The sequence below is a fragment of the Alteromonas sp. K632G genome (genome assembly GCF_017653625.1).
GTDB lineage: Bacteria > Pseudomonadota > Gammaproteobacteria > Enterobacterales > Alteromonadaceae > Alteromonas > Alteromonas naphthalenivorans.
This window is the reverse complement of sequence record NZ_JAGGDM010000017.1, coordinates 57,672-115,342: the sequence shown is the minus strand read 5'-3', so window position 1 is coordinate 115,342 and position 57,671 is coordinate 57,672. Positions and strand designations below refer to the sequence as shown.

The 57,671-nt window shown below is 44.6% G+C and carries 50 protein-coding genes (2 of these 50 cut by a window edge); 33 read left to right on the top strand and 17 right to left on the bottom strand.

Features of this window, described 5'->3' with window-relative positions; genetic code table 11:
* The 4 genes from J5X92_RS16240 to J5X92_RS16225 all read right to left on the bottom strand — a co-directional run.
* A protein-coding gene (locus J5X92_RS16240) for a YqgE/AlgH family protein (RefSeq protein ID WP_013782908.1) crosses the window boundary here: on the bottom strand, window positions 1-146 show its 5' portion. Its footprint begins 421 nt before the window's first position; 146 of the gene's 567 nt are visible here — the first part of the coding sequence; the start codon lies at window positions 144-146; its stop codon lies beyond the left edge, outside the window.
* A gap of 42 nt (window positions 147-188) precedes the next feature.
* Window positions 189-1,142, bottom strand: a complete 954-nt coding sequence (gene gshB, locus J5X92_RS16235; protein ID WP_013782909.1) for a glutathione synthase — start codon at window positions 1,140-1,142, stop codon at window positions 189-191.
* A 212-nt stretch (window positions 1,143-1,354) separates the two neighbouring features.
* Window positions 1,355-2,083 (bottom strand): 16S rRNA (uracil(1498)-N(3))-methyltransferase, encoded by a 729-nt coding sequence (locus J5X92_RS16230; protein WP_013782910.1) that lies wholly within the window; start codon window positions 2,081-2,083, stop codon window positions 1,355-1,357.
* Window positions 2,084-2,229: 146 nt separating this feature from the next.
* On the bottom strand, window positions 2,230-2,394 hold the full coding sequence (locus J5X92_RS16225) for a hypothetical protein (RefSeq protein ID WP_013782911.1): 165 nt from the start codon (window positions 2,392-2,394) through the stop codon (window positions 2,230-2,232).
* Between the two features lie 505 nt (window positions 2,395-2,899).
* On the opposite strand from J5X92_RS16225, the gene J5X92_RS16220 reads away from it, so the two are divergent.
* Window positions 2,900-3,742 carry a mechanosensitive ion channel domain-containing protein gene (locus J5X92_RS16220; RefSeq protein WP_013782912.1) on the top strand — a complete coding sequence of 281 codons (843 nt, stop codon included), beginning with the start codon at window positions 2,900-2,902 and terminating at the stop codon, window positions 3,740-3,742.
* Between the two features lie 79 nt (window positions 3,743-3,821).
* Here J5X92_RS16220 and J5X92_RS16215 read toward each other — a convergent pair whose 3' ends face one another.
* The gene (locus tag J5X92_RS16215; protein WP_013782913.1) at window positions 3,822-4,616 is read right to left on the bottom strand and encodes a M48 family metallopeptidase; all 795 of its coding nucleotides are present in this window, start codon (window positions 4,614-4,616) and stop codon (window positions 3,822-3,824) included.
* Window positions 4,617-4,939: 323 nt separating this feature from the next.
* On the opposite strand from J5X92_RS16215, the gene J5X92_RS16210 reads away from it, so the two are divergent.
* From J5X92_RS16210 to prsR, 4 genes are all read left to right on the top strand, one after another.
* On the top strand, window positions 4,940-6,751 hold the full coding sequence (locus J5X92_RS16210) for a choice-of-anchor I family protein (protein WP_013782914.1): 1,812 nt from the start codon (window positions 4,940-4,942) through the stop codon (window positions 6,749-6,751).
* Between the two features lie 352 nt (window positions 6,752-7,103).
* Window positions 7,104-8,228 (top strand): beta-ketoacyl-ACP synthase III, encoded by a 1,125-nt coding sequence (locus J5X92_RS16205; protein ID WP_208806120.1) that lies wholly within the window; start codon window positions 7,104-7,106, stop codon window positions 8,226-8,228.
* A gap of 126 nt (window positions 8,229-8,354) precedes the next feature.
* Window positions 8,355-10,382, top strand: a complete 2,028-nt coding sequence (gene prsK, locus J5X92_RS16200; protein ID WP_208806119.1) for an XrtA/PEP-CTERM system histidine kinase PrsK — start codon at window positions 8,355-8,357, stop codon at window positions 10,380-10,382.
* Window positions 10,383-10,444: 62 nt separating this feature from the next.
* Entirely contained in the window at window positions 10,445-11,806 is a 1,362-nt protein-coding gene (gene prsR, locus J5X92_RS16195) for a PEP-CTERM-box response regulator transcription factor (protein ID WP_013782917.1), read from the top strand.
* Between the two features lie 237 nt (window positions 11,807-12,043).
* On the opposite strand, the gene J5X92_RS16190 is transcribed toward prsR, so the two are convergent.
* Together J5X92_RS16190 and J5X92_RS16185 are read right to left on the bottom strand one after the other, a co-directional pair.
* Window positions 12,044-12,364: a hypothetical protein gene (locus J5X92_RS16190; RefSeq protein WP_013782918.1), complete on the bottom strand. Its 321-nt coding sequence runs from the start codon at window positions 12,362-12,364 to the stop codon at window positions 12,044-12,046.
* An 11-nt stretch (window positions 12,365-12,375) separates the two neighbouring features.
* Window positions 12,376-14,517 (bottom strand): GGDEF domain-containing protein, encoded by a 2,142-nt coding sequence (locus tag J5X92_RS16185; protein ID WP_208806118.1) that lies wholly within the window; start codon window positions 14,515-14,517, stop codon window positions 12,376-12,378.
* A gap of 491 nt (window positions 14,518-15,008) precedes the next feature.
* Here J5X92_RS16185 and J5X92_RS16180 point away from each other — a divergent pair, with 491 nt between their 5' ends.
* From J5X92_RS16180 to J5X92_RS16150, 7 genes are all read left to right on the top strand, one after another.
* Window positions 15,009-15,749 carry a glutathione peroxidase gene (locus J5X92_RS16180; RefSeq protein WP_208806117.1) on the top strand — a complete coding sequence of 247 codons (741 nt, stop codon included), beginning with the start codon at window positions 15,009-15,011 and terminating at the stop codon, window positions 15,747-15,749.
* A 181-nt stretch (window positions 15,750-15,930) separates the two neighbouring features.
* Window positions 15,931-17,010, top strand: coding sequence for an alpha/beta fold hydrolase (locus J5X92_RS16175; RefSeq protein WP_013782921.1), 1,080 nt, complete (start codon window positions 15,931-15,933; stop codon window positions 17,008-17,010).
* 51 nt (window positions 17,011-17,061) lie between these two features.
* Window positions 17,062-17,613 (top strand): hypothetical protein, encoded by a 552-nt coding sequence (locus J5X92_RS16170; protein ID WP_126873790.1) that lies wholly within the window; start codon window positions 17,062-17,064, stop codon window positions 17,611-17,613.
* 80 nt (window positions 17,614-17,693) lie between these two features.
* Window positions 17,694-18,686, top strand: a complete 993-nt coding sequence (locus tag J5X92_RS16165; protein ID WP_126873789.1) for a TolC family protein — start codon at window positions 17,694-17,696, stop codon at window positions 18,684-18,686.
* On the top strand, window positions 18,664-19,317 hold the full coding sequence (locus J5X92_RS16160; protein ID WP_185864201.1) for a TolC family protein: 654 nt from the start codon (window positions 18,664-18,666) through the stop codon (window positions 19,315-19,317). Before J5X92_RS16165 ends, J5X92_RS16160 begins: the two co-directional genes overlap by 23 nt.
* Complete coding sequence (locus tag J5X92_RS16155; protein ID WP_208806116.1) at window positions 19,314-20,798, top strand: efflux RND transporter periplasmic adaptor subunit; 1,485 nt, start codon at window positions 19,314-19,316, stop codon at window positions 20,796-20,798. Before J5X92_RS16160 ends, J5X92_RS16155 begins: the two co-directional genes overlap by 4 nt.
* Complete coding sequence (locus J5X92_RS16150; RefSeq protein ID WP_126873786.1) at window positions 20,791-23,943, top strand: CusA/CzcA family heavy metal efflux RND transporter; 3,153 nt, start codon at window positions 20,791-20,793, stop codon at window positions 23,941-23,943. The genes J5X92_RS16155 and J5X92_RS16150 overlap by 8 nt, the downstream gene beginning before the upstream one ends.
* 94 nt (window positions 23,944-24,037) lie before the next feature.
* Here the strand turns inward: J5X92_RS16150 and J5X92_RS16145 are convergent, their stop codons facing one another.
* A complete protein-coding gene (locus J5X92_RS16145) occupies window positions 24,038-25,252 on the bottom strand; it encodes a dipeptidase (protein WP_126873785.1) in 1,215 nt (404 codons plus the stop codon).
* A gap of 384 nt (window positions 25,253-25,636) precedes the next feature.
* Here J5X92_RS16145 and J5X92_RS16140 point away from each other — a divergent pair, with 384 nt between their 5' ends.
* The 20 genes from J5X92_RS16140 (at window position 25,637) to mutT (ending at window position 49,553) form a co-directional block, all read left to right on the top strand.
* Entirely contained in the window at window positions 25,637-26,404 is a 768-nt protein-coding gene (locus J5X92_RS16140) for a SapC family protein (RefSeq protein ID WP_126873784.1), read from the top strand.
* Window positions 26,405-26,762: 358 nt separating this feature from the next.
* Entirely contained in the window at window positions 26,763-27,221 is a 459-nt protein-coding gene (gene mraZ / locus J5X92_RS16135) for a division/cell wall cluster transcriptional repressor MraZ (RefSeq protein ID WP_057789935.1), read from the top strand.
* Window positions 27,218-28,159, top strand: coding sequence for a 16S rRNA (cytosine(1402)-N(4))-methyltransferase RsmH (gene rsmH, locus J5X92_RS16130; RefSeq protein WP_062088014.1), 942 nt, complete (start codon window positions 27,218-27,220; stop codon window positions 28,157-28,159). The genes mraZ and rsmH overlap by 4 nt, the downstream gene beginning before the upstream one ends.
* Complete coding sequence (gene ftsL, locus J5X92_RS16125) at window positions 28,156-28,491, top strand: cell division protein FtsL (protein WP_013782930.1); 336 nt, start codon at window positions 28,156-28,158, stop codon at window positions 28,489-28,491. Before rsmH ends, ftsL begins: the two co-directional genes overlap by 4 nt.
* On the top strand, window positions 28,488-30,263 hold the full coding sequence (locus J5X92_RS16120) for a peptidoglycan glycosyltransferase FtsI (RefSeq protein WP_013782931.1): 1,776 nt from the start codon (window positions 28,488-28,490) through the stop codon (window positions 30,261-30,263). Before ftsL ends, J5X92_RS16120 begins: the two co-directional genes overlap by 4 nt.
* On the top strand, window positions 30,253-31,845 hold the full coding sequence (locus tag J5X92_RS16115; protein WP_013782932.1) for a UDP-N-acetylmuramoyl-L-alanyl-D-glutamate--2,6-diaminopimelate ligase: 1,593 nt from the start codon (window positions 30,253-30,255) through the stop codon (window positions 31,843-31,845). Before J5X92_RS16120 ends, J5X92_RS16115 begins: the two co-directional genes overlap by 11 nt.
* The gene (gene murF, locus J5X92_RS16110; protein WP_126873783.1) at window positions 31,842-33,257 is read left to right on the top strand and encodes a UDP-N-acetylmuramoyl-tripeptide--D-alanyl-D-alanine ligase; all 1,416 of its coding nucleotides are present in this window, start codon (window positions 31,842-31,844) and stop codon (window positions 33,255-33,257) included. Before J5X92_RS16115 ends, murF begins: the two co-directional genes overlap by 4 nt.
* On the top strand, window positions 33,251-34,333 hold the full coding sequence (mraY, locus tag J5X92_RS16105) for a phospho-N-acetylmuramoyl-pentapeptide-transferase (RefSeq protein ID WP_057789946.1): 1,083 nt from the start codon (window positions 33,251-33,253) through the stop codon (window positions 34,331-34,333). The genes murF and mraY overlap by 7 nt, the downstream gene beginning before the upstream one ends.
* Entirely contained in the window at window positions 34,333-35,745 is a 1,413-nt protein-coding gene (gene murD / locus J5X92_RS16100) for a UDP-N-acetylmuramoyl-L-alanine--D-glutamate ligase (RefSeq protein ID WP_126873782.1), read from the top strand. Before mraY ends, murD begins: the two co-directional genes overlap by 1 nt.
* The gene (ftsW, locus tag J5X92_RS16095; protein WP_126873798.1) at window positions 35,745-37,286 is read left to right on the top strand and encodes a cell division protein FtsW; all 1,542 of its coding nucleotides are present in this window, start codon (window positions 35,745-35,747) and stop codon (window positions 37,284-37,286) included. The genes murD and ftsW overlap by 1 nt, the downstream gene beginning before the upstream one ends.
* A complete protein-coding gene (murG, locus tag J5X92_RS16090) occupies window positions 37,279-38,367 on the top strand; it encodes an undecaprenyldiphospho-muramoylpentapeptide beta-N-acetylglucosaminyltransferase (protein ID WP_126873781.1) in 1,089 nt (362 codons plus the stop codon). Before ftsW ends, murG begins: the two co-directional genes overlap by 8 nt.
* On the top strand, window positions 38,367-39,815 hold the full coding sequence (murC, locus tag J5X92_RS16085; protein WP_126873780.1) for a UDP-N-acetylmuramate--L-alanine ligase: 1,449 nt from the start codon (window positions 38,367-38,369) through the stop codon (window positions 39,813-39,815). Before murG ends, murC begins: the two co-directional genes overlap by 1 nt.
* A complete protein-coding gene (locus J5X92_RS16080) occupies window positions 39,812-40,780 on the top strand; it encodes a D-alanine--D-alanine ligase (protein WP_013782939.1) in 969 nt (322 codons plus the stop codon). Before murC ends, J5X92_RS16080 begins: the two co-directional genes overlap by 4 nt.
* A gap of 6 nt (window positions 40,781-40,786) precedes the next feature.
* The gene (locus J5X92_RS16075) at window positions 40,787-41,551 is read left to right on the top strand and encodes a cell division protein FtsQ/DivIB (RefSeq protein ID WP_126873779.1); all 765 of its coding nucleotides are present in this window, start codon (window positions 40,787-40,789) and stop codon (window positions 41,549-41,551) included.
* 7 nt (window positions 41,552-41,558) lie between these two features.
* Window positions 41,559-42,788, top strand: coding sequence for a cell division protein FtsA (gene ftsA / locus J5X92_RS16070; RefSeq protein WP_013782941.1), 1,230 nt, complete (start codon window positions 41,559-41,561; stop codon window positions 42,786-42,788).
* 102 nt (window positions 42,789-42,890) lie between these two features.
* A complete protein-coding gene (ftsZ, locus tag J5X92_RS16065) occupies window positions 42,891-44,060 on the top strand; it encodes a cell division protein FtsZ (RefSeq protein WP_208806115.1) in 1,170 nt (389 codons plus the stop codon).
* A gap of 236 nt (window positions 44,061-44,296) precedes the next feature.
* Window positions 44,297-45,208, top strand: a complete 912-nt coding sequence (gene lpxC / locus J5X92_RS16060) for a UDP-3-O-acyl-N-acetylglucosamine deacetylase (RefSeq protein ID WP_126873778.1) — start codon at window positions 44,297-44,299, stop codon at window positions 45,206-45,208.
* 204 nt (window positions 45,209-45,412) lie between these two features.
* On the top strand, window positions 45,413-46,291 hold the full coding sequence (locus J5X92_RS16055) for a M23 family metallopeptidase (RefSeq protein ID WP_126873777.1): 879 nt from the start codon (window positions 45,413-45,415) through the stop codon (window positions 46,289-46,291).
* A gap of 149 nt (window positions 46,292-46,440) precedes the next feature.
* Complete coding sequence (gene secA, locus J5X92_RS16050) at window positions 46,441-49,158, top strand: preprotein translocase subunit SecA (protein WP_013782945.1); 2,718 nt, start codon at window positions 46,441-46,443, stop codon at window positions 49,156-49,158.
* Window positions 49,158-49,553, top strand: coding sequence for an 8-oxo-dGTP diphosphatase MutT (gene mutT / locus J5X92_RS16045; protein ID WP_013782946.1), 396 nt, complete (start codon window positions 49,158-49,160; stop codon window positions 49,551-49,553). The genes secA and mutT overlap by 1 nt, the downstream gene beginning before the upstream one ends.
* A gap of 106 nt (window positions 49,554-49,659) precedes the next feature.
* Here the strand turns inward: mutT and J5X92_RS16040 are convergent, their stop codons facing one another.
* The 9 genes from J5X92_RS16040 to J5X92_RS16000 all read right to left on the bottom strand — a co-directional run bounded on the left by J5X92_RS16040 (window position 49,660) and on the right by J5X92_RS16000 (window position 56,893).
* Window positions 49,660-50,538 (bottom strand): aspartoacylase, encoded by an 879-nt coding sequence (locus tag J5X92_RS16040; protein ID WP_208806114.1) that lies wholly within the window; start codon window positions 50,536-50,538, stop codon window positions 49,660-49,662.
* A gap of 10 nt (window positions 50,539-50,548) precedes the next feature.
* A complete protein-coding gene (gene yacG, locus J5X92_RS16035) occupies window positions 50,549-50,776 on the bottom strand; it encodes a DNA gyrase inhibitor YacG (protein ID WP_129739866.1) in 228 nt (75 codons plus the stop codon).
* Between the two features lie 41 nt (window positions 50,777-50,817).
* Window positions 50,818-51,570 (bottom strand): cell division protein ZapD, encoded by a 753-nt coding sequence (zapD, locus tag J5X92_RS16030; RefSeq protein ID WP_208806113.1) that lies wholly within the window; start codon window positions 51,568-51,570, stop codon window positions 50,818-50,820.
* Window positions 51,571-51,698: 128 nt separating this feature from the next.
* Window positions 51,699-52,373: a dephospho-CoA kinase gene (gene coaE, locus J5X92_RS16025; protein WP_244360910.1), complete on the bottom strand. Its 675-nt coding sequence runs from the start codon at window positions 52,371-52,373 to the stop codon at window positions 51,699-51,701.
* Window positions 52,373-53,278 (bottom strand): A24 family peptidase, encoded by a 906-nt coding sequence (locus J5X92_RS16020; protein WP_208806112.1) that lies wholly within the window; start codon window positions 53,276-53,278, stop codon window positions 52,373-52,375. The genes coaE and J5X92_RS16020 overlap by 1 nt, the downstream gene beginning before the upstream one ends.
* Before the next feature lie 109 nt (window positions 53,279-53,387).
* The gene (locus J5X92_RS16015; RefSeq protein WP_208806111.1) at window positions 53,388-54,599 is read right to left on the bottom strand and encodes a type II secretion system F family protein; all 1,212 of its coding nucleotides are present in this window, start codon (window positions 54,597-54,599) and stop codon (window positions 53,388-53,390) included.
* Window positions 54,600-54,688: 89 nt separating this feature from the next.
* Window positions 54,689-55,126 (bottom strand): prepilin-type N-terminal cleavage/methylation domain-containing protein, encoded by a 438-nt coding sequence (locus tag J5X92_RS16010; RefSeq protein WP_208806110.1) that lies wholly within the window; start codon window positions 55,124-55,126, stop codon window positions 54,689-54,691.
* Between the two features lie 363 nt (window positions 55,127-55,489).
* On the bottom strand, window positions 55,490-56,344 hold the full coding sequence (gene nadC / locus J5X92_RS16005; RefSeq protein WP_208806109.1) for a carboxylating nicotinate-nucleotide diphosphorylase: 855 nt from the start codon (window positions 56,342-56,344) through the stop codon (window positions 55,490-55,492).
* Window positions 56,345-56,362: 18 nt separating this feature from the next.
* Window positions 56,363-56,893, bottom strand: a complete 531-nt coding sequence (locus tag J5X92_RS16000) for a TIGR02281 family clan AA aspartic protease (RefSeq protein ID WP_126873769.1) — start codon at window positions 56,891-56,893, stop codon at window positions 56,363-56,365.
* Between the two features lie 676 nt (window positions 56,894-57,569).
* Between J5X92_RS16000 and ampD the strand changes: the two genes are divergently transcribed.
* Window positions 57,570-57,671: the 5' portion of a 1,6-anhydro-N-acetylmuramyl-L-alanine amidase AmpD gene (gene ampD / locus J5X92_RS15995; protein WP_208806108.1), read on the top strand. Its footprint extends 459 nt past the window's final position; 102 of the gene's 561 nt are visible here — the first part of the coding sequence; it begins with the start codon at window positions 57,570-57,572; its stop codon lies beyond the right edge, outside the window.

Below are 57,671 nucleotides of genomic sequence, written 5' to 3'. Positions count from 1 at the left end.
ATAGTTGAAGGCTGATTGATTACCAGCCCCATGGCACCGTCTTTGTTGTGTTCGCAAATATAAGTGAGAGAGCGAGAAAAATACGGGTCATCTAGCGAAGGCATCGCTACTAGAAAGTGGTTTTGTAAACTTTTCAGTTCTGTCATTGTTTCCTCTACTTCTCACTTACTTACAGTTAGTGCAAAACGCTACTTAGTTGTAAGGCGCTTTTCAATTGCGTCGAATAACGAGGCCATAATATTAATATTATAATGACCCTCTATCTCTCTTACGCATGTTGGGCTAGTAATGTTTATTTCTGTGATTTTTTCGCCAATCACGTCCAGCCCAACAAATAAAATATTATTCTCTCGTAATGTGGGAGCAACAGCTTCAGCTAACGCACGATCAGTTTCTGAAATTTCTTGGGGTCTGCCTGTTCCGCCTGCTGCCAGATTGCCACGAGTCTCCCCCTTGGTGGGTAAGCGCGCCAAGCAATAAGGAATCACTTCACCGTCCACAATAAGAATACGTTTATCGCCATCCTTAATTTGTGGCAAGTATTCTTGAACCATCATGTAACGTTTGCCTAAATTGGTTAGCGTTTCAATGATCACGCCTAAGTTATTTCCATCTGGCTTCACTCTGAAAATTGAAGCACCGCCCATTCCATCCAAAGGCTTACAAATAATATCTTGATGCTTTGCATGAAAATCACGAATAAGCTTCTGATTATTGGTTACCAATGTGTTAGGAATGTGCTCAGGAAACAAAGAGGTAAATAATTTTTCGTTGTAGTCTCGAAGCGCTTGCGGATTATTTACAACCAGCGCGCCTTCGTCCTGGGCAAGCGATAATATATGGGTAGCATACAAAAACTCGCTGTCGAAGGGCGGATCCTTGCGCATTAGCAACACATCAATGTCGCCTAGTGAAACAGTATGTTCTTCACCTAGGGTGTAAAAGTCAGTTGCTTGATCACGCACGGTAATGGTTCTAGCCAGCCCCATTGGCTTACCGTTGTTTATAAAGATATCTTTAAGTTCGAAGTACAGTACGGTTGCGCCACGGCGCTGGGCTTCAAGCATCATTGCTAAGCTGGTGTCTTTATGCGGCTTAATCACCGCGATAGGATCCATAATCACGCCAAGGGTGTAGTGCATGTATGTTCTCACTCTTTGATAAAGGTAGATAAATTGCCAACAGCATTACGCACTGATTGTGATAGTTGGCTGTTGGTGCATTTTATTTGTCGAAGTTGGTTTAGGTATGAATACCACTAAAACTTAAGTGGGGGCATTCAGCATTTAGATCAAGTATCGAAAAAACCAAACTTTCTAATCATTAACCTGTAAAGCTTGCGTAAACTGCCCGCCTAAAAATCGCCATGCTGGGCTTGCAGAATGCTAATACTGCTAATGGCGGCAGTTTCAGTACGCAGTATTCGAGGCCCTAAACTGCACGATGTAAATCCGCTTTCATTAGCTTGGTGAATTTCGCCTTCAGAAAGTCCGCCCTCTGGACCTATCAATAAACGAAAGCCTTGAGAGTTATATGGTTGACGGGCCAATGGCTTCTCTGCACCCGGCGCCAATACTAACCGCGAACTCGAGGTTGATTCAGATAACCATTTGTTAAGGGCAATTGGCGGGTTAAGCGAGGGCAGTGTATTTCTGCCACTTTGCTCACATGCACCGATGATGATCTTTTGCCATTGCAGCAGCTTTTTTTCCCACCTGGCTTCATCTAATTTAACTGTACATCGTTCGGACAAAATAGGCGTAATTTCGGTAACACCAAGCTCTACACTTTTTTGCAGCACCGTATCCATTCGGTCACCTTTAGATACACCTTGGCCTAAATGTATATTTAGCGATGATTCTTTTGACAGCGTTAAACACGCATCGGCCTCTACAAAAACCTTTTTTCTTTGAGCATTAATTATCTGTGCGCTGTACTCGTTGCCGTCACCGTTAAATAATACGATAGGATGATTCGCTTTCAAACGAAGCACACTGGCAATGTGATGCCCAGCTTCTTCAGTTAACTGAAATTCTTCTTCAAGAGGAATTGGGTTGGGGTAATAAATTCTCGGTATGCGCATTGGGAAACTAAAAATGGCGGATAATGTAGATATGATACTTGTCTAGAGCAAGTGGATGCAACGCATCGTAGCTGAAAATCGCTACAATGCGTTGTAAAAAGCTATTTTTTTGAGATTTACGATAGCTTTGATAGCACTAGGGTTAATTAAGCTGCCGAAGGTGTTGAAGTGGTGTTTTGCGTTTCGTTTTGATGAGGAGGTACTGCTTGCCCGTCCTTTCGTGCGTACTTGGTATGTTCGCCTTTATCTGTTCTCAAAGAATACAAGAACAATGCTGCTACGATAATTGCCAGTAATATAAAGTAAAACATAGATTATTCCTTTTATTCTATTTGCTAAGCTGTACAAAATTGACAATAGCAATACCTGCTAACGTCATGTCCGGTTCACATTCTTTTTAAATGTTTTTCAGCGCTTTGCAGACTTTTTAAAGCATCCTGCTTATTTTGACTAAAAACTCTACACCAATTAGATGGAAAAATCATCAATTCTCGTAAAGTTTTCGATAGTCCGTTATGGCTGATTCGCTATTCGGTGCTACTAACTAACTTGACGAGCCATTGAGATTAGATTGCTTAAATGACACCCTAATGACGAATTTACGACAATAAGTTTAAACAGCTCGAAAACAATTCTGAAGAAATAATTAGCAGGAAAAAAGTCGACTTTAGGATAATATTTATTGCCTGTAGGCCACGTGAATATTAGACTTTGGGCCAAAAATGGCTATTTGTGCATCAAAGTCGTTGGCGTAGTTCTAAAAGCCTGCTACTTTGAATCGGCTTACACTACGATTGATAAAACAAGGACAAAATTATGGAAGAAAATTTATCATTATTCTCATCGAGTGATGTTGAACGCTACATTAACGATTATGCAATCCCATGGGGCATTAATATTGCCATGGCGATTGTTATCTACGTTATTGGTCGAATCGTTGTAGGGTTCATCCTATCTTTATTCCGCCGTTTAATGGCAAAATCAAAGTACGATGCAATGTTGGTGGACTTCTTAGAAGCCATTATTAGCGCTATTTTGATGTTGTTCGTTATTGTGGCGTCGCTAAACCAACTTGGTGTCGATACCACCTCGCTTGTTGCAATATTAGGTGCTGCCGGTTTAGCTATTGGTTTGTCACTGCAAGACTCACTGAAAAACTTTGCTGCTGGCGTAATGCTTCTTGTATTTAAGCCTTTCAAATCAGGCGATTTCGTTGAAGCTGCTGGAACTGCGGGTACAATCAATAAGATTGGCATTTTCACTACTACAATGGCTACACCAGATAACAAAGAAATTATTGTTCCTAATGGTGGCATTTACAGCAATAACATTACTAACTATTCAGCGAAAGAAACACGTCGTGTTGATATGGTTGTTGGTATTGGTTATGACGCAGACTTGCGCAAAGCGAAAGAAATCCTTAATGAAATGGTTCGTGCCGATGAGCGTATCCTCAGCGAGCCAGCACCTACTGTTGCCGTTTCTGAATTGGCTGATAGCAGCGTTAACTTCGTGGTTCGTCCATGGTGTAAAGCGTCTGACTTCTGGGGCGTTAAGTTTGACTTCACTGAGCAAGTTAAACTTCGCTTCGACCAAGAAGGTATTTCAATTCCGTTCCCACAAATGGATGTACACCTTCACAAAAACGACAGCGAATAAGATTTTATTCCCTGATACAAAAACGCCACATTAATGTGGCGTTTTTTTTGCTCTATTTTACGTTAGCGACGTTGAATAACTAGCCACAGTTAGGTCTATACGCCGATGCCTGGTAATCAGTGTACGCAGCGTTCATGTTTGCTTGCAAGTTGCTAATCCGTGTTTGCGGGGCAGGGTGAGTAGAAAGTAACTCTAAGGGGCGTTCGCCATTACTTGCCGCATCCATGTTCTGCCATAAGTTTACGGATTGGCGAGGGTCAAAGCCTGACATAGCCATTAATTGAAGGCCAATAACATCGGCTTCAGACTCATGGGTACGGCTAAACGGTAGTTGAACCCCAACTTGTAACCCTAAACCAATGGCTGCCATGATAGGAGCCGTTTGAGAAACTTCGTTCATCGCCAAAGCTGCACCTGCTGCTTGGGTGCCCATATTGATAAGCGTTGATTGAGACATACGCTCATTACCATGTTCTGCAATTACATGACCCACTTCATGGCCGATGACTGCCGCAAGCTGGTGTTGGTTTTCAGCTACATTTAATAACCCTGTATAAACACCAATTTTCCCCCCAGGCAAAGCAAAGGCATTAACCTGCTCATCGTCAAATACCACAACTTCCCATGTACCATCGAACACACTATTAGGGACCTTCGCGGTGATCGCATTGGCGACGCATTCAACATAGCTATTTTGAACAGCTTTGTTTGAGATTTTAAGTTCTTCTTTCATTCCGCTAAATGCTTGGTCGCCCATTTCTTCCAGTTGGGATTCAGAATATAAGAGTACCTGATTACGACCTGTGGGCGATGTAGCACACGCTGTCACTGCAAGGGCTACTGCGGCGATTGATGCGGTAAACCTCAATTTCATATTTTAATCCTTGTTGTCGCGAAATAGAGAAATATTAGTGAGTTACGACTCTTATTGTTTGTTACGTACAGTGCGTAAGAGCAGACCAATATTAGCTTCTATTAATACTACAAATTGGGGTGTTATTCATTTGTAAATTTACCCTTTTGCCAAATTAATATTTGTGTCATACACTGGCTCTAGCTTATATACAGATGTAATTAAAAATAATAGCTAAATCTACATTGTATGCCATCGGTTCGTTCCCGTACTGAAAGCGAGAATTAAACAGCCTAGTTGGCAAGCTGAGGTTTGGCGTAACAACATGATAAAAAGGAAATTAAATGTCTGCGCAGTCAAAATTCAAATACGGCGTCTTAGCGCTTCTTATCTCAGCGGCTCTTACCGGCTGTGGTCTAGATGGCGATGATGGTGCACAAGGTGAAACAGGTGCTCAAGGCCCTCAGGGCGAGCAAGGTGAAGCGGGGTCAGATGGCGCCGACGGTGTTGACGGTAGCGATGCATCTTTAGGTGTTTCTCTTGACGTTGTTGCCCGCGCTTTTTTGGGTAACCTAACGTCGGCAGAAATCGTGCAATATCATGCTGACACCCAAACTATTTATGCCACCAACGGTGAAACCAATGCCATCGCAGTTATTGCCGCTGATACAGTAAGTACTACTGCTATGAGCGACCCAATCAATACGACCAACCTTACAGTGAGTGATATTACGCTACCTGCTGATATTGACGGCGTAACGTTAGGAAGCCTCACTAGTATTGCTATTAGTGGCGACCTAATGGCTGTTGCAGTGCCTGCTGATGTGAAAACAGATAACGGCTACGTACTTTTCTATAATGGGTTAGACACTTCTGCACCAGTATTTTTAGATTCAGTCGTTGTTGGCGCCCTGCCTGACATGGTGACTTTTACGCCAGATGGCGGAAAAGTATTAGTAGCCAATGAAGGGGAGCCTTCGGATGATTACACGATTGACCCAGAAGGTTCTATCTCGGTAATTAATATTCTTGCAAGTGGTGAGCCTGAAGAAACAGCGTCCTCAGTGAGCTTCACGGGCTTTAACGGCAGTCAAGACGACTTGGTTGCACAGGGAATGATGTTCCCTAACCCAAGTGGCCGTACGATTAAAGGTGTAGATATTGCTACCACTGTGGCTCAAGATTTAGAACCAGAATATATTACGGCGACTAACGATGTAGCGTACGTCAGCCTGCAAGAAAACAACGGTTTAGCCATTCTTGATCTTGAAGAACTAACCGTAGAAATTATTGGCTTGGGTGTAAAAAGTTGGGCTGACTTGAATATTGATATTCAAGAAGATGGCAGCGTAAGTTTTGGTCAGTATGACGGCCTTTACGGTGTATATCAGCCCGATACTATTGCCAATTACTCTTGGAAAGATGCCACTTTTATCGTGACAGCGAATGAAGGTGACGCACGTGAATATTTCTTTGACTCTGCTGATGAAGCAACTTGCCTAAGTGAAGGCGGACTAGAGTTTGATGAAGACGATGGTTGTTTAGCTTTCATTGACGAAGTTAAAGTTGAAGACTTAACGGCAGAAGCGAATTCTGAACTTGCTGACTTACAAGCCAATGGCGAAGCTGATGATTTACGTGTTACTAATGCAATGGGTGATGCGGATGGTAACGGTGAATATGATGCAGCTTATGCGTATGGCTCACGTTCGTTTACCATTTGGGATCAAAACGGCTTGGCGGTTTATGATTCAGGTGATGATTTTGAGCGTATTACCGCGTCAGTTCACGGTGCATCGTTTAACAACGGTGATGATGCAAACGAAGGTGACTCACGTTCTGAGAATAAAGGTCCAGAGCCTGAAGCATTAACCGTAGGTGTTATCGGTGATAGAACCTACGCGTTTGTTGGAACTGAACGTATGGGCGGCATATTCGTCTACGATGTAACTAACCCTTACGATGTTCAATTTGCTGATTACATTATCAATCGCGATTTAACAGAAGGCCTAGAGGCGACTGACGTCATAGGCGACTTGGCGCCAGAGAGTTTGGTATTTGTAAGTGCAGATGATAGTGCAAGCGGCGTTCCTTTGTTACTTGTAGGTAATGAAGTTAGTGGCACCGTAACGGTATGGCAAATTACACAAAACTAAGTGAAACACGCTAAGTAGACATTACTGAGCAAAGGTTGCTAAGCAAAAACACTCGCTAGAAAACCATAATGAAACGGCGCCTTTGGCGCCGTTTTTTTTATTAAAACCAAAATAGTGTGCATCTTGTGCCTAGGGTAAATCGTTGAGCGGTGATTACATACGGGGTGGATTGAGTTAAGCTATAACTATACGTATTAACATTGAAACGATAAGTGCAGCGCGTTAGCGCTCAAATTGTCAGAGTACAGATTGTGGTTGCCTGCTAACAGTCTGTAGGATTTCACTTATCTTATTTCTCCGTTATGTCATGGCCGAAGGGCTTAAACAGAATTAATAGAAAAAGAGAATGCAGATGTCTCAACAGATCGTTGTTAGCGGTGTGGGTGTTTGGCACCCTGAAAGCAGTATTACAAATCAGGAACTGGTAGATAGTTATAATGCGTATGTTGATTCGTATAACGAAGCGCATAAAGCGGAAATAGAAGCCCAACAGGTTACTGCAAAACCTTATTCAAGTGCTGAGTTCATTGAAAAAGCGTCAGGTATTAAAAGCAGATATATTTACCAAAAAGAAGGTGCGCTCGATATCTCGCGCATGAAGCCAAAAATTGAGGCTCGTGAAGATGAAGCGCTATCCCACCAAGCGGAAATAGCAGTAGAAGCAGCCAAATTGGCGTTGGCTTCTGCAAACAAAACCGCCCAAGACGTTGATGCCGTTATTGTATCTTGTGCCTATACCCAACGTGCTTACCCAGCTATTGCGATTGAAGTGCAAGAAGCGTTAGGCATTGGAGGTTTTGGTTTCGACATGTTAGTGGCGTGCTCTGCCGCCACATTCGGTATGCATCGCGCGTACGAAATGCTAAGTGCCGGTAATGCTAAGTGTGTATTAGTTATTAACCCTGAATTAGTGTCACCGCAAATTAACTATACCGACAGAGACAGCCATTTCATTTTTGGTGACGTAGCCACAGCCACGGTACTAGAAACAGCTGAAACCGTGAATAGTGAGCACAGCTACGATGTTATGAGTACAAACGCGGTAACTAAGTACTCCAATAATATTCGCTCAAACTTCGGTTATATAACGCGAACAGAAGATGTAGACCCATATGGTGCAGACAAACTCTTTCATCAAGCAGGTCGCAAAGTGTTTAAAGAAGTCTGCCCTATGGCAGCAAGCCACATAGAAAGTCATTTAGATAGACATCAACTAACGGCAACTGATGTAAGACGTTGGTGGTTGCATCAAGCGAATATCAACATGAATACGCTGATCATTAAGCGTTTGTTGGGGCGTGATGCTAACGCTGATGAAGCACCTATTGTATTAGACGAATATGCTAATACGGCGTCAGCAGGGTCGGTTATTGCTTTTGGCTTGAACCATGAAGACTTAGTGGCCGGTGATGTTGGTGTGTTGTGCTCCTTTGGAGCAGGCTATTCAATTGGGTCATTGTTACTTAAAAAACGATAGGCATTAGCCTGAGCTGGCAGTAACCTAGTTTGCTGTCAGCACCACCTGCTAACAACAGAACTTTAAAAACAAAACCTTAAAAATAGAACCTTAAAAAAATAAAAAGCTGGGTGAGAATAAATAGGGATGATTTCAGATATAGGCTATGCCCTTAACAGTTTGGCTTACTTACTGTTAATGCTATTACTTTTTGCAGTACGAAAGCCTGGGTTAGCCAACCACTTGCTGGTATTAGCTACAGCTACGACGCTGTTCTGGTCTACTAGCATGATAACGGCACTGTTTGGTCCCATCAGCCTTTCCTGGTTGCTCACTATTGATGCGCTCAGGCAAGTGGCATGGTTGCTCTTTTTAGCTGGATGCCTGAAAAATAATTTCACCAACCTGTTCGATGTTCTGCGCCGCCCAACAACGCTTTTTATACTACTTCCCGGCTGCATAGCCTTGGTGCTGCCCCACGTCTTGTGGATTGATGCCTCGTGGCGTTATCTGATGCTGATTATTCTGGCCCTTGAAGTGCTTATCTTATTGGAAGTTATTTACCGTCAAGCGGATGCCGATCAATGGGCATATAAGCCTTTAATTTTATATCTTGGCGCTACCCACCTTTTTGATTTTGTTACTTACGCCAATGCCACCATGGTGAATCAGGTTGAGGTTAATTATATTGCGGCTCGTGGCTATATCTATTTCCTGCTTATTCCATTTTTAGTTATTGCCATTCGACGTATAAAGCACTGGGGCGTTGATATATTCATTTCCAGGGATGTAGTACTACACAGCTCTTTATTATTGGTTGCAGGCGCTTACCTTTTCATTATGGCCATTATTGGCTACGCCATCAGCTACGTAGGTGGAAACTGGGGCGCCATGGTGCAAACTATCTTGGTAGTTTTGTCGCTTGCCCTACTCGTTACCGTATTTTTGTCGAACTCCTTTAGAACCAAGTGTAAGGTCTTTATTACCAAGCACTTTTTTGCCAATCAGTTTGACTACCGCGTAGAGTGGATAAAACTAACCAAAACACTGTCTAGCTCAATGGACGCCCCTAATACCGTTCACGAAAGTGCGCTTCGCGGCATACTTGAAGCCATCGAATATGACTCTGGCAAATTGTATAAACGGGTAAATAACGACTTCGAGCAGTTGGCACAAGTTAATCCATTACCAGACACCCATGATGACTTAACTATCATTCGTACGCTAACAGAGTATTGTGCGTCTAATACCTGGTTAATTGATGTACATGAATACCAAGCCAAGCCATTTCATTACAAAGGGCTGCAAATCGACAGAGATATTTTAAAAGACTGGGGTTATCAGCTTTACTTGCCGTTTTACAAAAATGATGAAATTTGGGGCTTTGCTGTGCTTTCGGCTGGGGATAAAGAACGACTGAGTTTAAATTGGGAAGTGAGAGATTATCTCAATGCTATCACCGAGCAGGTGAGTATGTTTGTGTTCCATCATGAAGCTTCAAAGCTGGTGGCTGAAAATGCGCAGTTTGCTGCGTTCAATAGAATGTCTGCGTTTGTTGTGCATGATTTAAAGAATGTGATGGCACAAGTCGATTTGATCTTGGCCAACGCGCAGCAGCATAAACACAACCCCGAGTTTATTGAAGACACATTTGAAACATTGGAACATACCAAAGCGCGTATGGATAAAATGTTAAAGCAATTAACGGATAAAAAGATTAATGATGATGGGGCTCACACTTCGTGCTCGTTATCGCATATTATTAATGATGTAGTGGCAAACCGATGCATGGGGCTTCTTCCCGCCCCTAAAGTGCACTGCAGCAGCGAAGAGCCGGTATTAATTGATAAAGAAAAAGTCGCCAATGTTTTCTATCACCTAATAAGTAATGCGCAACAAGCAACCGAAGATAGCGGCGAAATAGATATTGTACTAACGCATGACATCCAAAACCGTGTTCAATATGTAATGATAGAGGACACAGGAACCGGGATGGATCAAGACTTCATCGATACTCGCTTGTTTACACCTTTCGATACCACGAAAGGTAACGCAGGAATGGGGATTGGTGCGTACGATGCGAAAACGTACATTGAATCTATTGGTGGGAAAATAAGCGTTCAAAGTGAACCAGGGAAAGGGAGTTGTTTTACGCTAGCATTTACGCTGAATTGAGCAAAGTGAGCGATGACAACCAACCTATGTTGATATGGACGAAGTAACACAGGAACAGACTGATGACAGATACCGTTTTAGTGGTAGATGACGATTTAGGTATTCAGAAACAATTAAAGTGGAGCTTAACCGACTACGACGTTGTTTTTGCTGACGATCATACCTCGGCAATTGCGCAACTGCGCCGTTACGAACCTAAAGTCGTGACACTAGATTTAGGGCTGCCACCCGACCCAGCAAATGCGTCGGAAGGCTTGAGAATTCTACAAGATATTATTTCCTTAGCGCCTAGAACCAAGGTCATTGTTGTCACCGGTAACAACGAAAAAGAGAATGCACTTAAAGCTATCAACTTCGGTGCCTACGACTTTTACCAAAAACCCATAGATTCTGACACCATAAAGCTACTCGTGTATCGCGCGCTTAATTTGGCGAAATTAGAGTTAGAAAACAGCATTTTATCCAAAGTGCGCACAGGTATGAGCCGTATCATTGGTAACAGTGAGTCTATTCAAACGGTAGTGCGTAAAGCTGAAAAAATAGCGAATACCGATGTGAGTACGTTACTGCTAGGTGAAAGTGGAACGGGTAAAGAGGTGTTTGCTCGCAGCATCCATGAACACAGCCCTCGTAAAGATAAACCGTTTGTTGCCATTAACTGTGCATCTATTCCTGAAAATCTTTTGGAAAGTGAGCTTTTCGGTTACGAGAAAGGCGCATTTACTGGCGCCAATAAAACGACCCTAGGTAAAATTGAAACCGCCCAAGGTGGCACGCTATTTCTAGATGAAATTGGCGATATGCCTATCGGACTGCAAGCCAAAATGCTACGTTTTTTACAAGAACGTGTTATTGAGCGAGTGGGGGGCCGTGCCGAAATTCCTGTGGATATTAGGGTTATTTGTGCGACCCACAGAGATTTGCAAACCATGGTGGCAGAAGAGCGTTTTAGGGAAGATTTATATTACCGTGTTGGTGAAATTCCCATTATGATCCCGCCGTTGCGAGATAGAGATCAAGATATTATCTTGCTTGCCCGTACCTTCCTTAATATTTATCGTGAAGAGTTTAATGCCAAGGCAAAGAGCTTTTCTGAATCTGCGATTAATTCCATGCTGGCTCACAAATGGCCTGGGAATATTCGTGAAATGCAAAATAAGCTGAAATCGGCAGTGATCATGGCCGAGGGTACAGTCATACAGCCTGATGACTTAGGTTTGTTCGCGGTAGATGGTAGTGGAGAGTCTGAAACCTTGAATCTTCGCGAGGTACGAGAGGTTGCTGAAAGTAAGGCAATTCGTAGGGCGTATCATCAAGCGGATAAAAATATGTCTAAAACCGCTGAATTGCTAGGTGTTACGCGCCCAACCTTGTACTCACTTATTGATAAATACCACTTGGATGACTTAAAAAGTTCGGCGTGAGACTCATCGAAAAGGCGTAGTTTGATGCTACGCTCTTGCCTATCGCACCCTTAGGTGCGATAGGCTTCATAAAGCCACTATTTAGGTATAACCTGTTACTACGACAAGCTTGGTCGAGCGCGCTAGTCTTATAGCGGATTCGTTGGGACAGCTTCACTGTGACAACTTCACTGCGACAACTCACAATGTCTCAAAACCCATGCTGCGTCTCCAGAGGTACTCAAACAGTGGCTCTGCTCAGGGAATATGGTATTGGCTGTGATGTTTAGCTAATAAATCATGCCCGTAAAAGGCGACATGCAACCCAATATTGCCCTGATCATCTTCGGTAAAAATTGGCGTCGAGCATTCATTACAGAAAAACTGTTTGCTGTTTGGCGATAGCTGTAGCTCACCTAGCATCGATGGCGCACAATCTATCACTAGATGCTCACGTGCACCGGCGATGGTGAGGTTAAGCGTTTCGCTGCAGGATAATGTTTCTACGTCCAACTCATCTTCGCTAATATCAGACAACTCAAATTGCACGGCCTGACACTGGCAACTACCTTTATACATAATGTACGCTCCTACTCATCGGGCCAATTTATGCTCGACAGCGTGTTAAATGATGTAGAAATGTATGACTGCTTAAAATGAAATTTTTTATCGAGAGGGGTGTCTTGCACATCGCCAATCAGGGCTTTATTGGTATCGATAACCCCAATCCACCCATTGCGGCCAGACATTTTGGTGGCATATAAACAATAATCTACCACTGAAAAGGTGCTCTTCCAGCTTTCTTCGAAGGACACATGTTCAACAGGGGGAAGAATACTAAAGCCGATACTGCAGGTAACACGAAGCGAGCGAGTATCGTCGATATGAAACACGTTATCATTTACTGCGGCGCGGCATCGTTCGGCCAGTTGGGGAAGGTCATCTCGCATAGAGTGACGGCATATTACCAAGAACTCTTCGCCGCCCCAGCGAATAAGTAAATCCGTTTGCCTGAAAACTTCTCGAAGGACGTCGGCGAACTGACTCAGTACTTTATCGCCCGCTAAATGGCCATGCTCATCATTAATACGTTTAAAATGGTCGATGTCTATTAAGAAGCAAAGCAGGTCTTGGTTGCGTTCATTGTGACCTTCTTGATGTTTGTTCGCATGAGCACTGCGCTTAAGTTCACCTGGCAATTGGGATTCAAGGTAGTGCCGGTTATACAAGCCTGTCAGGGAATCATGCAGACTCACTTGCTCAAGGGTTTTATAGGCTGTTTGTAGCTCAGAATTTTTTTGTTCAAGCTCTTTTGTTCGCTGCTTAACTTCACGGCGAAGCCTGATGGTTTGTTGGCGCTGAGTGTATCTGCTCCAAATGAGAAAAAGCGTTAATAACCCTGCAATTAAGGTACTCCAAAACAATGTCGTGCGCAGATTAGTTTGCTCGGCTTCAGCTAATGCCAGTTGTTTGGTTTTCTGTAATACCTGAATAGACTGTGCTTGACGCTCGATTTCTATTTCGGCTTGAAGTTGCGCAATAGCGACCTCGCTACCTGAGCTCAGCACCTCTTCTCGTATATTTTGCAATACCGACTGAATATCTAATGCGCGCTTAAATTCCCCCTTTGCTGCTAGGGCTTTCACTTGAATCGATAAGAAGTTCAGCTGGCTGCGTAAATCTCCGCGCCGTCTTGCTTCAATAGTGCCATTTTTAGCGTACGCTAGCGCATCGTCAAACTGTTGCAATGACATCATTGCATTGGCTAATGCTAGGCGGGCTTGTTGCAGCAACTTTTGCTGGCCTGTAGATTTAGCCACCGCGAGTGATTCCTCTAGCAACATCAAGCCTTGCTCTGTGTCACCGGTTTTTACCAGCGCTTCACCTAACCATGCCTGAGTAGTAGAAATTTCACTTGCCTCCCCATTCTCTTTTAATAGGGTTAGTGCGTGTGTAAGTGCTTCTGACGCTTCTTCAATATCGCCTTTAAGTAACAGCAAAGCGCCAATCTTACCCAGTATTTGAGCTGTTAGCGGCTTATCATTACTTGTTTTCGCTATTTGTAATGCGTCTTGATAATACGTGTTGGCCTCAGAAAACTGATTTAATGTGACATATATATCACCAATGGTGGCTAGACCTTGGCCGGTACTTTTATCGTCATGTTGTACCCGAAACAAACCCAATGCTTTTTTTAATGTGTAGAGTGCCGCTTGTACTTGGCCTTGTTCTTTTTGGACAAGACCAATTTCCATTTGAATGGTCGCATTTAACGGGAGGAACCCTTGTGTTTGCGCAATAGATTGTGCACGTCGCAGGTAGCCAATAGATTGCTCATAGTTCCCTAGAAAGCGTTGCGCGGTACCAAGATGGTGTAAGGTTTTTGCCATATCAATAAGTTGGCCGTGGCGGGTGAAGCCATCTAACGCAACGTACAGTGCATCGTTTGCAACGTTGAAACGAGATGCACTTTGTAATAATACTCCAACCTCAAAGAATGTACTGGCCGACAATGTACTTACCGACAATACGCCGCTTTGGTGAGCTTGTTCAATAGCAAGTAGGGTTTGACGCTCGGCTTCTTCGAAAGCACCGCTTTGAACGAATTCTTGAACAGTTTGAGTAAGGGCATTAGAAACTGCTTTTGTAGGCGAAGAAAAGCCCACTAAAGCGAAAAGTAGCGAAACGGTGACAATGCTGGTGGCAAAACGCCGAGCCGACTGTCTGGGCATTATAGAAGCTTCCTTACGACTACGCATTTATTGCCCTCCCTTTAATAAAGAAGAAGGACTGAAAATTTATGAGTAAAACTGAAGTGCTGATATCGTTATAAGCAGTCAATTTCTATCACTACTATTATGGCGAACAACCCGAAGAAATAACGTATCAGGCATTAGACTAAAGTATAAATTTGGCACGCAGAGTACCTGTTCTAATCAGAATTTACACATTAAATAAAACTGTTATGCTTTTTTGAGTTCGGCTTGCCGGAAGCGTAAGGCTGAATCATTCCCTGACAGGTTGAAACTTTTGTCTAACATAAAATAAGAATATAGTGAGATGCACAATATTGAAAAGCTTAATGTGTCTTAATAAGCATTAATATTAGTCGTTACGCATGCTAATTCATACCTTTACTCGGATTAGATGAACCGAGGCTGTTCTTTTTTCTTAGATTTCTCTATGCTAGCAACTTCATTTATTTGCGCGTAGCGAGAACACTATGACAGAAAGTCGTTTTATATCAAAAGAAGGTCAGCAAGTACCTTCCGTATCTATTCCTGTTCGCGATGGCGAAACGTGGGCAACTAAAACCACTGAAGAATTGTTTAGCAACAAAACAGTGGTGGTTTTTTCACTTCCCGGCGCGTTTACGCCTACATGTTCTTCTACGCACTTACCTCGCTACAATGCACTCGCCAAAGTTTTTAAACAGCATGGCGTAGATGACATATTGTGCATATCAGTCAACGATACGTTTGTAATGAATGCATGGGCAGCCGATCAAGAAGCAGAAAATGTTACTGTTATACCGGATGGAAATGGGGATTTTACTGACGGAATGGGTATGTTGGTAGACAAAGCCGATTTAGGTTTTGGAAAGCGTAGCTGGCGCTATTCTATGTTGGTTAAAAACGGCACTGTAGAGAAAATGTTCATTGAACCAGACGTGCCTGGCGACCCGTTTGAGGTTTCTGATGCCGACACTATGCTTGCTTATATAGCCCCAGGCGCTGAGAAACAAGCGCCGGTATCACTATTCACTAAGCCTAACTGCCCATTTTGTACAAAAGCGAAAGCGTTGTTAACCGACAAGGGTTACGACTTTGAAGAGATTGTACTAGGGAAAGATGCCTCGTTAACTAGCCTTAACGCAATGACTGGCCGTGACACCGTACCTCAAGTATTCATTGGCGGTAAGCATATTGGCGGGTCAGACGACTTAGCATTGTATTTTAGCTAAATACAAGTAACGACGGTAACAAAGCGCTTACTAACACAACATGTGCTAAAACAGGGCTTGTTGAGCTGAAATTTGTTAAAACAGCATACCGTCACAGTGTAACTGTAATAGCGTAAGGTCATTATTTAATGGCCTTATTTTGTTATAATTGGCTAATTGTAATGCCTTCTGGAGAATATACGTGCATTCAAAGTTTGCTCTCGCAAAATTATCTATACTTCCTGTTGCAGTAGTGTGCTTTGCATTGATAGGCACATTAATAGGAACATTTTTCGCTAGTTCTGCAGCAGCCAGCACTCTTGAAACACAAGACGCATTAACGCGATTTGCTGATTTTTATAAGCAAGAGTGGGGTGAAACGCAGCGATGTAAATCTTCTAAACTGCATCGCTACACGGTATGTGGCAACGTACTTCGCAACGAAGGTAATGCTCCCTTCGTGCTGCATCACGATACCCCTTCAAAGAAAGTGGCCGTGCTAGTCCACGGACTTAGTGATTCACCTTTCTTTATGCGAGAAATTAGCAATATTTTATTCAACGAAGGCTACGACGTTATTGTTCCACTGTTACCTGGGCATGGGTTGCGAGATGATGAGGGGGCAATGAGTGACAGCGATTTAGCCGAGCGTTGGCAAGCACATGTTGATGAGGTTATCGCGTTAGCTGATGACATGGGCGACACCCTGATTGTTGGAGGGTTTTCTACTGGTGGCGCATTAGCGGTCGATCAGTACCTAGACACAAATGAAAACATAGATGGGCTTATGTTGTTTTCTGGTGCATTGGCACTTTCTGAAAATGCCGAGAGTATGTCTAGAATTTGGGGTATTAAGTGGGTGGCGAAAATTGTGGATGGTAGTTATATCACGCACGGTCCGAACCCTTTTAAATACCCAAATGTTGCAGGCTTTGCGGGGTTAGAGTTGATGGATATTATTGAAAAAATTCGCGACGACTTCGAAGACGGCAAGCGTATTGAAGTGCCTCTTTTTGCTGCGCACTCTCAAGCTGATGCCACCACGCCTATTCACGGTGTAGAAAATCTAATGGAAAATAGCGCAGGGCCAAATACGTTTTTTGTTATCGATGCATCTTATGCGTTGTGCCACGCCGACCTTGTGGTGAACACGTCAATGTTACACGATATGAAGTTCAATAAAGTCATGGTAAATGAAAACGAAGAATGTGCAGTACCAAAAGCAAATCCTTTATTTTCAACCATGACAATGATGCTGAAAACCTATGCGCAACAATTCTAGCGTTTTACAGCTCTAACAAATGCGATTAAGCTTTAAGGCATGATAGCTAAATTGAAAAAGCAGCGACGTGGCTACGTCGTCATATTGATAATGGTTATTTCCTTGGTGACTAAATTGTCGCCGGGAATGGCTATGCCAAACACTATGCCAATGGCTACCTCAAAGGCCGCGACAACGCCTGCGGACGTGATGTCTAATGAAGCAAATTCTGAGTACAATTCATCAGAAGCAAGTCGCGCCAATAAAAAAATGCATGCTGGTGCTAGTGGGTGCCATTCAGCTATTTACGCTTCTACAAGCGAAGTAATCACGCCTTCAAGCGCTCAATCTACTGCAAAAAATGCTCACGCCATTCATAGTGGCTCAAGTGCTCCCCGCGAAGCTATGAAATCTAGTATGCACGGTGACACATCTGAGTCGTGCTGCGACGTCCAGTGTCAATGCCCTACAGGTGTATGTGCCACTGTTTATGCCGTCATAAATAACGAACTCTCGGTAGCAGTTATTGCGCCCACTCCGTTGGTGGTTTTTGTTAACCACCAAACTCCTTACACTATACCCAACACCCAATTTCGCCCCCCAAAATTCACTTTCGCAGGATAGTTGTATCTGGCGGGAGCGTATAGCACCCATGGTTTTCTTTTTATTCCCTTAGTACAAAGGGAAATTGATGTGGTTTTCTCATGTTTGCATTTAATCTGGGTATGATTTTTAACTACCAAACTCAAGTTCGATTACGTACTTGTTACCTTCAGCGTGCTTGGCTAGGGATATTACTTTTTGTAATTAATACACCTTCCCTCGCAACGACCCTCAGTCTTAAAGATGCGCAACATCTCGCACTAAACCAAGACGTTTATTTTCAAGGCAGCAAACTTGAAGAGGCTGCGTATCAGCACGATAGTAATGCGGCTGATAGTTGGGATAACCCCACAATCAGCACTACATTGCAAAGCGTGCCAACAGATGGATTTTCGCTGAATCAAGAGCCTATGACACAGTTGAAATTGGGTATTCGACAAGCTATGCCAAGGGGGAATTCCGCAAACATCTCCCGCACCATTGCCATTGAGCAAGCCCAAAAAGAACCTGTGAAAAGAGCAGCAAGGCGAGCGTGGTTGTTGCGAGAAGTGTCGCTGGAGTGGCTGGCGTGGTATCGGGCAGAGCAAACCCTAGCCTTGTTACGAGAAGAGTCGCACTCGTTAGTGCAATTACTCGAGACAGTAGAGTCGTCTTACCGAAGTGGTGTGGGGAGCACTCAACAGCAAGATATTATTCAGATTCGACTAGAGCGCCTTCGCTTAAAAGATACGATTTTGCAGAAACAACAAGCTGCATCGGTGGCTTTAGCGCAGTTGTCGAGATGGTTCGATTTCTCCAGTGAAGTCAGTTTTACTGTGCCCGAAACCCTTAATCATCACGATATATTCCCTTTTAATAAATCCGTAGCTAGACAGGTCAAACGACGTGACGTACTAGATGTTATTGACGCTCATCCTTCTGTGCAGTTACTTGCAAAAGACGAGTTGGTGGCTACACAGAAACTTAGTCTAGCCAAAGAGCAAACCAAACCTATGTGGGCCTTCGAAGCAGCCTACGGATATCGACAAGATGCCCAAAACGGCATGAGTCAGGCTGACTTTATTAGTGTGGGTGTCCAAGTCGATTTACCTTAGTGTGGGTGTCCAAGTCGATTTACCGCTGTTTAGCAGTAAGCGGCAAGATGCAAATGTGTCGGCATCAGCAGCAAGATTAGGGGTGACATCCACACAGCGACGACTAGAAGTGAGGCGATTAGCAGCCCTTGCTAAAGCACGTGAAGCAGAGCTTGTCAGTTTGTCCGCTAGGCAGCAATTATTTGATACCGCACTACTTGAACAATCAGAGAGTTTAGCCGAGTCAGCGCTTAATACATACATAGCGGATAAGGGCACATTCGACGGTGTAATGCGTGCACGTATCTTATATATATCAGCAAAGTTAGATGCCTTAGCGCTTCACGTCGATATAGCAAAGACTTTAGCCGAACTCGCTTACCTATATTACCCGCTGACAAACGAACAAAATCAGTTAACAGTTTCTCGATTAAAAGACAGATTTCTAGACACCCATATTTCAAGTAGCCATGTGCATACCCCATCCAGTGCACAATTCGGTTATGGACAATTCGGTTATGGACACCCACTTCAAAGCTCTGAATCAAACAATGAATCACTACTGACTAGAGTGGAGACTAAAGTGGACATCCACACTAATTCAAACATGGACACCCACAAAATCACTACCGACGGAGCAGCAAAACAATGAAGACACTATTTATTTTAATAGTCGGGTTACTCGGTGGCGCAGCGGCTATGTTTGTTTGGAATACAAATATGCAGGGCGAGGCTGCTGTTGAGAGTGTGGTTGCTGGCAGTGATGACAAGTTAATTAATAAAAAGCCCCTTTATTGGGTTGCACCTATGGATGATGCCTACCGTCGAGATAAACCGGGTAAGTCGCCAATGGGCATGGATCTAGTGCCTGTATATCCGGCATTGGATAGCAGTGAAAATCATGGTGAAGGTGAGGTGACAATTTCACCCCAGGTACAGCAAAATATGGGTGTGAAGTTTACCACGGTAAAACGAGGGCAACTGGATTTGACCTTTAGTGCTGTGGGGAATGTTACCTATAACGAAGACTACTTGGTGCATATCCACCCCAGAGTAGAGGGTTGGATTGATAAGCTGTTTATTAAAACGGAAGGTGAGGCCGTTAACCAAGGGCAAAAACTGTATACCCTTTATTCACCTGCTTTGGTGACTGCGCAAGAGGAATTTGTTATTGCGCTAAAGCGAGGAGACACACGCTTAGCCGCAGGTGCTAAACAACGTTTAAAAGCGCTGCACTTATCGGATGGGTTTATTGCGCAACTCGAAAAAAGCCGCGAGGTTTCACAAACTATTACCTTCTTTGCTCCCCAAGCCGGCGTGGTAGAACATTTAGGCGTTCGCGAAGGGTTCTACGTTCAACCTGGCACCACGGTGCTTAGCATTGCTCGTTTAGACAGTGTATGGGTTGAAGCGCGCGTATTTGAACAAGATGTCCCTAAAGTGGCACTTGATCAGCAGGTATCGGTCACGTTTGACTATCTGCCAAATAAAATCTTTTCAGGAAAAGTTGATTTTATCTACCCAGCACTTGATGTTGAAACACGTACGCTCAAAGTACGGGTTACTTTAAAGAACGACAGCGGTGATATTAAACCGAATATGTTCGCCAATATGATTTTTACCAAGCAAACCGAAAGGCCTGTGCTGTATGTGCCTTATCAAAGCGTTATTCAAATACAGTCGCAGGACCAAAATCAAAATCTCGGCCAAAACCGAGTCGTTATGAACGTCGAAGAAAACTTCAAATCTATAGCCGTCAACGTGGGGCGTAAAGCCGGGGAGTTCATTGAAATAACTCAAGGCGTAAATGAAGGTGACAAAATAGTGCTGTCGGCGCAGTTTCTGATTGATTCAGAGTCGTCTAAAACATCAGATTTCAAGCGTATGCAGTCTCATGGCGATCAGGAAATGGTAAAAGACAACAAGCCAATGTCTGATATGCCTAAGCAGGGGCTAATGCAACATGACCTAATGCAACACGATTCAACAAAACATGGCTCAACACAACACGATTCAACCCAAAAAGAATCAAACCTGCCAGAGAAATCCCATCATGGAGTACATCATCAGGAAGTGAACCACGAGGCCAAGCATCACGAGGCCAAGCATCACGAGGGCATGCACCATGATTGAAGCCATCATACGCTGGTCGGTGGCCAATCGCATATTAGTGCTGCTGGCAACGGTGTTTATCTCTATTGGTGGGGTAATAGCGGTAAAACAAACTCCCATTGATGCTATTCCTGATTTATCAGATGTTCAGGTGATTGTTAAAACCAGCTATGCAGGGCAATCGCCTCAAGTGGTGGAAGATCAAGTAACCTATCCGCTCACCACTGCCTTAATGTCTGTGCCGGGTGCAAAAACAGTTCGAGGATTTTCATTTTTTGGTGACTCTTATGTGTACGTTATTTTTGACGACAGTACCGATATGTATTGGGCACGAAGCAGAGTGCTGGAATACCTTAGCCAAATAACCTTGCCTGATGGCGTGGTACCCAAACTGGGGCCTGATGCGACTGGGGTAGGTTGGGTTTACATGTATGCCCTTGTTGATGAGTTACACAACTACGATGCTGGTGAGCTTAGGGCTTTGCAAGACTGGTTCTTAAAATACGAATTGCAAAGCGTGCAAGGGGTGTCGGAAGTCGCCTCTGTAGGCGGCATGGTTAAACAGTATTTACTGCAACTTCATCCGCAAAAGTTGCAAGCGTATAACGTGCCTTTACGTCATATTGAAACGGCACTCGCCCGAGGCAACAATGCAGCGGGGGCGTCAGTGATAGAAATGGCTGAAGCCGAGTATATGGTGACATCTTCTGCCTATCTTACGGGTACTGAAGATATTGCTAATATTCCTTTAGGCGTTGTTCACAATGGCGTGGCGATAACGATAGGCCATGTCGCGAGTGTAGTAGAGGCGCCACTTATGCGAAGAGGCATCGCTGAGCTAAACGGAAACGGCGAAGTGGTAGGTGGCATAGTGGTGATGCGCTTTGGCGAAAATGCTAAGGCGACCATTGATAATGTGAAGGCGCGTATTGAAACGTTGAAGGCCAGTTTACCTAATGGCGTAAATATTGTACCTGTATACGACCGTTCCACCCTTATCGATAATGCCGTCGATAACCTATGGAGCAAGCTTGTTGAAGAGTTACTTGTGGTGGGTGCCGTCTGCTTAGTGTTTCTTTTTCATGTGCGGTCGTCGCTGGTTGCCATAATCACATTGCCAATTGGCATATTAATGGCCTTTATTGTAATGAAGTTTCAAGGCCTTAACGCAAATATTATGTCTTTAGGTGGTATTGCCATTGCTATGGGGGCCATGGTGGATGGCGCTATTGTGTTGGTGGAAAACCTGCATAAGCATATTGAACGAGCGACAGCGCAAGGAGAGCAAGTAAAAGGTGAAGCGCGTTGGGCGCTAGTGGTGAAGTCGGCCACCGAAGTGGGGCCAGCCCTGTTCTTTTCACTGTTGATAATTACCGTGTCTTTTATCCCTGTTTTTACCTTAGAAGCACAAGAAGGGCGAATGTTTGCCCCTCTCGCTTTTACGAAAACCTATGCCATGGCTGCCGCTGCGGCGTTAGCCATTACCTTGGTGCCAGTGTTAGCCGGCTATTTCGTGACAGGCAAGCTAAAAGCAGAGCATCGCAACCCGTTAAACAGGGCTATTTCGACAGGGTATGTTAAGGCGTTAACGGCTGCGCTGAACCACCCTCGAAAAATAGTGTTCGCAGCCCTTATTGCGTTAGTTTCTGTAGTATGGCCAATGCAGCATATCGGTAGTGAATTCATGCCATCTTTGGATGAGGGGGACTTACTCTATATGCCTACTACTTACCCTGGAATTTCGGTGGGCAAAGCCAGAGAGTTGCTACAACAAACCGATAAGCTGATTGCCACAATACCCGAGGTGCAAAATGTATTCGGTAAAGTGGGTAGAGCAGATACCGCTACCGATCCTGCGCCTTTAACTATGATAGAAACCTTTGTGCAATTAAAGCCAAAATCCCAGTGGCGTGCAGGTATGACAACATCAAAATTGAAGGAAATATTAAACAGTACGGTGCAATTTCCAGGCGTATCCAATGCGTGGGTGATGCCAATTAAAACGCGTATCGACATGCTCGCTACTGGTATTAAAACGCCGGTGGGTATCAAAATAGCGGGGCCAGAATTAGCGGGCATTCAGCAGGTGGGTGTACAAATAGAACAAGCGCTACAAGACTTTGAGAATACCGCATCGGTATTTGCCGAGAAAGTTGCAGGTGGGCGTTATATCACTATTGATATTAGTCGTGATAGGGCGGCGCGATATGGGCTTAATATCGCTGATATCCAAGAGGTCATCAACACTGCTATAGGTGGGCGTACATTGGGTGAAACCGTAGAGGGAAGGCAGCGTTTTCCTATCAGTATGCGTTACCCACAACAATACAGAGATTCTCCAGAAGCGCTAAGACAACTTCCCATAGTGTTAGCAAACGGTGCCAATATTACCTTGGGCGAGGTAGCCGATATTGCTATTGAGGTGGGGCCCGCAGCAATAAAAAGCGAAAATGCTCGATTAAACGGTTGGGTATTTATCGATATTGAAAGCGGCGATTTAGGCAGTTACGTACAAAGCGCAAAAGAGCATATTGCTAATACGGTTTCATTGCCTCCAGGCTACTCCTTAACGTGGGCGGGGCAGTTTGAATACTTAGAAAGGGCGGAAGCACGGCTTAGCATAATGGTGCCATTTACCATAGCCGTTATCGTGTTGCTGCTGTATTTAAGCTTCAGGCGAGTTGCCGATGTAGCACTTATTATGGTTACCTTGCCATTGGCACTAATTGGCAGCTACTGGCTACTGTATGCACTGGAGTTCAACTTCTCTGTAGCCGTTGCCGTTGGGTTTATTGCCTTGGCGGGTGTCGCGGTTGAAATAGGCGTTATTATGCTGGTGTACCTGCATCAAGCGGTTGAAGCGTTTGATGGAAAAGCTTGCTCTACTACGCATGCCCAAGCATCTGCTGAGCAAATAAAACAAGCACTTAAAGAAGCCATCATTGAAGGCGCCACCCGGCGTGTTAGGCCGGTAATGATGACGGCGCTGTCTATTATAATAGGCTTACTACCTGTGCTGTATGCAACGGGAACCGGTGCTGAAATTATGCGACGTATTGCTGCACCCATGGTAGGAGGCATGTTAAGTGCGCTAGCGCTAACTCTGTTTGTGCTACCTACTATGTTTTACCTTGTTCAGGCGTGGCAGATGAAGCGACGTTCGTAAGAAAACACGCTACATAACCACCTTAGAAACAAAAAGGCAGTTAGGATAACCTAACTGCCTTTTTAGTATTTGTTCGGCTGTTTTATTTCAACGATTAATGCTTGCTGGCGTATTCTTCCACTTGGGTCCATACACGCAGTAAATTTCCGCTCAAGATTTTTTCAATATCTGCACGGCTGTATTCTCTGTCCAGTAACCCCTGAACTAAATTAGGAAAGCTAGCCACATCTTTCAGGCCGATAGGTAACGAGTCACCTACGCCGTCATAATCAGAACCAATTCCTACGTGCTCAATACCAACCAGCTCTACCACATGGTCGATGTGGTCAAGCACTTCATCAAGTGTTGAGTAAGGGTAAGGTACTTCTTTACGGTAGTTAGCTTCGAAGTCTTCCAGTTTCGGGCTATCTTCACCTTCAGCGGCAATTAATGCTTTGCGCGCTTGTGTTAACCCTGTACGCCATTTACCCGCTTCTTTTGTGACAAAGCTTGAGCCAAAGTTGATCATGATAACGCCGCCATTATCGCCAAGCGCTTTAACCATTTCGTCATTCATATTACGCTCGAAGCCAGGTGTAAAGCGGCGAAGCGATGAGTGAGACGCAATGACAGGGACCTTGGTCAGCTCAATAACTTGATAAAAGGCATCGTCAGATACATGAGAAATATCGAGCATGATGCCGATGTTGTTCATCTCAGTAACCAGTGTTTTACCAAACGGGCTTAACCCGTTCCACTGACGGCGCAAATCGTATGACGAATCTGAAATATGATTCGACTGACTGTGCGCAAGTGTAATGTAGCGAATGCCACGTTCGTGAAACGCTTCTAAATTAGCTAAATCGCCTTGAAGTGGAGAGCCATTTTCCATCCCCATGGGTAATGAAATAATGCCTTTCTCGAACTGGGCTTTTACGTCTGACGGGCTTTTGGCAATGGCAAATTTATCAGGGGCTCGCGCCACAATGGCTTCCACAGAATCAATAAGCAGATGAGCAAGCTGGGTAGATTCCGGTGAATTATCTAAACTCGCAGGTACGTAAATTGACATGAAAGGGGCATTTAAACCGCCTTTGACCGCGCGAGGGTAATCAAAGTCTCCGCCTTCTGTGGCTTTGGTGACATCTACCCATGCATTTTTAACCCGATAAGGCACATCAATATGGCCATCAACAATAATCGTTTCTTGGGCTATTTTTACCGCTTTTTCGCTTGCGGCATAAGTGGGGACATCGGCAGCAACAGCCTGCGCGCAAAGTAAAGTGGAGATCGCGAGTGCACAAGATTTTAGCGGGAAGAAGCCCTTCATTTTTGTTTTTCCTTATCGTTGTTGTAAGACAAAAGACTAAAAGAAAACCTTCATGCCTACAATGGCCCGAACGCCTTAATCTTTTATTTCTTCTGATTTCCTTTCATTTCGGGCTTTTTTATTCTCAAAGCCCCTAAAAACAGTTAAATTGTGCGTTTTTAGAGCGGTTACTACCATTCACTTTAATTTTACATTGCAATAAAAATTTAAAACTTGTTATTGTGTTGACGCGTGACTTCATAACGCGAATGCGGGATACTCCCGAGCGCGTCGCCGAATAGGATGAGAGTGAGTTCATCCGCGCGGCCTACATAATTTTTCGTGGCACCCCTCACTTCTCAGTTATTTTACAGGGGCCACAGTAAACAAGTATGAGAAAGTAAAATGGCTATTAATTTTGTACCGCTAGATAAAGAAAAACACAAAGACTTAAAAGTCGCGGTTAGCAATACCTTTAAGTTTGCGAAAGATACGCACCTTGCTGCAGCCACTATTCGTGAGTTTGCTCAATTGGCTGCCACTATGCCGCTAGTATTTATTGAAGATGCTAACGCTAAGCGCCACCATGTTGTTGCAATGCTTGGCATGGAACAGAACAAAAACCTGTTTCTTACTGGCGACAAATGGCAGGGCCCTCACGTTCCAATGAACATTCTTCGTTACCCTTTTGATGTTCGCCCTGATGGCGAGAAGTTAGGCGTATACATTGATGAAAACAGCGACCTAATCGGTGAAGAAGGTGAAGCCTTATTTACTGACGCTGGTGAGCCAACGGAATTCTTGCAAAACCGTCAGCAGTTTTTAGCTGACCTTGCTAACAGCGAAATGATGACTCAGCGTTTTGTTCAACAAGTTGTTGACCTAGACCTGCTAGACCCAATTCAAATTCGTCTTACTTACCAAAGCGGCCAACAACGTAACGTTACTGGCATGCTAAGCATTAACGAAAAGAAAGTACTTGAGTTGCCAGAAGAGAAAGTGACTGAGCTTCACAAGTCTGGTTTCTTAGGCGCTATGTACGCGGTAATGATGTCAGCAGGCCAATTGAACCGTTTGGTTGAGCTTTCAAATGGTACAGACAACCCAATTCGCAGCATGCAATTGTCAGTGGTTAAACCTGAAGAAGCACAAGCTGAAGCGCCAAGCGCATAGGTATTATCACCCACTAGGGTGATTGAAGCGCTAAGCTAGATAATAAAACCGATACTGGGAAACGAGTATCGGTTTTTTCGTATTTATCATATTTACTTTCCCCAACCCCTTTTTATTTTGCCCCTCTTTTCTTAGGGGTTATCAACTACTTCGCCAAAACACTGTATATGCACACAGTTCAAAGCCAGTAAATACGTGGCCTTCACTGTGCTTTTTAGCTTGACAGTGGGGATCAATGATACCTAAACTGTCAATCAGTGGGTAAATGTGGCGAATAGTGGATCGAACCATCATTGTTTTGCAGATCAGTACTCAAAAAAACAAGAAAACCAAGAGCAAAATATAGAAGGCTAGGGGAATGTTCCGCGGCGCTAACGCAATCAATCTGGATACAAAAGGCAGACTAGCGATACCAACAAAGTATCGGCAGTCGCTGCTGGATGATTGTAATGGACAGCTGGTCTGTACGGTCGATACACAGCAAAGTTGTTTGCTGCTTTACCCACTTCCCGAATGGGAAGAAATTGAGCTTAAACTCATTAAGTTCTCAAGCATGATTCCAGCGGAAAGACGCATGCAGCGTTTATTACTCGGCCATGCTACTGAAGGTGAAATGGATAAAAGCGGACGAATTCTGCTTCCTACTCCGCTACGCCTTCATGCTCACCTATCAAAAGAAGTCATGTTAGTTGGTCAGTTGAATAAGTTTGAAATTTGGGATGCCGAAGTATGGGCTGAACAAGTTGAGCTTGATATGGATACCGAACGCAAAGGCGAATTTGAACTCACCGAACGTTTACAGGACTTTTCCTTATGAGCCAATCTAACGAATTCAAGCATGTTTCTGTGTTACTCGACGAGTGTATAGAAGCCCTAGCTATCAAACCTAACGGTATCTACATTGATGCCACATTCGGTCGTGGAGGCCATTCTGCGCATATTCTTGATGCGTTGGGTAGCGATGGTAGCTTAATTGCGTTTGATCGCGACCCACAGGCTATAGAGGCGGCTAAGCGTTTTGCCGATGACAGCCGCTTCCGTATTATTCATTCTCCTTTTGGCGACATGGCCGAAGAAATTGAAGCCTTGGGTTTAACCGGAAAGATTGACGGCGTATTAATGGACTTGGGTGTTTCGTCTCCTCAACTTGATGATGCCGAACGTGGCTTTAGTTTCCTTCGCGACGGCCCGCTAGATATGCGTATGGACACCTCACGCGGTGAAAGTGCAGCCGATTGGCTAGCCCGCGCTGAAGAACAAGACATTACCCAAGTAATTAAAGAGTTTGGTGAAGAGAAGTTTGGTAAACGCATCGCGCACGCCATTGTAAATACTCGCGAAACCACGCCTATTACCCGTACTGCTCAGTTAGCCGCACTTATTGATGAAGCCGTACCAGTAAAAGATAAGTTTAAACACCCAGCTACACGTGCATTCCAAGGTATCCGAATTTACATTAATGCTGAGCTAGAGCAGTTGCGAATAGGCCTAAAAGCAGCGACTCAAGTGTTAGCAAAAGAAGGACGCTTGGCGGTTATTTCGTTTCATTCTTTGGAAGACCGACTCGTAAAACGCTTTATAAAAGACCAAAGCAAAGGCAAATCAGTACCGCATAATTTGCCCATAACCCAAGCTGAAATAGATGCCGATAAAGTATTAAAAGCGTTAAGCCGTGCCATAAAACCCTCTGAATTGGAGATTGCGAACAACGTTCGCTCACGCAGTTCCGTGTTAAGGGTGGCCGAAAAGCTATGACGTTAGGTAAGCCTGATAGGGCAAATACAAACTTCAGTTTACTGCTGATTATTGTGTCAGATTTAACCCGCAACAAGTTGCGGGTTTTGTTGTATTTAGCGGTTCTGCTTAGTGGCATGGCGGTTATTCTTGGTAGCCACCAAAATCGTCAGCAAGTTATTGCCCTTGAAGACCTGATGCAACAGAAAGATGAGCTCGATGTTGAATGGCGCAACTTAGTGCTAGAACAACGTGCGCTTACCGAACATAACCGCATTGAAACCTTGGTTGAAAAGCAACTTGATATGTACCGTCCTACAGCCGATGACGAAGTGGTAGTGAGGCTTAAATGACCACGTCTACCGTTAAACGTAGCCGCAAAGCGAGCGGAGCAAAACAAAACGTCACACCAAGCTTGGTGCACTGGCGCTTTGTGGTTGTGCTTATCGTGGTTATCTCGGTTTTTGCGGCACTGGCTGCCCGCGCGGCGTTTATTCAAGTTATTGAGCCTGATGAACTTATCCAACAAGGCGATAGCCGTACCTTGCGTACGCGCAACATGCCTACCTATCGCGGACTGGTCACAGACAGAAATGGGGTTGAGCTAGCCGTTAGCGTGCCGGTTCGAGCCATTTATGCCGATCCTAAAATTATTCATGAGAACGATGGCCTTGCTGAGCCACGTCGTTGGCAAGCACTGGCCGACGTACTAGGCCAGTCGGTAGATAGCTTACAAGAAAAAGTGAGCAATCCTAAACGCCGTTTTGTGTACTTGCAGCGTCAAGTGTCTCCTGCCATGGCCGAGTATGTTGATAAACTTGATATTCCAGGTATTTACTTACGCCGCGAAAGTCGTCGTTATTATCCTACCGGTGAAGTGTCGGCTCAATTAATCGGTGTTACCGATGTTGATGATACAGGTGTTGAAGGCCTAGAGCGTATGTACGATGAGTGGCTTACTGGTACGCCAGGTTCCCGCAAAATTCGTCGAGATGCCAAAGGTCGTCAGGTAGAGATTTTAGAAACCACCACGGGTGAGGATGCGGGTAATCTGCAACTGACTATCGACCAACGTATTCAAGCGTTAGCGTACAAAGAAATTAAAGAAGCCATGATTTACTATCAATCCAGTTCTGCCTCGGCAGTGGTGATTGATGTAAAAACGGGCGATGTACTGGCCATGGTAAATGCGCCGTCTTTTAACCCTAACGATCGCAGTAATATTTCACCCCACCGCATGCGTAACCGCGTCATTACGGATGCATTCGAGCCAGGCTCTGCGTTAAAGCCGTTAGCGGTACTAACTGCTATGGAATTTGGTGAAGTAGGAGCGGAGGATGTCGTAGATACCAACCCTGGTTGGATGCGCCTAGGCGGAAGCTTAGTTAAAGACTCGCGTAACTATGGCGAGCTTACCCTTGAAGAAATTATTCAGCATTCAAGCAATATGGGTACTTCGAAATTAGCGCTGTCTGTGCCTAAGCAATTTCTACTCGACACCTATTACAACATTGGGTTGATGTCAGATACTGGCCTAAATATGGCCGGTGAAAGCAGTGGTATCTTCTACGACCGAAGCCGTTGGTCTGAATTCGAACTTGCCACCTTGTCATTTGGCTATGGGATATCGGTAACCACTGCGCAACTTGGGCGGTTATACGCCACATTGGCGAATGGCGGTATCAAGCAGCCACTGAATATTATTAAGTCGCCACAGCAAACCGGATGGCAAGGTCAGCCTGAACGGGTTATCAGTGAAGAGAATGCAAAAGCCATAGTCCAAATGATGGAAAGCGTAACCCAGCGAGGCGGTACAGCGAAAAAAGCGGCCGTTCCAGGTTACCGTGTGGCAGGAAAAACAGGTACCAGTCGTAAGGCTGTGGCAGGTGGTTATGGCGAAGAGTATGTGAATATCTTTGCTGGTATTGCCCCTGTTTCCGACCCAAGACTTGTCACTATTGTGCTTATTAACGAGCCTGGTGGTGATTTGTATCACGCCGGTGACACTGCAGCACCTGTGTTTTCGTCAATCATGGGCGGTGCTTTACACATGTTAAATGTAACTCCCGATGACAAGCACGTGACGTCAGGCGCATGGCTGAAAGGAGGCAACAGTGGTAGTTAATTCCTTTATTCAAAGTACGCGTGCGCTGTTAGCAAAGTTTGGCATAGACGCGCCAGATATTCGTATTGAAGGCCTAACTTTAGATAGCCGTGATGTGAACACAAAAACAGCATTTGTAGCGGTTAAAGGTCATGAGCGTGACGGAAGAGATTTCATACCACAGGCAATTAGTTTAGGCGCGCGTGTCATTCTGGCGCAAACTGACGACAGTCAAGCCCATGGCCAAATGGAAATGCGCGACCATTCGGTAATTATTTCGCTATATCAATTACCTAGCATGCTATCGGCATTGGCGGCTGCATTTTACGATTACCCCGCTTTGAAAATGATGACAGTGGCGGTAACGGGAACTAACGGAAAAACCTCGACAGTTCAATTGCTTACCCAGTTAAAAGATGCGCTAGGTACGCGCAGTGCAAGCGTTGGCACTCTTGGCAGTAGCGTATATGAAGGTGAAAATACCCAATGGGTTACGACCGCCGCGGCTAATACCACCCCTAATGCTATTCGTTTGCAGTACGTGTTGGCAGAGTTTGTGCAATGCGAAGTGCGACATACGGCGTTTGAAGCCAGCTCTCATGCATTAGTGCAAGGCCGGTTAAGCCAAGTGAAAACGGATATTGCAGTATTCACCAACTTAACGCGAGACCATCTTGATTATCACGGCACCATGGAAGAGTACGCTAAGGCAAAACGTTTGTTGTTAGATCAACCTGGCCTTGAAGCTGTTGTATTGAATGTAAACGACAGTGAAAGCCAGAATTGGGCTGACTACTTAGACGCTAATGCAGCTAAAGATGGAAGCTCAGAAGAAATAGCAATTAGTAAGCCGAGAGTGACACGAGTATGGACAGGGTTTGAACCTACTGATGATGTTTTAGCCACGCACAAACAACCACAAGATCGCCATTGTTTCGCCACAAATGTTTCATACCATTCTTCAGGAATTCGATTCGACCTTGTTTCTTCATGGGGCACAGCACCTATTGAATTGGCATTGTTTGGCTCGTTTAACGTGAGCAATACGCTAAGCGCTATTTCATGTTTATTGGCGCAGGGCGAACGCTTTGAAAATGTAGTGCGGGTAGTGAATGGTTTGCAACCTGTACCGGGAAGAATGGAAGTGTTCCCCGTTGGGGGTAGTGCCAGCGTAATTGTTGATTATGCGCACACGCCAGACGCGTTAGAACAAGTGCTGAAAAGCGCTAAAACACATACTGCCGGCAAAGTGTGGTGCGTGTTTGGGTGTGGTGGCGATCGCGATAAAGGCAAGCGTCCCTTAATGGGCGCGGCGGCTGAACAGCATGCTGACGTAATTGTCATTACCACTGACAACAGTCGTAGCGAGTCGCCAGAAAGTATTGCTAGCGATATTAAGGCGGGCTTGCAACGCCCTAATGACGCAGTTGAAGAAGCAGACAGAGAAAGCGCTATTCGCTATTGCTTAGATAGTGCAGATGAGAACGACATTATTATAGTGGCCGGTAAAGGCCATGAAGATTACCAAATTATTGGTACCCAACAGACAGACTATAACGAACGTACAGTTGTGGCGCGACTACAGCAGGAGTACAAAAAATGATAACTACAACACTGTCGTGGATAGCCAGCCAAATTGACGGCAAACTTGACGGACAAGATTGTGAAGTCAGTGCGGTAAGTACAGACACGCGAACCATAGATTCGGGCTCTGTCTACCTTGCACTAAAAGGCGAAAATTTTAACGGCCATGAATTTGCGAAAAGCGCAGAAAATGCAGGGGCGAGCGCAATTATTGCCAGCGAACCTGTGAATGTTTCCATTCCTGTGGTGTATGTTGAAGACACTAAACTGGCTTTAGGCCTTTTAGGCGCTGCCGTAAAACGTGAAATAGCACCTAAAACCATCGCTATCACAGGAAGTAGCGGTAAAACTACCGTGAAAGAAATGTGTGCGGCTATCCTTGAGCGTCGCGGTTCAGTACTCGCCACAAACGGAAATTTCAACAATGATATTGGGGTTCCGCTTACCTTACTTCGCCTAGAACACCACCACGAATACGCGGTGATGGAATTAGGTGCAAACCATCTAGGTGAAATTGCGTACACCACTAATCTGGTTAAGCCTGATGTCGCCACTATTGTAAATGCTGCTGCTTCTCACCTTGAAGGGTTTGGGAGTTTGTTAGGTGTAGCTCGTGCAAAAAGCGAAATCTTTAAAGGCTTAGGCGATAGCGGCACTGCCATCGTTAATGTAGACAGCCAATTTGCCGATTTCTGGCAAGGCAAGCTCAAGCAAAAGCGGGTATTAACTTTCTCGCCAATGCAAAAGAACGAAGCCGACTTCACAGCAGAAGATATCATTGTAGGTCTTGATGGTTGCGCAGCATTTCAGTTGTGTAGCAACGAAGGTGAAGCTGCTATTCAATTAACAATTCCGGGTATCCATAATGTGGGGAATGCGCTAGTTGCTGCGGCCCTTACTATGCAATTGGGTGCCACCCTTGAGAACGTACGCGACGGTTTGCTTGCGATGAAGCAAGTGAAAGGGCGCTTGAATGTTAAGACATTAGGTAGCCAAGTACGTTTGCTTGATGACACTTACAACGCCAACGTTGCTTCTGTGAATGCGGCTATCGATACACTAAGTACCTTCTCTGGCATTAATGTTTTGATACTGGGCGACATGAAAGAACTCGGCGAAAAAGCGCGTTTCTATCATGAGCAGGTAGGTAATTACGCACTAAGTAAAGGTATCGATTACCTGTATTCATTTGGTGTGTTAAGTCAGTCGGCCAGCGCGGTTTTTGACGCGGCACCTGGAAAAAACGGCGAGCATTTTACCGACATCGACAGTTTGGTGAGTGCGTTAGAGCAAGACTTACAAGTAGAACAACAAGATATTTCAATTTTAGTAAAAGGCTCACGCAGTTCTCGTATGGAACGCGTGGTAGAGGCGATCGAGGCCTCTTCGCTGGGAAAGTTTGAACGCCGTCGGGAGCGTATTGCATGTTAATTTGGCTAGCTGACTGGCTGACACAATTTGATACTGGGTTTAACGTATTTTCATACCTTACCCTAAGAGCGATTTTAAGTACGCTAACGGCGTTGCTCATTGCTATTTTAATTGGCCCTAAAATGATTCGTTATTTGCAAACCATGCAGATAGGACAAACTGTACGTGATGATGGCCCGCAAAGTCATTTATCTAAATCGGGTACACCTACTATGGGTGGCTTATTGATTTTAGCGGCTATAGTAGTGAGTGTCTTATTGTGGGCAGATTTAAGTAACCGCTACGTCTTAGTGACCTTAGCCGTAGTGGTGTCGTACGGCATTATCGGGTTTGTGGATGACTATCGCAAAGTGATCCGTAAAGACTCAAAAGGCTTGATTGCGCGCTGGAAGTATTTCTGGCAATCGGTGGTAGCCATTGGGGTAGCTTTCTTCCTATATAGCAGTGCCACATTAAGTGCTGAAACCTCATTGCTTATCCCTTTCTTTAAAGAAGTGTTTCCGCAACTAGGCGCCTTTTTTATCATTATTACTTACTTTGCCATTGTGGGCACAAGTAACGCAGTCAACCTAACCGACGGCCTTGATGGATTAGCCATCGTGCCGACTATTTTAGTGGCAGGTGCTTTCGCTATTTTTGCTTATGTAACTGGGAACGCGAATTTCGCCGATTACCTTAATATTCCGCATATTCCCCTTACCAGTGAGTTGGTTATTGTGTGTACGGCCATTGTTGGTGCTGGGCTAGGATTTTTATGGTTTAACACCTATCCAGCACAAGTCTTCATGGGCGATGTAGGTTCATTGGCATTAGGTGGCACATTGGGCGTACTAGCCGTATTAGTTCGCCAAGAAATTGTACTGATTATTATGGGTGGTGTGTTTGTAGTAGAAACCTTATCGGTCATTTTGCAAGTGGGTTCATTTAAGTTGCGTGGACAACGTATTTTTAGAATGGCACCTATTCATCACCATTACGAATTAAAAGGTTGGCCGGAGCCGCGAGTTATTGTGCGCTTCTGGATCATTTCTATCATTTTAGTCCTTGTTGGGCTGGCAACGTTGAAACTTAGATAATGACATATAACGTACGTGCACATTCTTATGTGGTAGGCGGCCTGGGAGTAACAGGTCAGGCTTGCGTGCGTTTTCTAAAACAGCAAGGGGCGAAGGTTAAGGCCTTTGATACCCGCGATACTTTCAATGTGTCAGCACCATTAAATATCTGCGTAACCACTGGGACATTACCTCGTGACTTCTTTGCAGGCGTTGATACCTTGGTACTAAGCCCAGGCTTACCGCTTAACATTGAACAAGTGGAACACGCAAAAGCCTGTGGTGTTGAAGTTATTGGCGACGTGGAATTGTTTGCACGTCTTAACAATACGCCAACCATAGGAATAACTGGTTCAAATGGTAAAACCACGGTTACCCTGCTAACAACGCATATGCTGAAAGCTTGTGGGTACGAGGTGTGTGAGGCGGGTAATGTAGGGCGCCCAGTACTTGAAACCCTTCCAGAATCCATGGCAGAGCTTGAAACTCAGTCTTCTTCTTTGGATGTCATTGTTTTAGAGCTTTCCAGTTTTCAGCTTGAAACGACTTCTAGCTTGAAGTTGAACGCCGCATCGATTTTGAATGTTAGCGATGACCATTTAGATAGACACGGCGATATGCAGCAATACATAGCTGCCAAACAGCGTATTTTTAGTCATTGTAATACCGCAGTAGTTTGGCGCGGCGACAAGCAGGTTACGCCAACTTCAAATTGTGAAAACACTATCACCTATGGCCTTGATATTAGCGATACCGGCTTTGGTTTACGCGAAGGCGTTATAACCTTCAACGGTGAAGCGCTGCTTAATACCGCCGATATTCGATTGGCTGGCATGCACAATGTGCTTAACGTGATGGCGTCGCTGGCATTATGCCAAGCGTTTAGTACTTCATTGAATAAACCAGCCCTGCTTAATACAGCCGCACGTGCAGTGGCTAGCTTCACTTCAGCGCCGCACCGCTGCGTACAAATTGCCAACATTAATGGCGTGAAGTGGATAGATGATTCAAAGGCTACCAACGTGGGTGCCACTATCGCTGCTATTCAAGGGCTAGCTCCTACTACCAATGGAAAAATTATCCTCATTGCCGGTGGTGATAGCAAAGGTGCAGATTTAAGTGCATTAAAACCAGCGCTAGATGAAAGTGTTGGTGAAGTGATTGCGCTAGGCAAAGACGCAGAAAAATTCAGCGCTGTTTTTAGAGACACCACAATAGTGGCTTCAATGGAGAAGGCGGTATTGGCTGCTAACTTACGTGCTGGTAACGGCGATATCGTCTTGCTATCCCCAGCGTGTGCCAGTATCGACATGTTTAAAAACTATATGCACCGTGCACAAGTATTTACTGATGCAGTTACACATATTACCGAAAAGGTAAAATTTGAAAGTGACGCTGGCGCAGTGAAAGAAGCGGGAGGTTTGCCATCATGATGACGACTGCAAACGCTCCCCAAGCAAATCGCGCGTTAAAAACAAAAGATACGTCGCAAGCCGACACTAAATTAAGTGCGTTGTTTGCGGCTCGTCATGACGAACAAAACCTTCAAAGCCCTTACGATATTGGCTTAATCATTGTTGCGTTAGCCCTAATGACGATTGGTATTATCATAGTGACATCAGCTTCAATGCCTGTTGCTGAGAGAATTCACGATAATCCTTTTTACTTTGCTATTCGTCACGGTATTTACATTGTGGGGGCAATTATTGCTGCTATGGTGGTACTAGAACTTCCTATGCAGTTTTGGCGCACGGCAAACCCTTATCTGTTATTAGCGGCGATTGGGCTATTGGTGGCAGTGCTGCTTGTTGGGCGTACCGTAAACGGAAGTACCCGTTGGTTGGCACTAGGCCCCATTACCATTCAAGCGGCTGAGCCTGCCAAGCTTTTCTTCTTCACTTACTTGGCCGGCTACCTAGTTCGCCGTTATGAAGAAGTAACGGAAAATTTAAAAGGGTTTATAAAGCCATTAGTGGTGTTCTTCGCATTAGCCATGTTACTGCTGCTACAACCCGATTTGGGTACTGTGGTAGTAATGTTTGCCACCACCATTGGGCTGTTATTTTTAGCGGGTGCTCGCTTATGGCAGTTCTTTGCGTTGGTGTTTGCGGGCGTGTTGGCCGTTGTTGCCCTTATCGTGTTTGAAGAATACCGCATGAAGCGGGTAACCTCGTTTCTTGATCCTTGGGCCGACCCATTCGGCGCGGGGTATCAGCTTACCCAATCGCTAATGGCTTATGGCCGAGGTAATTGGTTTGGCCAAGGTTTAGGTAATAGCCTACAAAAGTTAGAGTTCTTACCTGAAGCCCATACCGATTTTGTGATGGCCATTTTAGCTGAAGAGCTTGGCTTTGTGGGTGTGCTTGCGGTACTTGGCTTAATATTATGGATGGTGGTGCGTGCGTTACAAATAGGGAACAAAGCCTTATTGAAATCACGCCCATTCGAAGGGTATTTAGCTTACAGCGTAGGGATTTGGTTCAGTTTCCAAACCGCGGTGAATATTGGTGCAAGTGCAGGTATTCTGCCTACTAAAGGGTTAACGCTGCCATTAGTTAGTTACGGTGGTTCATCGCTTATTGTTATGTCGGTGGCGGTGGCTTTATTGTTGCGTATCGATTTTGAACTTCGCGTAGACGGAGTTCAAGCGTTAGGACGTGGCGACAATAAGAGAACCAGCAAAGCAAAGGCAAAGCCTTCAGCTAAATCAGCGGCTAAGCCGGCAGTAAGAACGAAACATACCAATGCTGAACCGTTCGCTGATGCCGAGGCGGATTACAACCAAGCCCCTGATCTGAAAGCATCTGATGTGAACGCTCCTGATATGCATGAGAGTAGCGAAGACGCGCCAGTAGCTAAAACAAAAGACGTTGGTTCAAAAAAAGCATCCAATACAGTTTCTCCTGAAGACGAAGGCAAAGCCGGCATTAAAGCTATTTTAGCCCGTGTATCTAAGGAGGCGTCGAGTGAGTAAGCGTTGCTTAATTATGGCTGGTGGTACTGGGGGGCATGTTTTCCCTGGGTTAGCCGTGGCTCACGCGCTGCAATCAGCGGGTTGGGAAATAGAATGGCTTGGCACCGCAGAGCGAATGGAAGCCGACGTTGTGCCCAAGCATGGTATTCCCATTCACTTTATTCCAGTGAAAGGTATTCGAGGTAAAGGGCTAAAAGCCAAATTATCGGGCGGTATAGCATTAATAAAAAGTTTGTTTTCGGCTCGCCGTATTATTAAACGGGTGCAACCAGATTTAGTGCTTGGGTTTGGTGGTTACGCCAGTGGCCCTGGGGGTGTTGCTGCCAAATCGTTAGGCATCCCCGTGGTTATTCACGAGCAAAATGCGGCCGCGGGCATGACCAATAAGTTATTGGCTAATATTGCCACGCGGGTGTTACTCGGGTTTGACGACGCAAAGCCGCAGTTTGCTAAAGTTGCTTTTAAAGTGCACACCGTTGGCAACCCTGTGCGAGACGAAATTTGGCAAGTTAACCCTAAAGAAGCAGTTTCAGACGAAACAGTAAAGGGTAAACTTAACCTTCTGGTTGTTGGCGGAAGTTTGGGTGCCAAAGTACTTAATGATACTGTGCCTGCCACATGCGCGGCGCTGGACGGTTTGTCTATTCGCCATCAATGTGGGAAAGGCAATAAAGCGTCGGTAGAAGCGCTTTATGCAGGTTCGGCTAATCCCGTTGAAGTCAGCGACTTTATTGATGATATGGCAGCGGCCTACGAGTGGGCTGATTTTGTGATTTGCAGAGCGGGCGCGCTCACCGTTGCGGAAGTGGCGGCAGCGGGCAGGGCAGCATTGTTTGTACCTCTGCCACACGCGGTAGACGATCATCAAACAAAAAATGCGCAATCGTTAGTGAAGCATGGCGCAGCCATTATGATTGCGCAGTCAGCATTAAAAGACAATTTAAGGCAGGCGGTTCGGCACTGGGTAACACACCCTAGCGATTGCCTAAAAATGGGTGAAGTAGCAAGGCAGCACGCCAGTACTCACGCCACTGAACAAGTAGTAAGCCATTGCATGGCAGTAGTAGGAGTAGGGGAATAATGGTTTTTAAGACCCCATTTGAGAGCCCGCAAATGCGCAGGGTGAAGAAAATATTTTTTATCGGCATTGGCGGTGCGGGTATGGGCGGTATTGCTGAAGTACTGCTTAATGAAGGTTACGACATTGCTGGCTCTGACATAAATTCAGGGCCTATGACTCAGCGCCTTAATGATTTGGGCGTGGATGTAAAGATAGGTCATAAAGCCGAAAACGTTGATGGTATGGATGTGATTGTGGTTTCTAGTGCCATTAACGAAGCTAACCCAGAGATTATTACCGCCAGAGAACAGCGTATTCCAATTATACGTCGTGCGGAGATGTTAGCGGAATTAATGCGTTTTCGTCATGGTATAGCCGTGGCAGGAACCCATGGTAAAACCACAACAACCAGTTTGATCTCTACCATTTTTGCACAAGCGCAGTACGACCCCACGTTTGTGATTGGTGGCTTGTTAAATAGTGCGGGTACTAACGCACGTTTAGGCAGAAGCCGTTATTTAATTGCTGAAGCCGATGAAAGTGATGCATCGTTCTTACACTTGCAGCCTATGGTGTCGGTAGTTACGAATATTGAAGCTGACCATATGGATACCTATGGCGGTGACTTCTCGAAAGTGAAAGACACTTTTGTTGAGTTTTTGAGTAATTTGCCATTTTACGGGCAGGCAATTGTGTGTGGCGACGACGCCAACATACAAGAGGTTAGCCCCCGTATTGGCCGCAGTATCATTACTTATGGCTTTGAAGCGCACAACGATGTACGTGCCCAGGATATTACCTTGTCATTCGGGCAAGCTAATTTCACCGTTATACGGCCAGAGCGTGAGCCTTTGAAGGTGACATTAAACCTTACCGGTAACCACAATGTGCTAAATGCGTTGGCAGCCATTGCTGTGGCAACGGATGAAGGTATTGATGATGACTCCATAGTGACTGCATTGGCGAGCTTTGGTGGTATCGGACGTCGGTTTGAAGTGCTTGGCGATTTTAAAACCAGTGTTGGCAATGTTACCTTGGTTGACGATTATGGTCATCACCCTACAGAAGTGAAAGCCACGATAGCGGCAGCGAGGGCTAATTGGCCCGAGAATCGTTTAGTGATGGTGTATCAACCACACCGGTTTACTCGTACTCGTGATTTGTACGAAGACTTTGTTAACGTGCTTTCTACGGTAGATGTATTGCTATTGTTAGACGTTTATCCGGCCAGTGAACAACCTATTGAAGGTGCTGATAGTAAATCTTTGTGTCGTTCTATCCGTCAACGTGGCCAAATTGAGCCCGTTTACGTAGGCGGTAAAGAAGCGCTTCCCGCCATTCTTGCCAATATTTTGGTAGAGGGCGATATCGTGATGACCCAAGGCGCTGGAAACATTGGTCAAATTGCTAAGTTGCTCGCCAGCCGTGAGATGGAGCCAAAAGTGCTGCATCAGGAGAGCGATGCATGAGTCTTTTTAGCAACGTAAAAAAATATGATGCTGCCGAATTTGGAAAAGTGGCGGTCATGTTTGGCGGCGACTCTGCCGAACGTGACGTGTCGCTAAACTCAGGAAACGCGGTGCTTGCAGCGCTTTTACGAGAAAATGTAAACGCTATAGCTTTCGATCCGGCAGAGCGACCACTTACTGATTTAATCAGCGAAAAAGTTGACCGAGTACTTATCATGTTACACGGTCGAGGTGGTGAAGATGGATCAATGCAAGGGGCACTACAACTGCTTAAAATTCCCTATACGGGAACGCCGGTTTTAGGTTCTGCCTTGGCGATGGACAAAATTCACACCAAGCAAGTATGGCAAAGCCTTGGCTTACCTACTGCTAAATATGAAATTGCTGATAAAAGGCGCTTTGAAGCTGGTAAGTGCAGCGCTATAATGGAAAAGTTGGGGAATGAAGTCATGGTAAAACCGGCCCGAGAAGGGTCGAGTATTGGCATGGCGAGAGTGACAAGCGCTGAACAACTCGAAAATGCCATACAGGACGCCTTTAACTATGACAACCAGGTCCTGTTAGAGCAATACATTAAAGGCCCTGAGTTTACGGTTTCAGTAATTCAGGGGCAGGCATTGCCGTCTATTCGCATGTCTACTCCACATACGTTTTATGATTACGCTGCAAAGTACCAAGACGATACCACAGAGTATTTTTGTCCAAGTGGTTTGTCTGACGAGCAAGAAGCACATCTTGCTCAGCTATCGACGCAGGCATTCGATTCTATTTCTGGCTCTGGCTGGGGTCGCATTGATGTGATGCAAGATGGTGATGGGCATTTTTATTTGCTTGAAGCGAATACGGTGCCAGGAATGACGGAAAAGAGCTTGGTGCCTAAAGCGGCTAAAGTGGCAGGGTTAAGTTTTGATGAACTGGTTCTGGCAATATTGGCCACCAGTTTCGACCCTGACAGCAGAGCATAAAGCGCAATGACAAGTAAGACGAGCACCGTAAACAATAAGCCAGCTAAAGACAAAGCGTCTTTGTGGGGCGGTGTAGTGTTCTTATTGTTTGTTATCGCGGCATTAGTGTTTGGCGTTGTTAAGGCCAACGGTTATATGCAAGATGAACAGCAAATGCCTGTTCAGGTAATCGATTTTTCAGGCGATTACCAACATGTGAATATTACTAGGCTAGAACGCCTAATAAGAAAGTCACAACCGGGCAGTTTTTTTGCCCTAGATGTGAATGAAGTGTTTGAACTGGTAGAAGCACAGCCATGGGTGTATCGCGCGTCGGTACGCAAAAAATGGCCAAACACGTTAAAGATATATTTGGTTGAGCAGCAACCCGTTGCAAAATGGAACGAAGATTTGTTGCTAAACCCCTACGGCGATACGTTTAATGCCGATGGGCATGATTTAGCCTTACCAAGGTTATACGGCCCAGGTGGTAGCGAGAAGACCGCGCTTGAAGGGTATAACGCCATGCATGCGCTGTTAGCCACTACTGCTATGAATATTGAAGAATTGTCGTTGAGCGAGCGCTTCGCATGGCAAGTTCAACTTGAAAATGGTATTGAATTAAATTTAGGGCGCAAGGAATTTATCGATAGGTTACAACGCTTTATCGATGTATATCCCTTACTTGCGCAGCAAGAGAAGACGGTAAAATATATCGATCTTCGTTACGATACGGGTGTCGCGGTTGGCTGGGAAAACAGCAACAACGATACAACAAACAAAGAGAGTTAAGGAAACCATGTCAAAACCTGCTGAACGTAATTTAATTGTAGGCTTAGATATAGGCACTAGCCAGGTAAAGGCTGTGGTGGGCGAGCTGTTAGACGACGATCAAATCAGTATTGTCGGTGTCGGTACGCATGCCGCAAAAGGCATGGATAAAGGCGGCGTAAATGACTTAAACCTTGTGGTTAAGTCGGTGCAACGTGCGGTAAATGAGATGGAGCTAATGGCAGATTGCCGTGTTTCTTCAGTGTTCATGTCTATTTCAGGCCGTCACGTAAAATGCCAAAACGAAAACGGTATGGTGCCGATTAACAACCAAGAAGTAACCCAAGAAGATGTAGATAACGTTATTCACGCAGCACGTAGTGTTCCTATTGCAGCTGAACGCAGGTTACTTCATGTTTTACCACAAGAATTTACTATTGATGTGCAAGAAGGAATTAAGAACCCAATTGGCATGTCAGGCGTAAGAATGGAAGCTGATGCACACATTATTACCTGTGCAGACGATATGGCGAAAAATTTAGTGAAGTGTGTTGAGCGCTGCGAACTAAACGCCGACCAATTGATATTTTCAGCATTGGCATCAAGTTATGCTGTGCTAACGGACGATGAACGTGAATTAGGCGTGTGTGTAGTCGATATTGGTGGTGGCACCATGGATATCGTTATTTACACAGATGGTGCCATTAGGCATACCGCTGTTATCCCTGTTGCCGGTAATCAGATTACCAGCGACATCGCTAAGATTTTCCGTACGCCAATTAGCAACGCAGAAGAGATTAAAGTTAATTATGCCTGCGCGCTGAAAGACATGGTCAGTATGGAAGAAAGTATTGAGGTGCCCAGTGTAGGCGGGCGTGCCGCGCGAGTCATGTCGCGACATACGCTAGCTGAAGTGATTGAGCCTCGATACCAAGAACTTTTTGAACTGGTACATGATGAAATTCGTGCCAGTGGTCTGGAAGAGCAAATTGCCGCCGGCTTAGTGCTAACTGGTGGTACCGCCAAAATGGAAGGTGCGGTTGAATTTGCCGAGGAAATTTTCCAGATGCCTGTGAGAGTAGGCAATCCAATCAACGTTAAAGGCTTGTCTGAATACGTTGATGATGCAGGATTTGCAACCGTCGTAGGGCTTCTGCAATACGGCAAAGTGCAAGCAGATAATAAGAAGTCCAGTAAGCAGAAACCTGGTGAGAGTTTATTTCATCGCGTGCAAAGCTGGTTTAAAGGTGAATTTTAATTTTTTGGGGTCGCTATAGCTACGGCATCACGATTGGCAGGATGCATATAATCGACTATGTGTCGTAGCGAAGCATAGAAGACGTACAACCGGAGAGTAAGTATGTTCGAATTAATGGATAGTCACGGCGAAGAAGCCGTAATCAAAGTCATCGGCGTTGGTGGCGGCGGCGGAAATGCAGTTGAGCACATGGTGTCTCAAAGCATTGAAGGCGTGGAGTTTATTGCGATAAACACCGACGCGCAGGTACTACGCAGCTCAAATGCTGACGTTACCTTACAAATTGGTTCAAGTGTTACTAAAGGTTTAGGCGCAGGCGCCGATCCTAACATTGGACGCGATGCTGCACACGAAGACAGAGAAACCATTCGCCAGGCATTAGATGGCGCAGATATGGTTTTCATCACCGCTGGTATGGGTGGTGGTACAGGTACGGGTGCAGCACCTGAAGTAGCGAAAATTGCTCGTGAAATGGGAATTCTTACTGTGGCTGTTGTTACCAAGCCATTTCCATTTGAAGGCAAAAAGCGTACTACGTTTGCAGAGCAGGGTATTGTTGAACTGGCTAACAACGTAGATTCACTTATCACTATTCCAAACGAGAAATTGTTAAAAGTGATGGGGCCAGGTACGCCTTTACTTCAAGCATTCAGCGCAGCGAACGACGTATTACGTGGTGCTGTTCAGGGGATTGCAGAGCTAATTACTCGCCCTGGATTGATCAACGTGGATTTCGCCGACGTACGTACAGTAATGTCTGAGATGGGTAAAGCCATGATGGGTAGTGGTTCAGCAAGTGGTCCAGATCGTGCTGAAGAAGCCTCTGAATCAGCAATTGCAAGTCCGCTACTTGAAGATATCGATTTATCAGGTGCGCGCGGTATTCTTGTGAATATCACAGCCGGCCCAGATTTTGCTATCGACGAGTTTGAAACTGTTGGTAACGCTGTTAAAGCATTTGCTTCTGAAAATGCGACAGTGGTTGTGGGTACCGTTATTGACATGGAAATGACAGATGAGCTTCGCGTAACGGTTGTTGCAACCGGTATTGGCGCAGAGCGCAAGCCTGACATTTCACTAGTAAGCTCAGAAGGTTCGCGTTTAACTACGCCAGCTAAAGAGTACGGTAGCACAACAGCGTCTGAACCTCGTTCAGCATGGGTTGGCAGTACTGAAGGCAACCAAGCACTTAAAGCTGAAGATGAAGCGCAACCTGGTAATGATTTAGAGTATCTAGACATTCCAGCGTTTTTGCGTAAGCAAGCAGACTAATTCACCTCGCTGAAATTGAAGTGAATTTTTCTGAAATACCGTTGTCAGAACGGTATTAAGGGCACTATATGTCTGGTAGGTTTTAAACTGGAATTTTTCCAGGTTAGTGACCAGAGTGGCTACTTGCGCGTAAAATTTTGGATTCGCGAATGGTCGAAATTGCGTATTTTTTGACAAATGAGTGGTAAGTCACTATAATTCGCGACCGCTTTTTTTATAGGTAAAAGCATAAGCAGATGATTAGACAACGTACAATCAAGCACCCGGTGCAAGAAACCGGAATTGGGCTTCATAAAGGGGAAAAGGTCACAATGACTCTCCGGCCTGCGCCTGCAAACACGGGAATTGTGTTTAGGCGTGTTGACCTTGAACCTCATGTTGATATTCCATCGCGTGCAAACGCAGTGGGTAATACCATGCTGTGTACCTGTTTGAATAATGAAGACGGCGTAACGATTCAAACCGTTGAACATTTGGCATCTGCGCTTGCAGGGCTTGGTATCGACAATATCATTGTTGAAGTTGATAGCAACGAGCTGCCTATTATGGATGGTAGTGCCAGCCCCTTCGTATTCTTGCTTCAATCAGCAGGAATAGAAGAGTTGAATGCCCTTAAGCGATTTATCCGTATTAAGAAAACCGTTCGCGTTGAAGATGGCGATAAGTGGGCCGAACTAGTGCCTTATGATGGTTTCCGTGTCGACTTCCAAATTGACTTCGATCACCCAGTTATCAGCCAAACTCGTCAGCATATGACCATGGATTTCGATTCATGTTCTTATGTGAACGAAGTAAGCCGTGCACGTACCTTCGGTTTTATGCGCGACCTTGAATACATGAATGCTAACAACTTAGCGTTAGGCGGCAGCATGGAAAATGCGGTTGCTCTTGATGAATTTCGCGTGTTGAACCCCGAAGGTTTACGTTACGACGACGAATTTTTAAAGCATAAAATTTTAGATGCTATTGGTGATTTGTATTTAGGTGGGCATAGCCTTATTGGTGAATTGCGCGCTTACAAAACAGGTCACGGCTTAAACAATAAACTATTGAACGCCGTGCTTGCGCAGAAAGACTGCTGGGAATTTATAACCTACGATTCTCAAGACGAAGCACCTATACGTTACGCTCAACCAGTATTAGCGTAAACCGGTATATAAAAAGCCGCCTACATGGCGGCTTTTTTTCGTTTAGCTTTTAGACTAAACAATGATAAAGTAAGCAATCTATATAATTATAATTAATGTGCCATAACTTTTTTACTTCTCAGCTCGGCTTCAGCCGTGTCTATGTTTGTTAGCAAACAGGTATTAGAAGTTCACTGAGCACGACAGAAATTTCCTATTTGTGGTATGAAGCTAACAATAACGCTATCAGGCAAGAACAAACGCTATCGTCATAGCATCAGTGTACGTACGCTGGTGAGCGCGACCGTGTTGTCGTCGATATTTATGTTAGTGTCTAGTCGTTCCACAGAATCTGTGTCTGAAGATGTAGCTAGGGTTCGCCTAGCACAATCTGAAGTGAATGAAACGCAACAAGACGTTGAAGCACTTAAACAACAGACCACCATTAAATTACAAACTTTGATTTCCCATATTGCCGAGCTTTCAGCACAAGCGTCTATGCTCGATGGTAAAGGAAAGCAGATAGCAACAGAATTAGGTATGACAGCGGCTGACCTGGACGCTTTCGTACCGGTATCGATACCGGACAACCTCCAAGATGATCCCTTACTCAGCGAGATTAATAAGCTTCAGCAATCTCTCGACGTAAAATCTCAGCAGCTTTCTATGCTTGAAAGTTTGGTGAGGGGTCACCATATCCATGAGCAGAGTCAATTATCTGGTCGACCGATAGCATCGGGATGGTTGTCATCTTATTATGGTATGCGCGCCGACCCCTTCACTGGTGAAACAGCTATGCACAAAGGCTTAGATTTCGCGGGTAAAGCGGGTGATGACGTTTTAGCTACTGCAGCAGGTATTGTTACCTGGGCGGGCGAACGTAGCGGTTACGGGCATCTAGTAGAAATAGAACATGGTGATGGTTTTATTACCCGTTATGGGCATAATGAAACGTTATCTGTCTCAATAGGCGACGTGGTGACCAAGGGTCAAGCTATCGCTAAAATGGGTAATACGGGGCGCTCTACGGGCGTTCATGTTCACTACGAAGTAATAAGAAACGGTAAGCAAATCGATCCTCTGCCATACGTTTATAAAAAATAAACACGGCAGCAGCCAGGTAAGTAAGCGTTCAGCTTACGCAACAATTAGTTATCGCTTGGCATTATCTTTAGAGGTAGTGTCTTTTACGTTTAATCGCAGCTGTGCTCTTACCGTGCGGCGTCTCGACAAGTAGTGGAAATAACAAGCTAATGTTTTCAAGCATCCTTAGAAAAGTGTTCGGTAGCCGAAACGACCGTCTATTAAAAAAATTACAAAAAAATGTAGATGCCATCAATGCACTGGAAGCAGAGTATGAACAGCTTTCTGATGAGGCGTTAAAAGCAAAAACGGCTGAGTTTAAACAGCGAATCGAAAAAGGCGAAAGCCTTGAAGATCTCATGTACGAAGCTTTTGCTACCGTACGTGAAGCGAGTAAACGTGTGTACGGCATGCGCCACTTCGACGTGCAAATGTTAGGCGGCCAGGTATTACACGAAGGTAAAATTTCAGAAATGCGTACCGGTGAAGGTAAAACCCTTACCGCTACCTTGCCAACTTATTTAAACGCTCTGTCTGGTAAAGGTGTTCATGTTATTACCGTGAATGATTACCTTGCTAAGCGTGATGCTGAATGGGCAAACCAGCTGTTCACTTTCTTGGGTATGCGTGTAGGTTGTAACGTACCTGGTATGGCGCACGAGCAAAAGCGTGACGCTTACCAAGCTGACGTTACCTATGGTACAAACAACGAATTCGGCTTTGATTATTTGCGTGACAACATGGCGTTTAGCCCGCAAGACCGCGTTCAGCGCCCACTTAACTTTGCTGTAGTGGATGAAGTAGATTCAATCCTAATTGATGAAGCCCGTACTCCGCTTATTATTTCAGGCCAAGCAGAAGACAGTTCTGAACTTTACCGCCGTATTAATTTAGTTATACCTGAATTGATTCAGCAAGAAGAAGAAGACGAAGAAGGCAAAGAAGGCGACGGTGATTACACTATCGACCTTAAAGCGAAACAAATTCATTTAACTGAACGTGGCCAGGGCCATGTAGAAGAAATTTTGCATCGTGCAGGCGTATTGCCAGAAGGCGAATCGTTATTTGCTGCGGGTAATATCTCATTACTTCACCACATTAACGCAGCCCTTCGTGCACACAAATTGTTTTCAAAAGATGTAGATTACATCGTTAAAGAAGACCAAATCGTTATTGTTGATGAGCATACTGGTCGTACAATGGAAGGTCGTCGTTGGTCTGAAGGTTTACACCAAGCTGTTGAAGCAAAAGAAGGTGTGAAGATTCAAAATGAGAACCAAACCTTAGCGTCTATTACTTTCCAAAACTACTTCCGCTTGTACAACAAACTTGCGGGTATGACAGGTACTGCCGATACGGAAGCGTTCGAATTCCAGCATATATACAGCCTAGAAACGGTTGTATTGCCGACCAACAAACCTATGCAGCGTAAAGATAAGGCCGACCTTATCTATTTAACGGCAGAAGAAAAATACGATGCTATTGTAGAAGATATCAAAGCATGTGTTGAGCGCGGTCAGCCTACCTTGGTAGGGACAGTATCGATTGAAAACTCTGAGTTGTTGTCTCGGGTACTTAAGAAAAGCAAAATTCCCCATAAAGTACTTAACGCTAAGTTCCACGAACACGAAGCCGATATTGTTGCTCAAGCCGGTAAGCCAGGTGCGGTAACTATAGCGACTAACATGGCAGGTCGTGGAACGGATATTGTGCTTGGCGGTAACTGGCAAGCAGAAATCGAAAAAATCGAAAACCCTACTCAAGCACAAATCGATAAGATTAAGGCTGAGTGGAAAGTACGCCATGACGCCGTTCTAGCATCAGGCGGTTTGCATATCATTGGTACAGAGCGCCATGAATCTCGCCGTATCGATAATCAGCTGCGCGGTCGTTCAGGTCGTCAGGGTGATCCAGGTTCAAGCCGTTTTTACTTGTCTCTAGATGATGCCCTAATGCGTATTTTTGCCTCTGAAAAAATGGGCAACATGATGAAGCGCTTAGGGATGGAAAAAGGCGAAGCCATTGAACACCCATGGGTAACCCGCGCTATCGAAAACGCCCAACGTAAAGTAGAAGGTCGTAACTTCGATATTCGTAAGCAACTACTTGAATACGATGATGTGGCAAACGACCAACGTAAAGTGATTTATGAGCAGCGCAATGAGTTGCTTGATGAAGGCGACATTAGCGAAACCATCGCAGTAATCCGCGAAGACGTGGTAAGCGGTGTGGTTGATGAATATATTCCACCACAGTCTCTAGAAGAAATGTGGGATGTGAAAGGGTTAGAAGAGCGTTTACGCGCTGACTTCGCCGTAGACTTGCCTATTCAAAACTGGTTAGAAAGCGACGACAAACTTTATGAAGAAAAGCTTCGTGAGCGTATTCATGGTGAAGTAGTCGCTAGCTATAAAGAGAAAGAAGCGGTAGTGGGCGAACAAGTACTTCGTCAGTTTGAAAAAGCCGTGATGCTACAAAACCTAGACAGCCATTGGAAAGAACATTTGGCGGCCATGGATCACCTTCGTCAAGGTATTGGACTTCGCAGCTACGCGCAGAAAAATCCGAAGCAAGAATACAAGCGCGAGTCGTTTGCTTTGTTTTCACAAATGCTAGAAGCGTTGAAAGTTGAAGTGATTACGATTCTTTCACGTGTGAAAGTACAAGCTGAAGAAGACGTTGAGAAAGTTGAAGAGCAGCGTCGTCAAGCGGATAACGTGCCTAAGCAATTTGAGCACGAAAACGCGTCAGCTACTGAAGCACCGCCAGAAGCAGCTAGCGATAAAGTACGTACAGAGGTACGTGACGGCCCTAAAGTAGGTCGCAACGATCCTTGCCCTTGTGGTTCAGGCAAAAAATACAAGCAGTGCCACGGTAAATTAAGCTAATGAAAGTTGTACATGTTGCCGTTGGGGTAGTACGTCGCGGCACACAAGTGTTTATCAGCCTGCGGGCTGATAACGCCCATCAAGGCGGCAAGTGGGAATTTCCTGGCGGTAAAGTTGAAGATAATGAAACTGTACTTGATGCATTGCGCCGAGAGTTGCAAGAAGAGATTGGCATTCTAGTGCAGTCTAGCGAGCCTTTGCTTATCATTGAACATGATTATGGCGATAAGCTTGTTAAGCTTGATGTACATGCTGTGAGTGCGTTTAACGGTGAACCTGAAGGTAAGGAAAACCAACAAACACGCTGGGTTGAAGTAAGTGCATTGGAAGCTGGTGAATTTCCGGCAGCTAATGTGGCTATAATAGATGCGCTTCAACAGAAATATTCGAAGTAGCTGACGGCTTTTAGCCTAAAACACATACTTCAAAACAAAAAGGGCGGTCTTAATAGACCGCCCTTTTTTGTATCTGTGTCCCGTTTGAAATGCGGGCTTTAACGGCTTACAGCATAAGCCGTGTTGCAGTGGCAAAAGCCACATCTAGCTTGTGATAAGCCGCTTCGTTGATGAAGTGAGGATAGGTTTCCTGTGCTTCTTGCCATTCAATGTCTTTACCATCAAAGGTGCGAAATACCGGTGCACCTGGAATAAGCGGGGCGAAGTCGTTATCTTGCAATGAGTGGTGGATCATCGCAGTACGTTTACCCTCGGCACTAAGTGGGAATTTAATATTTTCCCCTAGTCTAAACACCTCGCACTCAGCGTATTGTTCAAGGCTATCTGTGTTATACGCTTGGCAAAAATCCAGAATAACTTCAGCCATGGTTTGGGTAAGCAAATAAACGTCTTCTCGCAACACACCTTGAGGTTGTGCGCCTACCTCAATCATTACGCCACGTTTGCCCGTGGTACACAAATAACCGTGCTCTAAATACGGTTTTTCATCTTCTAAAAGAATGTTCGCTTCAGGCATATGATGCTTCACAAATCGCGCGAGCTGAATATGGAAATCATCAGCTTCTAAAATGATTAGCGTTGCACCCATGTTACTGGTGGTGTTGTGAATATCAATTACCAAGTCAGTTGTAGAATTGCCTTTAGGGCCAAATTGCTGGTTAAGCTTTTTGGCTAGCTTCGCCTCTTTAGCATCGCTGGAATTGCTTAAGGCTTCTAGGGTGAACTGACGATTCAAATCTTCTTCAACAAATCGCACATTAGCGCTTAGGGCGTCAGGGTTAGCAATGGTAAGCGACACGTCCAGTGATGAATAGCGCGATGATAGCGCATCAGAGAACCCTTCAGATTGCCAGTTATGAATAAGTTGAATACCACTGGTTTCATTACCATGTGTTCCACCAACAAGCGCAATTTTATTAATCATATACTTCCTATTAGTGTTTGAAAAAGTCGTCAGATTGCTTAGCAAGCATTGCTTCTATTTCTTCAATGTCGACTTCTTTAGCGGAAGGCTGTTCAGATGGTTTTGCAGCAATTTTGTGTTCTTCAGAAGCCCATTCACCTAAATCAATAAGTTGACATTTTTTACTACAAAAAGGGCGAAACTCGCTATCACTATTCCAAGGAACCGACTTCGCACAAGTTGGGCAATTTACAACCATGAATCACTCCAGTGGCAGATTAGGTTTTCGATAGGCGTAGTTTAACAGGCTGCTAGTTTAAACTGAATATTAGATTCAACAGCCGCGTTTTGGCCTTGTGCAGGAGAAAACCATAAAAAGCGCAAGGCATAGCGGTATTTATTGCCGCTAAGGGTAGGGTAGTAACCTTCATCTACACGGCATTTTATGCGGATAAGCTCGTTTTTATCTTCAGCCGCACCTTGGTAAAAACCATTGTCTGCAGTAACCGTTTTGAATTGTCCGCGTTCACGAATAAACGACAGGCTAACGGCTATGGTGTCGTCTAATAAACTCAAGGTTTCAAGCCATTGACCAATTTCTTGTTGGCGCACCTCGGCAGGTTGCTGAAGCCAAAAGTGAAGGTTGGGTAGGTCAAAGCTACAAGAACCGCCTGGAATAGCGAAGCGCTGCCTAATCGCACTTAGCAGCTTATCTTCTTTAAGCGCGCTGCCAAAGCGACGGTCGGTTTTAAGCTTTTGCTTAAGGTTCACTATGGTTTTAAGTGCCTGATCTAGCGCGGCACTGTCTATCTTAGGGTGCTGTGACCAGTAAACGAGATTTTTTTCGTGGGCATCTAAATCTTTGCTCATGTCTGAGCGTAAATCCAGTCGCTCAATCAAATCGAGTAACTCAAATAACTGTTCAAAGAAAACCATTTGCAGCGGCACACTGTCAGATTTCGCAGTGCTTTTTAATTGCCCAAGAAGCTGCTCTACGCGCAGATAGTTACGCACTTTTTCCTTTAGGGGGAATTCGAATACAGCTTCGCTCATGGATATCCTTAAAACACATAGACTTAACCCTAAAGCCTAATGCATGAACTGCCCTAAGCCAAGCCTACTTTCATAATCAATTAAACTTTTGACGAGTTTTAAGGAAAAAAGTTGCAGTAAAACCGAATTTACGAAGAATTTTCGTTATTTGCACTGTATTTACGGGTGTACTCGTTATGTAGCGCGATAACTTGCTCATTGAGGAACTCAATAGTTTTACTATTATCGATGACATCGTCTGCAGCGGCTAATCGTTCTTTTCTAGTCGCTTGCGATGCCATAATATTTTCAATTAGTTGCTTGGTACTGCCATCGCGTTGCATGGCTCGTTCAAGCTGCATTGATTCGGGGCAATCTACCACAATTATTCGGTCGCATAATTCACTAAGGTTTCCCTCAATTAGTAAGGGAACCGATAAAATACAATAATGGCTAGTCGCGTCAGCTATTTGTTGAAGCATAGTGTTGCGAATAAGCGGATGTAACAATTGATTGAGCCATTGTTTTTCTTCGCTGTTATTAAAAACTTGTTCTCGTAAAGCGGCTCTGTTCAGAGTGCCGTCTTCTAACAAAATAGCGTGGCCAAAATGCTCGGTTATTTTAGTTAACCCTTCACTGCCAAGGGTAACAACCTCTCTAGCCACTTCATCGGCGTCAATAATATCAATACCTAACGCTGCGAATTTATTCGTAGCGGCAGACTTTCCACTACCAATTCCGCCGGTAAGGCCAATCACGATTTTATCGCTTTTATTCGAAGGCCTCTTTGGTTCTGCTTCGGCTGTTCTTTTAGTTACTGCCATTACTGCAGTGCCCATTTTAAATAGAGGGTAATAATCGTATCTTTATAAAATAAGGTTATCCAACCAGCAACGGCTAAATAGGGCCCGAACGGGATAGCCAATGATTTTCCTTTGTTTTGGAACATCATAATGGCAATGCCAGCAATAGCCCCTGCGATTGAAGACAGTAAGATGATGATAGGTAAGCCCTGCCAGCCAGTGAAGGCGCCAAGAGCTGCTAATATTTTAAAGTCACCATATCCCATGCCTTCCTTTCCAGTGACTATTTTAAACAACCAGAACACAGACCATAAACTTAAATATCCGGCGGCGGCACCAATAATGGCGTCAACAGGCCCAACAAATACCGATTGAGTACTAAGCACCAAGCCTAGCCAAAGCAAGGGAAGGGTAAGTTGGTCCGGTAGCAGCATTTTATCAAAATCGATAAAAATAAGGGCGATTAGAATATAAGTAAATATCACCGCCCATATTGCTTGAGGTGTAGGGCCAAAATAGTAGGCGGCGAATGTACAAGTTAGCGCTGTAAATAGTTCTACCAATGGGTAGCGAATAGAGATAGAGGTTTTACAGTTTGAACATTTTCCGCGAAGGAATAGATAACTAATGATAGGAATATTTTCCCAAGCCCGAATTTTATGACCGCAACTAGGGCAGGTGCTATCTGGCTTGGCCAAATTAAACGTTTCAGGAAGAGTTTGCTCACCAGCAGCTTGAATATTTTCATTTTCGCTATCTGTTTCACTAAAGTAATTGGCGTATTCCTGCTTCCAACTGTTTTCCATCATAATGGGCAAGCGATGAATAACCACATTTAAGAAGCTTCCTACCATTAAGCTAACTACGAAAACAAAGAGGTAGAATAACCACGGGTATAATTGGCTGGTAAGCAATATCGCTTCCATAAAATAGCGTTCTCTTTTTTATTTTAGTTAATAATGCAAAAAAGGCCTGCGCTGGGCAAGCCTAATCATGTGAAGTGTACAAACAAAACAAGTACCAGCTGGCAAAAAGTTATACCACATTACCCATTTCAAATATGGGAAGGTACATGGCGATGATAAGACCGCCAATCACTACGCCTAGCACAGCCATAATCATTGGCTCAAGCAGGCTGGTTAAACCATCGACCATATCATCCACTTCAGCTTCATATATGGTAGCTATTTTACTGAGCATTTCCTCAACCGAGCCAGACTCTTCACCAATGGCTACCATTTGCGTCACCATATCAGGAAATACATTGGTGGCCCGCATGGAGATATACATTGGCATACCGCCAGCCACTTCTTTTCTTATATATAAGATAGCCTCTCTAAATACAGCATTGCCGGAAGCCCCTGCAGCCGATTCAAGGGCGCCAATTAAAGGTACACCGGCAGCAAAGGTGGTTGCGAGAGTGCGAGTAAACCGTGCGATACTGGCTTTTTTGAGTATTTCCCCAATAACGGGAATTTTAAGAACCGCTTTATCAACTTTATCGCGGAAGCTTTGACTTTTTTTGTGAGCACGCATAAATAGGTAGCCAGCTATACCAATGCCAATGCCTATAAATATCCCGTAACTTTGCACAAAATTTGATATGGCCAGTACGAAGAGTGTAAAGGCAGGAAGCTGCGCCCCGAAACTACTAAAAATTTCTTCAAATTGTGGTACGACAAAAACTAGCAATATAGTGGTTACAATAAATGCCACCACGACAACCGCAATAGGGTAAAACATGGCCTTTTTAATTTTCGATTTTAGCGCTTCAGACTTTTCTTTATAGGTGGCTATTCGGTCGTAAATAGTTTCTAAAGCACCTGACTGTTCTCCGGTGTAAACCAAGTCGCAATACAAATCATCAAAATATTCAGGATGCGCGCGTAATGAATTTGAAAGAGGGTTACCAGAGCGTACTTCATTGGCAATTTCGTTAAGTAGTTTTCGCATTGATGCTTTAGCATGACCTTGCGCTACCATATCTAACGATTGAATAAGTGTTACACCAGCAGAGAGCATAGTGGCTATTTGGCGAGAAAAAACAGATATATCTGCAGCAGTAATTTTCTTCTCTCTAGCACCAAACAATGGTTTAGCAAATTTTTTAACTCTATTGGCTGATATACCTTGGCGTCGTAACAAGTTCTTCGCTTCGGATAGGGATGTGGCGGATATTTCACCTTTAAGCTTATTCCCTTTTCTATCTTTTCCTTGCCAAGTATAAGTGATAGCTGCTTTTGCCATATTAAAAACCTAATGCATAAAATCGATAGAGTGCGTTTAATAATACAAAAAAGCCCAGTCGAAACTGGGCTATTAAAAGTTTACTTTACTTAGCAAAGAGTTGTAGGGTCACATACAGTTGCCCAAGTTACCTTGCGCGAAGTGGCGTCAACAGTAGGGGTCATTTTGTAAGTTCCGTTACCTGTAATTGATGAGTCAGTAGCCTTAGTTGCTGTTATTACTCCGTCACTTACAGTAAGTCCCACAGTATTTGTTCCCGCGGAAACTGTAGCTGGAATGCCTTTAGAACCGGCGTCACAACCATCTAAAATCAGGATGGCAGTTGTACCGCTTTCAGTTTGCGCACAAACTTCAACCGCTGATTTCGCTGCTGCGGTTGCATTGACCACTTCAGTGAAGCGTGCTTTCTGGGTATAACCCTGATAAGCAGGTAAAGCGATTGCTGCCAAAATACCGATAATGGCAACAACGATCATAAGTTCGATTAGGGTGAAACCCTTTTGGTTTTTAGTTTTCATGTTCATCATGGTTTGCTCCGGGACGTGTATAGCACGTTAAGTTTAAATGTAATTCAAATTGACGTTTATACCCGAGTCGTCCTTAAACGTCCCTGGTACTTGAATCTAAGTATATAAATTAATTGGTCAGTGACAAGTATGCAGAAAAATACCTATGTCTGACTTTTTCAGTATGACACGTTCAAAAAGGGCTTTGCAGCCCTATGTTATTGAACTTTCGTATGAATTTACAACTTTCGTACGTATAGATAACTATACTAGCTAGAACAAAACCGATGAAACGTGCTTATAAAGTAGTAAAGTAGCTTTATACCTAAGCACGTCATTTGAACTGTTACATATGAAATTAACGCACGCTATTCGCAACCTTTTTTACGCTAAGTTAACCCTTAGCGACAAATCAATTGCTTTCACATTCTTGGTTAATGCACCAGATGAAATATAGTCTACACCCAGTGTTGCTAGCGACGATAACCGTTCATCGGTAATGTTACCTGACACTTCCAGTTTACATTGCCCTTGGGTTAGCGCTACTGCCTTTTGGATCTGTTCGTTGGTAAAGTTATCCAACATAACGATGTCAGCCCCTGCAAGAAGTGCTTGTTGTAATTCTTCCAAGCTTTCTACTTCTACTTCAACAGGCTTCCCAGGTTTCATTTCTTTAGCACGGCTTACTGCTTTCTTTATAGAGCCGCAGGAAAAAATGTGATTTTCTTTAATTAAGAACGCATCAAACAAACCAATACGATGATTTTGTCCCCCGCCACAATGCACAGCGTACTTCTGTGCCATGCGAAGGCCTGGTAGGGTTTTGCGTGTATCAAGAATTTTGGTGTTGCTTCCGGCAAGCAACTTCGCATAGCTGGCTGTGACGGTTGCCGTTGCTGAAAGGGTTTGCAGAAAATTAAGTGCTACCCGCTCGGCAGTAAGAATAGCGCGAGCCGAGCCTGTTAAAGTCAGTAGGGTAGTATCTGCTGCAACGGTATCGCCGTCTTTTACTTGCCATACTAATTCTAGGTGCTCATCAATTAACGCAAACGCTTGTTCAACCCAAGCTACGCCGCAAATAACGCATTGCTCACGGGTAATAATAGTAGCAGTCGCGTTTTCGCTTTCGTCTATTAAGTTCGCAGTAATATCGTTATGCGCGTTAAGCTCGCCACCTAAATCTTCAATAAGTGCGAGAGAAACTTGTTCGCGGATGGCGTTAATGTCGGGTGAAATCATGATGGCTGCTGTTTAGAATTAAAGGGTACGCAATATTAACCAATCTCCGCGCTGAGTAAACTCTAATTGCCGTAAAACGCTCATTCCAAGCAAGATATGCTCACTTTGCATACCGGGGTTTAGGTTTGCGCTAACATTGTTTAATACAATGTCGCCAATTCGAAGAGTATCAATACGTGATTCAGCAACGGTAACGGTTCCATTCGCTGTATTGGCCAAGCCTTTACGACCCGCTTGTAGTTGAAGTCTCTGGGCTAGATGGGCGGGAATAGACACATCGGTAGCGCCGGTATCTACCAAAAACACTACTTCTTCGCCATTAATAAAGCCTGAGGTCACGTAATGTCCTGCTCGGTTTTGCTTTAAGCGTACTTCGGTTTGTGACCCAATACGCTGTGATTGAGGTTCGCTATTAGGGTTAACTTGCTTATCGAGCAAGCCAGAAAAGACATAGACCAGCAGGCCAAACCCACAAATCCACGCCAGCACCACCATATACTTTGCCGCAGAATTCTCGCCCACAGAATCATCTTCACTCATATAAAACATCTCACTTCTTTTTATACGTTCTATTTATACCGCCTTTCTACGTATATATAAATGTATCGGCCTAACAAAAGGAGTTCGTACCCAGTGAAACTTTATGGAGTAAGGGGTAGCACTTTTTTCTTTTTCAAAAAACGCTCGCGATTATTAAGTGCAAGGTGAGTTTGAGGGTAAAGCCGTCTGCGCAATATCTCTTGAAACATTATTCACGCTCAATTCAAGTGGTCATTCGTCAAAGCAGTAAGGCAGCATCCATTTAAAACCTTATGCAGCAAGGAGCTGAATTCTTCTCTTTTTTAATATGTAACTTGCCTATTTAAGTGCAAGGTGAATTTGAGAGTAAAGCCATCTGCGCAATTTTTCTTGAAACATTATTAACGTTCAAATCAAGTGGTCATTCGTCAAAGCGGTAAGGCAGCATCCATTTAAAACTTTATGCAGCAGGGAGCTGCATTCTTCTCTTTTTTCAAATATGTAACTTGCCTATTTAAGTGCAAGGTGATTTTGAGGGTAAAGCCGTCTGCAGCATGGATGCTGCAGCCGAGCCTCCATGGATGGATTCACGGCGTGCTTTACCCTCAAACTCACCTTTCACCAGAAACGGCGTTTAGCTTGTGCCCTTGGGCAGCTGGTGTCACACTGTTATTAATGAAAACCACGTAACGAATCTTCAAATTATATGGTGTTATACAAGCCCGCGAAGCAAATTGATTGCCCCCATTATGATGAACGGCCCGACGAAAGCGATGTGAGCGTGTTGGTTATTCATAATATATCGCTG

Coding starts and splice junctions, on each gene's coding strand:
- gshB (WP_013782909.1), bottom strand. CDS start 1,142: ATGCACTACACCCTTGGCGTGATTATGGATCCTATCGCGGTGATTAAG.
- J5X92_RS16230 (WP_013782910.1), bottom strand. CDS start 2,083: ATGCGCATACCGAGAATTTATTACCCCAACCCAATTCCTCTTGAAGAA.
- J5X92_RS16225 (WP_013782911.1), bottom strand. CDS start 2,394: ATGTTTTACTTTATATTACTGGCAATTATCGTAGCAGCATTGTTCTTG.
- J5X92_RS16220 (WP_013782912.1), top strand. CDS start 2,900: ATGGAAGAAAATTTATCATTATTCTCATCGAGTGATGTTGAACGCTAC.
- J5X92_RS16215 (WP_013782913.1), bottom strand. CDS start 4,616: ATGAAATTGAGGTTTACCGCATCAATCGCCGCAGTAGCCCTTGCAGTG.
- J5X92_RS16210 (WP_013782914.1), top strand. CDS start 4,940: ATGTCTGCGCAGTCAAAATTCAAATACGGCGTCTTAGCGCTTCTTATC.
- J5X92_RS16205 (WP_208806120.1), top strand. CDS start 7,104: ATGTCTCAACAGATCGTTGTTAGCGGTGTGGGTGTTTGGCACCCTGAA.
- prsK (WP_208806119.1), top strand. CDS start 8,355: ATGATTTCAGATATAGGCTATGCCCTTAACAGTTTGGCTTACTTACTG.
- prsR (WP_013782917.1), top strand. CDS start 10,445: ATGACAGATACCGTTTTAGTGGTAGATGACGATTTAGGTATTCAGAAA.
- J5X92_RS16190 (WP_013782918.1), bottom strand. CDS start 12,364: ATGTATAAAGGTAGTTGCCAGTGTCAGGCCGTGCAATTTGAGTTGTCT.
- J5X92_RS16185 (WP_208806118.1), bottom strand. CDS start 14,517: ATGCCCAGACAGTCGGCTCGGCGTTTTGCCACCAGCATTGTCACCGTT.
- J5X92_RS16180 (WP_208806117.1), top strand. CDS start 15,009: ATGACAGAAAGTCGTTTTATATCAAAAGAAGGTCAGCAAGTACCTTCC.
- J5X92_RS16165 (WP_126873789.1), top strand. CDS start 17,694: ATGTTTGCATTTAATCTGGGTATGATTTTTAACTACCAAACTCAAGTT.
- J5X92_RS16155 (WP_208806116.1), top strand. CDS start 19,314: ATGAAGACACTATTTATTTTAATAGTCGGGTTACTCGGTGGCGCAGCG.
- J5X92_RS16150 (WP_126873786.1), top strand. CDS start 20,791: ATGATTGAAGCCATCATACGCTGGTCGGTGGCCAATCGCATATTAGTG.
- J5X92_RS16145 (WP_126873785.1), bottom strand. CDS start 25,252: ATGAAGGGCTTCTTCCCGCTAAAATCTTGTGCACTCGCGATCTCCACT.
- J5X92_RS16140 (WP_126873784.1), top strand. CDS start 25,637: ATGGCTATTAATTTTGTACCGCTAGATAAAGAAAAACACAAAGACTTA.
- mraZ (WP_057789935.1), top strand. CDS start 26,763: ATGTTCCGCGGCGCTAACGCAATCAATCTGGATACAAAAGGCAGACTA.
- rsmH (WP_062088014.1), top strand. CDS start 27,218: ATGAGCCAATCTAACGAATTCAAGCATGTTTCTGTGTTACTCGACGAG.
- ftsL (WP_013782930.1), top strand. CDS start 28,156: ATGACGTTAGGTAAGCCTGATAGGGCAAATACAAACTTCAGTTTACTG.
- J5X92_RS16120 (WP_013782931.1), top strand. CDS start 28,488: ATGACCACGTCTACCGTTAAACGTAGCCGCAAAGCGAGCGGAGCAAAA.
- murF (WP_126873783.1), top strand. CDS start 31,842: ATGATAACTACAACACTGTCGTGGATAGCCAGCCAAATTGACGGCAAA.
- mraY (WP_057789946.1), top strand. CDS start 33,251: ATGTTAATTTGGCTAGCTGACTGGCTGACACAATTTGATACTGGGTTT.
- murD (WP_126873782.1), top strand. CDS start 34,333: ATGACATATAACGTACGTGCACATTCTTATGTGGTAGGCGGCCTGGGA.
- ftsW (WP_126873798.1), top strand. CDS start 35,745: ATGACGACTGCAAACGCTCCCCAAGCAAATCGCGCGTTAAAAACAAAA.
- murC (WP_126873780.1), top strand. CDS start 38,367: ATGGTTTTTAAGACCCCATTTGAGAGCCCGCAAATGCGCAGGGTGAAG.
- J5X92_RS16080 (WP_013782939.1), top strand. CDS start 39,812: ATGAGTCTTTTTAGCAACGTAAAAAAATATGATGCTGCCGAATTTGGA.
- J5X92_RS16075 (WP_126873779.1), top strand. CDS start 40,787: ATGACAAGTAAGACGAGCACCGTAAACAATAAGCCAGCTAAAGACAAA.
- ftsA (WP_013782941.1), top strand. CDS start 41,559: ATGTCAAAACCTGCTGAACGTAATTTAATTGTAGGCTTAGATATAGGC.
- ftsZ (WP_208806115.1), top strand. CDS start 42,891: ATGTTCGAATTAATGGATAGTCACGGCGAAGAAGCCGTAATCAAAGTC.
- lpxC (WP_126873778.1), top strand. CDS start 44,297: ATGATTAGACAACGTACAATCAAGCACCCGGTGCAAGAAACCGGAATT.
- J5X92_RS16055 (WP_126873777.1), top strand. CDS start 45,413: ATGAAGCTAACAATAACGCTATCAGGCAAGAACAAACGCTATCGTCAT.
- secA (WP_013782945.1), top strand. CDS start 46,441: ATGTTTTCAAGCATCCTTAGAAAAGTGTTCGGTAGCCGAAACGACCGT.
- mutT (WP_013782946.1), top strand. CDS start 49,158: ATGAAAGTTGTACATGTTGCCGTTGGGGTAGTACGTCGCGGCACACAA.
- J5X92_RS16040 (WP_208806114.1), bottom strand. CDS start 50,538: ATGATTAATAAAATTGCGCTTGTTGGTGGAACACATGGTAATGAAACC.
- yacG (WP_129739866.1), bottom strand. CDS start 50,776: ATGGTTGTAAATTGCCCAACTTGTGCGAAGTCGGTTCCTTGGAATAGT.
- zapD (WP_208806113.1), bottom strand. CDS start 51,570: ATGAGCGAAGCTGTATTCGAATTCCCCCTAAAGGAAAAAGTGCGTAAC.
- coaE (WP_244360910.1), bottom strand. CDS start 52,373: ATGGCAGTAACTAAAAGAACAGCCGAAGCAGAACCAAAGAGGCCTTCG.
- J5X92_RS16020 (WP_208806112.1), bottom strand. CDS start 53,278: ATGGAAGCGATATTGCTTACCAGCCAATTATACCCGTGGTTATTCTAC.
- J5X92_RS16015 (WP_208806111.1), bottom strand. CDS start 54,599: ATGGCAAAAGCAGCTATCACTTATACTTGGCAAGGAAAAGATAGAAAA.
- J5X92_RS16010 (WP_208806110.1), bottom strand. CDS start 55,126: ATGATGAACATGAAAACTAAAAACCAAAAGGGTTTCACCCTAATCGAA.
- nadC (WP_208806109.1), bottom strand. CDS start 56,344: ATGATTTCACCCGACATTAACGCCATCCGCGAACAAGTTTCTCTCGCA.
- J5X92_RS16000 (WP_126873769.1), bottom strand. CDS start 56,893: ATGTTTTATATGAGTGAAGATGATTCTGTGGGCGAGAATTCTGCGGCA.